At 59.6% G+C, this 55840-nt stretch carries 56 protein-coding genes and 1 pseudogene (1 of these 57 cut by a window edge); 32 read left to right on the top strand and 25 right to left on the bottom strand.

Features of this window, described 5'->3' with window-relative positions; translation table 11 throughout:
* The 4 genes from GRI65_RS00285 to GRI65_RS00270 all read left to right on the top strand — a co-directional run.
* Positions 1 to 2528, top strand: the 3' portion of a protein-coding gene (locus GRI65_RS00285; RefSeq protein WP_232843870.1) for a cbb3-type cytochrome c oxidase subunit I. It extends 67 nt beyond the left edge of the window; the window shows 2528 of its 2595 coding nt (coding positions 68-2595); its start codon lies beyond the left edge, outside the window; it ends in the stop codon at positions 2526 to 2528.
* On the top strand, positions 2525 to 2809 hold the full coding sequence (locus GRI65_RS00280; RefSeq protein WP_160754550.1) for a hypothetical protein: 285 nt from the start codon (positions 2525 to 2527) through the stop codon (positions 2807 to 2809). The genes GRI65_RS00285 and GRI65_RS00280 overlap by 4 nt, the downstream gene beginning before the upstream one ends.
* 178 nt (positions 2810 to 2987) lie before the next feature.
* The gene (locus tag GRI65_RS00275; RefSeq protein ID WP_332872568.1) at positions 2988 to 3380 is read left to right on the top strand and encodes a DUF2231 domain-containing protein; all 393 of its coding nucleotides are present in this window, start codon (positions 2988 to 2990) and stop codon (positions 3378 to 3380) included.
* Positions 3377 to 4717, top strand: coding sequence for a PQQ-dependent sugar dehydrogenase (locus tag GRI65_RS00270; RefSeq protein WP_160754549.1), 1341 nt, complete (start codon positions 3377 to 3379; stop codon positions 4715 to 4717). Before GRI65_RS00275 ends, GRI65_RS00270 begins: the two co-directional genes overlap by 4 nt.
* 34 nt (positions 4718 to 4751) lie before the next feature.
* Here GRI65_RS00270 and GRI65_RS00265 read toward each other — a convergent pair whose 3' ends face one another.
* Both GRI65_RS00265 and GRI65_RS00260 read right to left on the bottom strand, forming a co-directional pair.
* Complete coding sequence (locus GRI65_RS00265) at positions 4752 to 5690, bottom strand: alpha/beta hydrolase (protein WP_160754548.1); 939 nt, start codon at positions 5688 to 5690, stop codon at positions 4752 to 4754.
* 137 nt (positions 5691 to 5827) lie between these two features.
* Positions 5828 to 7375 (bottom strand): hypothetical protein, encoded by a 1548-nt coding sequence (locus tag GRI65_RS00260; RefSeq protein ID WP_160754547.1) that lies wholly within the window; start codon positions 7373 to 7375, stop codon positions 5828 to 5830.
* A 158-nt stretch (positions 7376 to 7533) separates the two neighbouring features.
* Here GRI65_RS00260 and GRI65_RS00255 point away from each other — a divergent pair, with 158 nt between their 5' ends.
* The 4 genes from GRI65_RS00255 (at position 7534) to GRI65_RS00240 (ending at position 12692) form a co-directional block, all read left to right on the top strand.
* Positions 7534 to 9030 carry an ATPase domain-containing protein gene (locus GRI65_RS00255; protein ID WP_160754546.1) on the top strand — a complete coding sequence of 499 codons (1497 nt, stop codon included), beginning with the start codon at positions 7534 to 7536 and terminating at the stop codon, positions 9028 to 9030.
* 3 nt (positions 9031 to 9033) lie between these two features.
* Entirely contained in the window at positions 9034 to 11055 is a 2022-nt protein-coding gene (locus GRI65_RS00250) for a response regulator (RefSeq protein ID WP_160754545.1), read from the top strand.
* A 152-nt stretch (positions 11056 to 11207) separates the two neighbouring features.
* On the top strand, positions 11208 to 12275 hold the full coding sequence (locus GRI65_RS00245; protein WP_160754544.1) for an extracellular catalytic domain type 1 short-chain-length polyhydroxyalkanoate depolymerase: 1068 nt from the start codon (positions 11208 to 11210) through the stop codon (positions 12273 to 12275).
* A gap of 207 nt (positions 12276 to 12482) precedes the next feature.
* Positions 12483 to 12692 carry a hypothetical protein gene (locus tag GRI65_RS00240; protein ID WP_160754543.1) on the top strand — a complete coding sequence of 70 codons (210 nt, stop codon included), beginning with the start codon at positions 12483 to 12485 and terminating at the stop codon, positions 12690 to 12692.
* Between the two features lie 473 nt (positions 12693 to 13165).
* Here GRI65_RS00240 and GRI65_RS00235 read toward each other — a convergent pair whose 3' ends face one another.
* Complete coding sequence (locus GRI65_RS00235; protein WP_160754542.1) at positions 13166 to 13639, bottom strand: hypothetical protein; 474 nt, start codon at positions 13637 to 13639, stop codon at positions 13166 to 13168.
* Positions 13640 to 13647: 8 nt separating this feature from the next.
* On the opposite strand from GRI65_RS00235, the gene GRI65_RS00230 reads away from it, so the two are divergent.
* The 5 genes from GRI65_RS00230 to GRI65_RS00210 all read left to right on the top strand — a co-directional run bounded on the left by GRI65_RS00230 (position 13648) and on the right by GRI65_RS00210 (position 18126).
* The gene (locus GRI65_RS00230; RefSeq protein ID WP_160754541.1) at positions 13648 to 13902 is read left to right on the top strand and encodes a hypothetical protein; all 255 of its coding nucleotides are present in this window, start codon (positions 13648 to 13650) and stop codon (positions 13900 to 13902) included.
* 391 nt (positions 13903 to 14293) lie between these two features.
* Positions 14294 to 14494, top strand: a complete 201-nt coding sequence (locus GRI65_RS00225; protein WP_232843869.1) for a hypothetical protein — start codon at positions 14294 to 14296, stop codon at positions 14492 to 14494.
* Positions 14495 to 14531: 37 nt separating this feature from the next.
* A complete protein-coding gene (gene cysD / locus GRI65_RS00220) occupies positions 14532 to 15446 on the top strand; it encodes a sulfate adenylyltransferase subunit CysD (RefSeq protein WP_160754540.1) in 915 nt (304 codons plus the stop codon).
* On the top strand, positions 15446 to 17365 hold the full coding sequence (cysN, locus tag GRI65_RS00215; protein WP_160754539.1) for a sulfate adenylyltransferase subunit CysN: 1920 nt from the start codon (positions 15446 to 15448) through the stop codon (positions 17363 to 17365). Before cysD ends, cysN begins: the two co-directional genes overlap by 1 nt.
* On the top strand, positions 17362 to 18126 hold the full coding sequence (locus GRI65_RS00210; protein ID WP_160754538.1) for a 3'(2'),5'-bisphosphate nucleotidase CysQ: 765 nt from the start codon (positions 17362 to 17364) through the stop codon (positions 18124 to 18126). The genes cysN and GRI65_RS00210 overlap by 4 nt, the downstream gene beginning before the upstream one ends.
* 140 nt (positions 18127 to 18266) lie before the next feature.
* On the opposite strand, the gene GRI65_RS00205 is transcribed toward GRI65_RS00210, so the two are convergent.
* A complete protein-coding gene (locus GRI65_RS00205) occupies positions 18267 to 19088 on the bottom strand; it encodes a sugar phosphate isomerase/epimerase family protein (protein ID WP_160754537.1) in 822 nt (273 codons plus the stop codon).
* 161 nt (positions 19089 to 19249) lie between these two features.
* On the opposite strand from GRI65_RS00205, the gene GRI65_RS00200 reads away from it, so the two are divergent.
* Genes GRI65_RS00200 through GRI65_RS00190 form a run of 3 tightly spaced genes read left to right on the top strand, consistent with a single transcriptional unit; the run spans position 19250 to position 21909 of the window.
* Positions 19250 to 20425 carry an aromatic ring-hydroxylating oxygenase subunit alpha gene (locus GRI65_RS00200; protein WP_232843868.1) on the top strand — a complete coding sequence of 392 codons (1176 nt, stop codon included), beginning with the start codon at positions 19250 to 19252 and terminating at the stop codon, positions 20423 to 20425.
* Positions 20426 to 20454: 29 nt separating this feature from the next.
* Positions 20455 to 21324: an SDR family oxidoreductase gene (locus GRI65_RS00195; protein ID WP_160754535.1), complete on the top strand. Its 870-nt coding sequence runs from the start codon at positions 20455 to 20457 to the stop codon at positions 21322 to 21324.
* A gap of 51 nt (positions 21325 to 21375) precedes the next feature.
* Complete coding sequence (locus tag GRI65_RS00190) at positions 21376 to 21909, top strand: VOC family protein (protein ID WP_160754534.1); 534 nt, start codon at positions 21376 to 21378, stop codon at positions 21907 to 21909.
* A gap of 3 nt (positions 21910 to 21912) precedes the next feature.
* Here GRI65_RS00190 and GRI65_RS00185 read toward each other — a convergent pair whose 3' ends face one another.
* The 3 genes from GRI65_RS00185 to GRI65_RS00175 are packed head-to-tail and all read right to left on the bottom strand — an operon-like array spanning position 21913 to position 24868.
* Positions 21913 to 22704: an SDR family oxidoreductase gene (locus GRI65_RS00185; protein WP_160754533.1), complete on the bottom strand. Its 792-nt coding sequence runs from the start codon at positions 22702 to 22704 to the stop codon at positions 21913 to 21915.
* Complete coding sequence (locus GRI65_RS00180) at positions 22701 to 24335, bottom strand: class I adenylate-forming enzyme family protein (protein WP_160754532.1); 1635 nt, start codon at positions 24333 to 24335, stop codon at positions 22701 to 22703. The genes GRI65_RS00185 and GRI65_RS00180 overlap by 4 nt, the downstream gene beginning before the upstream one ends.
* An 11-nt stretch (positions 24336 to 24346) precedes the next feature.
* Positions 24347 to 24868, bottom strand: a complete 522-nt coding sequence (locus GRI65_RS00175) for a VOC family protein (protein WP_160754531.1) — start codon at positions 24866 to 24868, stop codon at positions 24347 to 24349.
* Between the two features lie 160 nt (positions 24869 to 25028).
* Here GRI65_RS00175 and GRI65_RS00170 point away from each other — a divergent pair, with 160 nt between their 5' ends.
* Positions 25029 to 25487: a MaoC/PaaZ C-terminal domain-containing protein gene (locus tag GRI65_RS00170; protein ID WP_160754530.1), complete on the top strand. Its 459-nt coding sequence runs from the start codon at positions 25029 to 25031 to the stop codon at positions 25485 to 25487.
* A 9-nt stretch (positions 25488 to 25496) separates the two neighbouring features.
* On the opposite strand, the gene GRI65_RS00165 is transcribed toward GRI65_RS00170, so the two are convergent.
* Genes GRI65_RS00165 through GRI65_RS00145 form a run of 5 tightly spaced genes read right to left on the bottom strand, consistent with a single transcriptional unit; the run spans position 25497 to position 32033 of the window.
* On the bottom strand, positions 25497 to 26132 hold the full coding sequence (locus GRI65_RS00165) for an FMN-dependent NADH-azoreductase (protein WP_160754529.1): 636 nt from the start codon (positions 26130 to 26132) through the stop codon (positions 25497 to 25499).
* Positions 26129 to 26452 (bottom strand): Rieske (2Fe-2S) protein, encoded by a 324-nt coding sequence (locus GRI65_RS00160; RefSeq protein WP_160754528.1) that lies wholly within the window; start codon positions 26450 to 26452, stop codon positions 26129 to 26131. Before GRI65_RS00160 ends, GRI65_RS00165 begins: the two co-directional genes overlap by 4 nt.
* 1 nt (position 26453) lies before the next feature.
* Entirely contained in the window at positions 26454 to 27614 is a 1161-nt protein-coding gene (locus tag GRI65_RS00155; protein ID WP_160754527.1) for an acyl-CoA dehydrogenase family protein, read from the bottom strand.
* Positions 27615 to 27658: 44 nt separating this feature from the next.
* A complete protein-coding gene (locus GRI65_RS00150; protein ID WP_332872567.1) occupies positions 27659 to 29554 on the bottom strand; it encodes an outer membrane protein assembly factor BamB family protein in 1896 nt (631 codons plus the stop codon).
* 13 nt (positions 29555 to 29567) lie between these two features.
* Complete coding sequence (locus GRI65_RS00145) at positions 29568 to 32033, bottom strand: TonB-dependent receptor (RefSeq protein ID WP_160754526.1); 2466 nt, start codon at positions 32031 to 32033, stop codon at positions 29568 to 29570.
* 179 nt (positions 32034 to 32212) lie between these two features.
* Here GRI65_RS00145 and GRI65_RS00140 point away from each other — a divergent pair, with 179 nt between their 5' ends.
* From GRI65_RS00140 to GRI65_RS00130, 3 genes are read left to right on the top strand one after another with little or no spacing between them, the layout of a single operon-like run.
* Entirely contained in the window at positions 32213 to 33568 is a 1356-nt protein-coding gene (locus GRI65_RS00140) for an aromatic ring-hydroxylating oxygenase subunit alpha (RefSeq protein WP_160754525.1), read from the top strand.
* Positions 33569 to 33580: 12 nt separating this feature from the next.
* On the top strand, positions 33581 to 33871 hold the full coding sequence (locus tag GRI65_RS00135; protein WP_160754524.1) for a putative quinol monooxygenase: 291 nt from the start codon (positions 33581 to 33583) through the stop codon (positions 33869 to 33871).
* Positions 33872 to 33896: 25 nt separating this feature from the next.
* On the top strand, positions 33897 to 34199 hold the full coding sequence (locus GRI65_RS00130; RefSeq protein WP_160754523.1) for a putative quinol monooxygenase: 303 nt from the start codon (positions 33897 to 33899) through the stop codon (positions 34197 to 34199).
* Positions 34200 to 34220: 21 nt separating this feature from the next.
* Here the strand turns inward: GRI65_RS00130 and GRI65_RS00125 are convergent, their stop codons facing one another.
* The 7 genes from GRI65_RS00125 to GRI65_RS00095 form a co-directional block, all read right to left on the bottom strand.
* Positions 34221 to 35624 carry a dihydrolipoamide acetyltransferase family protein gene (locus GRI65_RS00125; RefSeq protein ID WP_160754522.1) on the bottom strand — a complete coding sequence of 468 codons (1404 nt, stop codon included), beginning with the start codon at positions 35622 to 35624 and terminating at the stop codon, positions 34221 to 34223.
* Between the two features lie 5 nt (positions 35625 to 35629).
* Positions 35630 to 36640 (bottom strand): alpha-ketoacid dehydrogenase subunit beta, encoded by a 1011-nt coding sequence (locus tag GRI65_RS00120; protein WP_160754521.1) that lies wholly within the window; start codon positions 36638 to 36640, stop codon positions 35630 to 35632.
* Between the two features lie 11 nt (positions 36641 to 36651).
* The gene (locus tag GRI65_RS00115) at positions 36652 to 37623 is read right to left on the bottom strand and encodes a thiamine pyrophosphate-dependent dehydrogenase E1 component subunit alpha (RefSeq protein ID WP_160754520.1); all 972 of its coding nucleotides are present in this window, start codon (positions 37621 to 37623) and stop codon (positions 36652 to 36654) included.
* A complete protein-coding gene (locus tag GRI65_RS00110; protein WP_160754519.1) occupies positions 37623 to 38963 on the bottom strand; it encodes an aromatic ring-hydroxylating oxygenase subunit alpha in 1341 nt (446 codons plus the stop codon). Before GRI65_RS00110 ends, GRI65_RS00115 begins: the two co-directional genes overlap by 1 nt.
* 27 nt (positions 38964 to 38990) lie before the next feature.
* A complete protein-coding gene (locus tag GRI65_RS00105; protein ID WP_160754518.1) occupies positions 38991 to 39752 on the bottom strand; it encodes an SDR family NAD(P)-dependent oxidoreductase in 762 nt (253 codons plus the stop codon).
* Positions 39752 to 40516, bottom strand: coding sequence for an SDR family NAD(P)-dependent oxidoreductase (locus GRI65_RS00100; protein ID WP_160754517.1), 765 nt, complete (start codon positions 40514 to 40516; stop codon positions 39752 to 39754). Before GRI65_RS00100 ends, GRI65_RS00105 begins: the two co-directional genes overlap by 1 nt.
* A 72-nt stretch (positions 40517 to 40588) precedes the next feature.
* Positions 40589 to 41344 carry an SDR family oxidoreductase gene (locus GRI65_RS00095; RefSeq protein ID WP_160754516.1) on the bottom strand — a complete coding sequence of 252 codons (756 nt, stop codon included), beginning with the start codon at positions 41342 to 41344 and terminating at the stop codon, positions 40589 to 40591.
* A 122-nt stretch (positions 41345 to 41466) separates the two neighbouring features.
* On the opposite strand from GRI65_RS00095, the gene GRI65_RS00090 reads away from it, so the two are divergent.
* On the top strand, positions 41467 to 42120 hold the full coding sequence (locus GRI65_RS00090; protein WP_160754515.1) for a TetR/AcrR family transcriptional regulator: 654 nt from the start codon (positions 41467 to 41469) through the stop codon (positions 42118 to 42120).
* A gap of 3 nt (positions 42121 to 42123) precedes the next feature.
* Here GRI65_RS00090 and GRI65_RS00085 read toward each other — a convergent pair whose 3' ends face one another.
* The gene (locus tag GRI65_RS00085; protein WP_160755523.1) at positions 42124 to 42855 is read right to left on the bottom strand and encodes a ThuA domain-containing protein; all 732 of its coding nucleotides are present in this window, start codon (positions 42853 to 42855) and stop codon (positions 42124 to 42126) included.
* Between the two features lie 128 nt (positions 42856 to 42983).
* Between GRI65_RS00085 and GRI65_RS00080 the strand changes: the two genes are divergently transcribed.
* Positions 42984 to 44213: a CaiB/BaiF CoA transferase family protein gene (locus tag GRI65_RS00080; RefSeq protein WP_160754514.1), complete on the top strand. Its 1230-nt coding sequence runs from the start codon at positions 42984 to 42986 to the stop codon at positions 44211 to 44213.
* Here GRI65_RS00080 and GRI65_RS00075 read toward each other — a convergent pair.
* Positions 44201 to 44572 (bottom strand): Zn-ribbon domain-containing OB-fold protein, encoded by a 372-nt coding sequence (locus GRI65_RS00075; protein WP_160754513.1) that lies wholly within the window; start codon positions 44570 to 44572, stop codon positions 44201 to 44203. The two genes, GRI65_RS00080 and GRI65_RS00075, sit on opposite strands and share 13 nt — an antisense overlap.
* 50 nt (positions 44573 to 44622) lie before the next feature.
* Here GRI65_RS00075 and GRI65_RS00070 point away from each other — a divergent pair, with 50 nt between their 5' ends.
* The 10 genes from GRI65_RS00070 to GRI65_RS00025 all read left to right on the top strand — a co-directional run bounded on the left by GRI65_RS00070 (position 44623) and on the right by GRI65_RS00025 (position 51846).
* Positions 44623 to 45774, top strand: a complete 1152-nt coding sequence (locus GRI65_RS00070) for a thiolase (protein ID WP_160754512.1) — start codon at positions 44623 to 44625, stop codon at positions 45772 to 45774.
* A 31-nt stretch (positions 45775 to 45805) separates the two neighbouring features.
* Positions 45806 to 46375, top strand: a complete 570-nt coding sequence (locus GRI65_RS00065; protein ID WP_160754511.1) for a carboxymuconolactone decarboxylase family protein — start codon at positions 45806 to 45808, stop codon at positions 46373 to 46375.
* Between the two features lie 479 nt (positions 46376 to 46854).
* Positions 46855 to 47319: a hypothetical protein gene (locus GRI65_RS00060; protein WP_160754510.1), complete on the top strand. Its 465-nt coding sequence runs from the start codon at positions 46855 to 46857 to the stop codon at positions 47317 to 47319.
* 2 nt (positions 47320 to 47321) lie between these two features.
* On the top strand, positions 47322 to 48197 hold the full coding sequence (locus GRI65_RS00055; protein ID WP_160754509.1) for a hypothetical protein: 876 nt from the start codon (positions 47322 to 47324) through the stop codon (positions 48195 to 48197).
* Between the two features lie 20 nt (positions 48198 to 48217).
* Positions 48218 to 48919 carry a hypothetical protein gene (locus GRI65_RS00050; protein ID WP_160754508.1) on the top strand — a complete coding sequence of 234 codons (702 nt, stop codon included), beginning with the start codon at positions 48218 to 48220 and terminating at the stop codon, positions 48917 to 48919.
* A 62-nt stretch (positions 48920 to 48981) separates the two neighbouring features.
* Complete coding sequence (locus GRI65_RS00045) at positions 48982 to 49785, top strand: hypothetical protein (RefSeq protein ID WP_160754507.1); 804 nt, start codon at positions 48982 to 48984, stop codon at positions 49783 to 49785.
* Positions 49782 to 50210, top strand: coding sequence for a hypothetical protein (locus tag GRI65_RS00040; protein ID WP_160754506.1), 429 nt, complete (start codon positions 49782 to 49784; stop codon positions 50208 to 50210). The genes GRI65_RS00045 and GRI65_RS00040 overlap by 4 nt, the downstream gene beginning before the upstream one ends.
* Positions 50203 to 50400: a hypothetical protein gene (locus GRI65_RS00035; protein WP_160754505.1), complete on the top strand. Its 198-nt coding sequence runs from the start codon at positions 50203 to 50205 to the stop codon at positions 50398 to 50400. Before GRI65_RS00040 ends, GRI65_RS00035 begins: the two co-directional genes overlap by 8 nt.
* Position 50401: 1 nt before the next feature.
* Positions 50402 to 51442, top strand: coding sequence for a hypothetical protein (locus GRI65_RS00030; protein WP_160754504.1), 1041 nt, complete (start codon positions 50402 to 50404; stop codon positions 51440 to 51442).
* The gene (locus GRI65_RS00025; RefSeq protein ID WP_160754503.1) at positions 51439 to 51846 is read left to right on the top strand and encodes a hypothetical protein; all 408 of its coding nucleotides are present in this window, start codon (positions 51439 to 51441) and stop codon (positions 51844 to 51846) included. The genes GRI65_RS00030 and GRI65_RS00025 overlap by 4 nt, the downstream gene beginning before the upstream one ends.
* On the opposite strand, the gene GRI65_RS00020 is transcribed toward GRI65_RS00025, so the two are convergent.
* From GRI65_RS00020 to GRI65_RS00005, 4 genes and pseudogenes are all read right to left on the bottom strand, one after another.
* Positions 51832 to 52923 (bottom strand): polyprenyl synthetase family protein, encoded by a 1092-nt coding sequence (locus GRI65_RS00020; protein WP_160754502.1) that lies wholly within the window; start codon positions 52921 to 52923, stop codon positions 51832 to 51834. The two genes, GRI65_RS00025 and GRI65_RS00020, sit on opposite strands and share 15 nt — an antisense overlap.
* Positions 52920 to 53750, bottom strand: coding sequence for a lysophospholipid acyltransferase family protein (locus GRI65_RS00015; RefSeq protein ID WP_160754501.1), 831 nt, complete (start codon positions 53748 to 53750; stop codon positions 52920 to 52922). The genes GRI65_RS00020 and GRI65_RS00015 overlap by 4 nt, the downstream gene beginning before the upstream one ends.
* Before the next feature lie 9 nt (positions 53751 to 53759).
* Positions 53760 to 55028 carry a 4-hydroxy-3-methylbut-2-enyl diphosphate reductase gene (gene ispH, locus GRI65_RS00010; RefSeq protein WP_160754500.1) on the bottom strand — a complete coding sequence of 423 codons (1269 nt, stop codon included), beginning with the start codon at positions 55026 to 55028 and terminating at the stop codon, positions 53760 to 53762.
* Positions 55029 to 55519: 491 nt separating this feature from the next.
* Positions 55520 to 55840, bottom strand: a pseudogene (locus GRI65_RS00005) (S-(hydroxymethyl)glutathione dehydrogenase); the annotation flags it as partial.

Genomic DNA, 55840 nt, shown 5'->3' with positions numbered 1-55840 from the left:
ATCACGATCTTTACGCGCTTTTTCCAACTCATCGCCCGCGGCCGGAAGGCGAATTGAAGGAGCTTGAGCGGATCTGGCAGAACCCCAAGGGATGGGGCCTCCTGACGGTCGTAAACAACAATTACATCGGCTTCCTCTACGTTGCCACGGCGTTTCTCTTTTTTTTGCTGGCAGGCATTCTGGCGCTGGGAATGCGCGTACAGTTGGCGGCCCCGCTGCAGGAATTTCTGCCGCAGGGAACCTACAACCAGTTCTTCACCATGCACGGCACGGTGATGATGTTCCTGTTCGCCGTGCCGATGGTGGAAGCGATCGGCATTATGCTGTTGCCGCAAATGCTGGCAGCCCGGGACCTGCCGTTCCCTCGACTGTCAGCCTATGCATTCTGGGCCTATTTCGTCGGCGGCCTGTCGTTCTTCGCTTCGCTGTTCGTGGGACTGGCCCCCGATGGCGGCTGGTTCATGTATCCGCCGCTGACGTCCATCGCCTATAGCCCCGGAATCAACACCGATTTCTGGCTGCTCGGTATCGGCTTTATTGAAATCAGCGCGATTGCGGGAGCGATCGAGATCATTGTCGGCGTGTTGCGCACCCGGGCCCCGGGGATGACCCTGGACCGGATGCCGATGTTTGCCTGGGCAATGCTCGTCTTTGCGGTGATGATCGTCGTGGCCTTTCCCAGTGTCATCTTGGGAACGCTGCTCCTGGAGCTGGAGCGCGCGTTCAACTGGCCGTTCTTCGACCCCACCCGCGGCGGCGATCCGCTGCTGTGGCAGCATCTGTTCTGGTTTTTCGGCCATCCGGAAGTCTACATCATCTTCCTTCCGGCGGCCGGCCTGATGAGCATGATGGTCGCGGCCGTCGCGCGCACCCCGCTCATCGGTTACCGCCTCAACGTGCTGGCGCTGGTGGCGACCGGCTTCATCAGTTTCGGCGTCTGGGCGCACCACATGTTCGCGACCGGGATGCCGCGTGTTTCGACTGGCTATTTCAGCGCTGCGAGCATGGCCGTGTCCCTGCCAGCCGGTATCCAGGTGTTCTGCTGGATCGCCACGCTTGCGGCGGGAAAGATCCGCTGGTCGACCCCGGCCCTGTTCATCGTCGGCAGCATTACCATCTTCGTGATGGGCGGTTTGACTGGCGTGATGCTGGGCATGGTGCCCTTCGACTGGCAGGCGCATGACACCTACTTCGTGGTCGCCCACCTCCATTACGTCCTGATAGGCGGAATGGTCTTCCCGATGTTTGCCGCATTTTACTACTGGGTCGGAATGACCAGCCGGAATGCACTGTCCGAACGCCTAGGCAATTGGGTGTTCTGGCTAATGTTCAGCGGCCTGCATATCACCTTCCTGCCGATGCATTTGACCGGGTTCATGGGTATGCCGCGCCGCGTGTACACGTATCTGCCCGATCGCGGGCTCGACATGCTCAATCTGGTATCGACCGTAGGGGCTTTCGTTATCGCGGCAGGCGTGCTGCTGTTCCTTGTCGACCTAGCGCGCAACTTCCGGTTCACGACGGAGCATGATGCGGGCAACGTATATGGCGGCGGAACGCTCGAATGGCTGCCGACGGGGCTTTATTCGACCCGGTCGATCCCGCTGGTAAAAAGCCGTGAACCGCTGTGGGACGATCCGGAGATTTGCGACGATGTAGCGGAGGGACGCTACTTCCTCCCCAACAGCGCCACGGGCCTGCGCGAGACTATCATCACCAGTCCGATCAATGCCGAACCGCAATATCTGCAATTGATGCCCGGCCCATCCCCGTGGCCGATCGGTGCGGCGGTATTCACCGCCGTCTTCTTCCTGTCACTGACGGTGCAGGCCTATGCGTTCGGAGCGTTTGGAGGGATTGTTGCAGTAGTCTGCGTCCTTCGCTGGCTGTGGGAAACCGATCGACCGATCCAGCAGCAAACCGCTGACATCGGCGGGGGGATAACGGTACCGATCGCCGTGACCGGCCCTACCAGCCACAGCTGGTGGGCACTGAGCACCCTGATGGTGGTGCTCGGCATGATCGTCTTCATGGGCCTGTTCAGCTACCTTTACCTGTTCGGCATTCACCCCGAGGTATGGATTGCCGCACCCCCGCTTTCGCAATCCGCGGGGATAGCGGCAGCGTTGGTGGGTGCCTTGGGATTGGCCTGGCTTTCGCGCCGATCCATGGCCACAAAGCAAAGCGGCGAATTCCCCGGGCAGGTTCCATGGCTAGCTTCCGCAATTGCTGCGGGTCTGCTGGGGGCAGCAATCTGGTGGGACTGGACCGGATGGAGTGCTGCGGGCTTGGTGGCGTCAGCCAGCGGGCAAGGTGCAACAGTGTTCGCACTGCTGTCGTTCCAGGCATGTACTGTCGCCACCGCCGCAATCATGGCGCTGTATCTGGGCTTTCGCAGCGGCAGGGGGCTTCTTCTGGGGCCGAACAGCGTAACCCTCGATGTGGTTGTACGGTTCGTATCATACACTGCCATGCAAGGCCTCGCGATTGCCGCCGTTGTGCGCTTTTTTCCGGGAGAGCTGGTGTGAGCAGGAACGATTACCGCAACAGCACCGACCTGCTGACGCCCACGCTTGCCCTCGCCATCTGGGCCGCGCATTTCTCGCTAGTGTGGGCGGCCAGCAGCATCTTCCCGGATATGCCCGCCGCAAGGTGGATCGCGGTGCTTCTGACCATTGCTGCCTTGGCCGGTCTCGTATGGCTGTGGCGGCGGAGCGGGGTTCGCTCGCCAACCTCAATTCCGGGTCTCGGTATCGCCATCGCGGCAGCCGGCATCGCTTTCGACCTGCTGCCTGCACTTTTCGGTTGATCGGAAAGAAATAGCGCAATCGGCTCCGCGCTCATTCCTTGCCACCGCGACTACGACAAGTCCCGCCCTGCGGCGATCGGGGAACCTTCACCGCTTCAGCTGTTTGTAATTGTATTTGCAAGGCAGGAGAGCAGGCATCCAACGCGACCTCATCCATTCAGCACCACTGTTGGGTCCAGTGCAGTCGATCCTCCTGGCCTTTCCGGTCGCGCTGTTCCCGGCCGCACTGTTATCGGACATCGCGTATTTGAACACCGCCGAAATCCAGTGGAGCAATTTCTCGTCATGGCTGATCGCGGGCGCGGATGTTTTCACGGGGCTCTTGTTAGCCTCGGCGCTGCTCAGTCTGTTTTTCGGCAAGTTCCGAGGCCGAGGGCGTGGGCTTGTCTGCACGGTGCTCGTCGCTGTGCTCTTTGTCGCCGGAGTACTCAACGCCTTCCAACACGCCAAGGACGGATGGCATTCCGTCGGAACGTTCGGCCTTGTCCTGTCGATCGCATGTGCGGTGATCGCCATTCTAATCGCCATTATTGCGCATTGGCGAACAAGCCATCGGGAGCAGCGTTCATGACACATCTCCGCACCCTTGGCCTCACGCTTGGTTTCGCACTTGCCGCTTGCGCTCCGGAAAGCGAAAACCTCGATCAGACCGGTTCCGACCCGGTGCTGCCCGAGCAGGCGGATTCGCTGCTGCCCGCAATGAATATTGCGACGCCGGATGGCTGGGGCGACGATCTGCCTACCGTACCTGCGGGCTTCACCATCACTGCGATCGCAGAAGACCTCAAGATTCCCCGTCAGACGATCATCCTGCCCAACGGTGATATTCTGGTTGCCGAAGGTTCCGGCGGCAACGCGCCGAAGTTGCGCCCGAAAGATATCATCGCAGGTTTGATCAAGAGCCAGGGCAAGAGCCCGGTTAAAGGGGGTGACCGTATTACCCTGCTGCGAGATGAGGATGGCGATGGTCAAACCGATTTGCAGACAGTGTTTATCGACGGGCTTGATGCGCCTTACGGATTGGCTCTGATCGGCAGCGATCTGTACGTTGCCAACCAGGACGATCTCGTGCGGTTTCCGTATGTCGAGGGGGCCACAAAAATCGACTCCCCGGGCGAGAAAGTGACCGAACTCCCTGCCCGCATCAATCACCACTGGACCAAGGCGATGACCGCCAGCCCCGACGGGTCGCGCCTCTACGTCGGGATCGGCTCAAACAGCAATGTCGGCGAGCGCGGGATGGCTGTCGAAGAGGACCGGGCGGTTATCTGGGAAATCGACCCGGAGACAGGGCGCAGCCGCATTTTTGCTTCGGGTGTGCGCAATCCCACCGATCTGGCATTCAACCCGTGGACCAACGCGCTGTGGGCTGTCGCCAACGAACGCGACGAGCTGGGGCCCGAGTTGGTGCCCGATTATCTCACATCCGTGCAGGACGGCGGTTTCTATGGCTGGCCGTACAGTTACTGGGGTCAGAACGTTGATCCGCGAATTCGGCCCCAGCGGCCGGATCTCGTGCGCCGAGCCATCGTTCCCGACTACGCGCTCGGCTCGCACGTCGCCGCGCTGGGTCTTACGTTTGTCACCGATGGCGGGTTTGGCGGGCGCTTTGCCGAAGGTGCCTTTATCGGCCAGCATGGCAGCTGGAACCGGTCCGACTTTGCCGGTTACAACGTCGTTTTCGTGCCCTTCCGCAACGGTCGCCCGGCGGGCGATCCCGTCGAATTCGTGTCGGGCTTCATAGAAGACGGGCACGCGCGCGGCAGGCCGGTCGGGGTGACCTTTGACGCCGAACGAAACGCCCTGCTGGTAGCCGACGATGTTTCGAACACCGTCTGGCGCGTTGCCCCGTCGAACCCCCGGCCATCCTTGGCCCTCAGCGAAAATCGGGCTCAAAAAACCGAATGACTGCGAACAAACCGCAGTCGAAGTTTGCCTCTGGCTAGCCGCCTGCAGTTACGGCCGGCGACATCAGGCCGTGCATCGCCATCCAGTCCACGAACGCATCGAACCACCCGGTGCTGGTGGTCTCCTTCTGGTACATACCGAAGCCGTGGCCGCCCTGCTCGTAAAGGTGGAACTCGACCGGATGCCCCGCCGCGCGCCAATCCTCGATCAGGTCGAATTGCATGGCACCAAACAGCGGGTCGTCCGCAGCCAGAGCCACGAATAGCGGAGGTGCATCCTCCGGTACGGACATGGCCGACAGGGGGCCGTAAATATTGCCGATGAACGCGGGTTTGGCATCCTCGCCGGCAACAGCAGTCGCCATCGTCAGCATTGCCCCGGCAGAAAAGCCCACCATGCCGATGCGTTCGGGATCGATTTTCCATTCGCCTGCGCGCTGCCGCACCAGTGCGAAAGCAGCCCGGGAGTCGGCAATCTGGGGCGCGATCATCGCGATCTGCGCTTCGGGCGATGGTCGGTCGGGGCGGCTGGCTCCGGAAAACATCTGCCTCATGGATTCGGCGAACGCATCCATTTCGGCAGGCGTCTGGTTGAGACGGTACTTGAGCACGAATGCGGCAACGCCGCGGTCCGCCAGCGCACGCGCCACGTCCCACCCTTCGTTTTCCATCGACAAGGTACGGAACCCGCCTCCCGGTGCCACGATGACGGCGCTGCCGGTTGCCTTTGCCGGATCGGGCAGGAACGGCGTCAGGGTCGCCGAGGTGACATTTCGCGCAAAAACACTGCCGTACTGGCTGTGCCAGGACTCCTTCGCCGGCGCATCCGGCAGCGGGCCGGTCGGCAGGGCTATGGCGCCGGGCTGTTCCGGAATGGCGATCGGCGCCATCGTGTCGTCCTGCGCGGCAGCCGGAAAGGCGAAGCCCAGCAACAACGGAACAGCGCACAGCCGGACGAACGGAGACTTCAGCATGGATCAAATCCTTCTTGCGGCCCTCGCACTGCCGAGGGGCTGTCGAACCGAATAGGCGAAAACATCGGATTCAAGAACATCGGATTTTGCGAAAATACCCCGGATCTGGCGCCGCAATGGTGGCGGACAGTCGCGCCTTAGTCCGCATTCGCATCTTCCGGCGTTTCTGCCGTTTTCGAGCGGTCCTTTTCGCCCTCGATTCGATCCATCAGTTCACTAGCCACTTCGGCAATGCCGGTCTTGTGAGGGTCCAAAAGCAGCCGGGCTAATGTCTGGCGCGCGCTGGAAAACCGCTCGTCGCGAATTTGCTGCCGCGCGACATTGAGGCGCAGGTCAACGTCATACGGTGCCAGGCTCAGGGCTTGTTCGAGGCCCTGCACCGCGAGATCGGACGCGGGTCTGCCCTGCGCGCCAAAACTACGGAAAAAATAGATCAGCGGGATCGGATGGTCGTTCTCTACCTTGTTTGCAGCAACGATGGCATTGCGCAACGCACTCCAACCGGCATTCTGGTCCGTGGTTCCAGCGTCCTCCGCGGCGCGAAACGTGGCGTAAATTTTCTGGATATGTGCACTTATGTTCGACAAATCCCCTGCCAAGGAGCGATCGGCCGCAGCGATTGCCAAGGCATCATTTCCTGCATCGAACTCTGCCTCCGCGAGAGTTGCCTGAACAAACGGGTCGTCGGGGAACTTTGCCCCGACAAGGCGGATACCGGGCAATATTTCTGCGGCCTTTTCCGCATCCACCCCGCGCCGCGACTGAATCCGGGTGGCCATCGCCTCTTCGGCCCCCGCAGCCAGGGTGCGGATGGCTATGGGCCCGACAGAAATGGAGGCAGCTGGCAGCTTGAAGGAACTTATCTGGCGTTGCCGCAGATATTTGTCGATGTCCTTGTCGAGTTGTTCGAGGTCGCCGAACGCGTTCCGCGCTGCTTCCAACGCACCCTGCCCCTTGAACAGGTTCCTCTGATAATCGCTCAACTGGTCAGCGCGGCTAGATTCCGCGTCGAATTTCGCCATCGTCAGGTAATGATAAAGGAGCCAGCTTCGGCCGTAGAACGAATCCCCCTGCCTGGTCTTTTCGCGCTTGGCATACGCCTCGGTATCGAGAAGCAATTCGATCGGTATCTCCCGCATGCCGAGCAGTTCGTACGCGCGGTGCATGGCGGGGCGGCCAATCCAGATCGAACCATCGCGTTCAAACCGGGCCGACGCGTAAAACTCCGCGAAACCTTCGCTGAGCCACATCGGGAACGCTATCCCGTAATTGCTGTACATGAAGTGATGGGCGTACTCGTGCAGCAGGATGAGTTCGCTGTCCGACAGTTCGGTGCGGCTACCGTTTGCAAGGCGCGGGACGAACGCGAGCGATCCCCCCGCACGCGATGAATAAAACCCGGTCACGTTCGACGAAGTATCGCCGTACAGCTTGCGAACCTCACGATCGCTGTCGAGAACATAAATTGTGACACGGTTCGAAGGCGAAATAGGACCGGTTTCGATCGATGTGATATATTCCATCGCAGAGTGATAGCCTTCAAGCATCTCCGCAAAATCGCGCAAACGTTTCTCGGACTGATCCGAATAGATGACGAAATGGTCGCTGCTGGCTTCGCGCCATTCGGCCTGCGCGGGTGCCGTCAGGACCAACCCGCTGATCACAGCCAAAAGAATTCTGAACATCAACCCGTCCCCTGCGAAAACCCGCCAAAGTCTGACCTCGCCCCGTCAGCTCTTTGAATTCACATCCTTTCGGTGCGGCTGGGCATTGTAAAGCGAAATTAAGGGCGGAACAAAGATCCTCGATCAAAGGTTCGTCCTGAAACGGAGATCGCAACTACATGCACAGCCCTGAAAATCGGGTCGAGGGACCCGAGCCAATCTCAACCGGGATAGCCGGACTGGATCACATCCTGGTCGGCGGACTTCCGTCGGAGCGTCTTTATCTTGTCGAAGGTACGCCGGGTGCCGGAAAAACCACGCTAGCACTGAACTTTCTCCTCGCCGGACGCGACCGGGGCGAGAGCGGGCTTTACATTACGCTCTCGGAAACCTCGAACGAACTCAACGCTGCGGCGGCGTCGCACGGGTGGTCGCTTGACGGGATCGATCTGTTCGAACTGGTCGAACAGGAAGATTTCGGAAACGATAACGAGCAGACATTGCTGCATCCCAGCGAAGTCGAGCTCGGCGAAACGGTTCGCGGAATCATCGCACAGGTGCAGGAAGCCAACCCGTCCAGGGTAGTTCTCGACAGCCTTTCCGAACTACGCTTACTGGCACAGAACCCGCTCCGCTACCGGCGTCAGATACTCGCGCTCAAGCACTTCTTCGCCAAACGCAACTGCACGGTTCTGATCCTTGATGATCGGACTGCGGAACCGGGCGATCTGCAACTGCACAGTATCGCGCACGGGGTTATCTCACTCGAACACAGTGCCAGCGACTTCGGTTCGGAGCGGCGCCGCTTGCGGGTCATCAAGCTCCGCGGCCTGAAATACCGTGGCGGGTACCATGATTTCACCATCGAAAGGGGCGGCCTTCGGATCTACCCTCGCCTCGTGGCGTCGGAGCATCACCGAGAATTCGATTCCGCTCCGATCTCGACCGGTTTGGCGGAACTCGACGCACTGCTAGGCAACGGTTTGACGCCGGGCACGAATACGCTTCTTTCCGGACCGGCCGGCGTGGGAAAGACGACAACCGCGGTACGCTGCCTTCTCTCGAGTCTCGAGCGGGGCGACAAGGCTGCCTATTATCTGTTCGACGAACGCATTTCCACTTTGCTTAGCCGCTGCGCGGCTTTGGGCATGGACCTGTCCCCGTACATCGAGAGCGGGCAACTCGATCTGCGCCAGATCGATCCGGCAGAATTGTCGCCCGGTGAGTTCGCGGGCGCGGTGCAATCGGCAGTCGAGGAAGACGATGCCCGGATGGTCGTGATCGACAGTCTGAACGCCTATCTGCACGCCATGCCAAGCGACAACTTCCTGGTCCTGCAGATGCATGAATTGCTCAGTTACCTCAGCCAGCAGGGCATCGTTTCGCTGATGATCCTGGGCCAGCACGGGGTCACGGGCGAGCTGCGTTCGGATGTCGACATCAGCTATCTGGCCGATACCGTGATGCTGCTCCGGTTCTTCGAAGCCAAGGGAACTGTGCGCAAATCAATGGCAGTGATCAAGACGCGAACGTCCGATCATGAACGAACCATCAGGGAGTTCAGTATTGACCGGGCTGGCATCCGCATTGGTCAACCGCTGACGGCTTTCGAACAGATACTCAGCGGTAATCCCCGTTATGCGAACGGTTCAACTCCCTTGCTGGACGACAACTAAGCCATGCCCGGCTCCAAGTACGGCTCATCGGTTGCAGTGCTCGCCCCTCGCGGCCGGGACGCGAAGGTGGCCGCCGATTTGTTGGAGCAGGAAGGGTTCCAAGCCCATATCGCAGAGGACCTGGCGGAACTCGAAACCTTCGTTGCCCAGCATATCGGTGCCGTCCTGATCGCCGAGGAATCAATATCCGGCCCCGGGGACGAGGTGCTGCGAACGACCGTGGCCAATCAACCGGCCTGGTCGGATCTGCCATTCATCGTGCTTACCAACGGGATGAAGGGCGCACGGGGCGTAGAGGAAGAGCGGCGGATCGATGCGCTTGGCAACGTCCTCCTGCTCGCCCGTCCGATGCACCGGGACGATATTGTGCGGGCCGTTCGTTCGGCACTCAAGGCGCGTCAACGCCAGTTCGAGGCGCGCGCCAGAATGGATGAATTGCGGGACAGCGAGCAGAACCTCGCAGCTTCGCGCGAAGTCCTCGAACGTACAGTGGCCGAACGTACACAGGAACTGGCCGATCTTTACCAGAAGACGCCCGTCGCGTTGCACTCGCTTGACCGGGATGAGCGGATCGTAAGCGTGAGCGACCGGTGGCTGTCGTTCATGGGCTTCGACCATGCCGACCAGGTAATCGGACGGCTCGCCATAGACTTCGTCGCCGAGGAAAGTCTGGAAGATCACAATGGCCCCTACCGTGCCAAACTGGCCGCCGAAGGGGTTGTACACGACCTCCCCTATACGTTGCTCAAAAATGGCGGCCAGCGCGCCGAGGTGCTCATATCGGCCCGGGTTGCATATGACGATGACGGCAACCTCGAACGGTTGATGGCGTCCGTCGTCGATATCACCGAACGAAAGCAGGCAGAGGCTGCCCGCGACAAAGCCGAGGATGCGCTGCGGCAGAGCCAGAAGCTGGAAACCATCGGGCAGTTGACCGGCGGGGTAGCGCATGATTTCAACAATCTGCTGATGGCGATCCGGTCGAGCCTCGAATTGCTTCGCCGCCGGCTTCCCGAAGCTGATGACCGCTCTGTCAGTTTCCTCGACAACGCGCTTGCCGGGGTTGATCGCGGGGCCACACTGACCAAACGTATGCTGGCGTTTGCGCGCAAACAGGAACTCGACACGAAGGCTGTCAACATAGCGGACCTGTTGCCGGGAATGCGCGAACTGATCGAGCGCTCGATCGGACCTCGGATCGATATCGACCTCTCCATTTCGGCCAAGGTCGCAGACGCGATGGTCGATGCCAACCAGCTCGAGATGGCGCTCCTCAACCTTGCCCTCAATGCCCGCGATGCGATGGAGGGAAGCGGGAGGCTGACGATCGGACTGGATTGCGTTGAACTGACCGACCAGGCGGAAGTGGAGGACGGCAGCTACGTGCGGCTACGTGTGGCGGATACTGGTCCGGGTATGGATGCCGCGACCCTCGCCAAAGCCACCGAACCATTCTTTACTACCAAAGGGGTGGGCCGCGGCACGGGCCTCGGGCTTTCGATGGTGCATGGGTTGGCATCACAGTCGAATGGTCTGTTCAAACTCACAAGCGAGCCGGGCAAAGGCACGGTCGCCGAAATACTCCTGCCCGTGGCCGAGGGATCCGCCGGGATCAGCCCGAAGGCCGACCATCACGATCGCGACAGTTTCGAAGATCTGAAGTTGAACATATTGGCAGTGGATGATGACGCGCTCGTTCTGTTTGGAACCGTCGCGATGCTGGAGGATATGGGCCACGAAGTCGTCGAGGCCGGATCCGGCGCGGCTGCGCTCAGGAAGCTTGCCGAACGCAGCGACGTCGATCTTGTCATCACCGACCAGGCTATGCCCAACATGACCGGCGTCGAACTCGCCCACGCAATTCACGAACAGTTTCCCGAGTTGCCGATCATCCTGGCCAGCGGATACGCCGAAATGCCCGAAGGGGCGAAGGACCACTTCGCAGCGCGACTCGACAAGCCGTTCAGCGAACGGATGCTCGGTTCCGCGTTACGAAACGTCCTGTGCAATGCGGGTACAGACTAGCGCGTGCCGTTCTTGAGGGTTTCTCGAGATCTAGAGCCCGGCAGCGAAACTCCTTCCTCACCAGCCCTTCCGCGGTGTAAATGGTGCAGTGCAGCAACCATATTGCTTGGCATGCGTTTTAGCAGGAAGTGGATCATCAAGGACCCTGATATATGCCGTTTTCCCGATTTGGCCTGGCGAGAAACCCGCTCGCGGGCGGTGCACCCCGTTCGACCATACTCACGAAACTTGAAGGTTTCGGCACCAACCCCGGCAACCTCGGGGGATGGTATTTCTCCCCTGCGCCGAACACCGCCAAGCGTGCGTTGGTGGTTGTCCTGCATGGCTGTACCCAGGACGCGCGTGGCTTCGACGAGGGCAGCGGCTGGTCTGCGCTGGCAGAAATGTATGATTTTGCGCTGGTCTTTCCCGAACAGCAGAGGGCGAATAATCCCAATTTGTGCTTCAACTGGTTCAGCCCTGCCGATTCCAGCCGGGGAGCAGGCGAGACGCTATCGATCGCGCAGATGATCGACGCAATGATCGAACATCATAACGTCGACCCCCAGCGGGTGTACATCACCGGACTTTCCGCGGGCGGCGCCATGACGTCGATCATGTTGGCCACCTATCCGGAAAAATTCGCCGGCGGGGCTATCCTCGCGGGACTGCCGCACGGCGCGGCGGCTTCGGTGGCGGAGGCACTGCAACAGATGAAGGCGCACTCGCCCTCTCACCGCACCTCGGGCCGGTCAATCGAAGCGGCGGCGGGGCATTCCGGGAATTGGCCAGCGATCTCGATCTGGCACGGCACGGCAGACGCGATTGTCGATGTCTCCAACGCCGATGCGATCCTGAAGCAATGGCTGGAAGTTCATCGGCTGGCAGGTCCACCGGACGAGACCGATACTGTGGATAGCCATCCGCACAAGGTCTGGCGGGATGATGCTGGAAAGCTGGCGGTGGAGGAATACCGGGTCACCGGAATGGGCCACGGCGTACCGTTGGCGGCTGGCGGCGAAAGCGGCTTCGGCACACCGGGAGCGTTCATGATCGAGGCAGGCATATCCGCCACCGTCCATAGTGCCCGAACGTGGGGCCTGCTTGCTGGTGAGCCCCGGGCTTTGCGCAAAAAGCCTGACTTGGACACGAAGCCGCAAATGCCAAGCGCGCCGAGGAGCGGTTCATCGACCCAGCAGGTGATCGAAGATGCCCTTCGTGCCGCCGGGCTCATGAAATAGCCCTATGGTTTGGACCGCAAGCGCCCCGTGCGGCAGCCCGGTTGGGAGCGGACAACGCCAGTTATTCAAATTAGGCGGTGCATCTGCCGCATCTCATGCACGAGGCGTCGGATTCGGTAACGTACGACTTAACCTAGGTGAACAGCGGCAACCGGTTAGTCAGTTACGGTCACTCAAATAACGGGAGGCCAACGAAAGGCTTCGAACATGGATGAGTGGGATTACGAAAGCGAACTGGCTGAGAAGTTTGAAATAACGGCCGAGCATTACTGGATCATGGGGCTAACCCTGACAGAAGCGCGACAAAAGGCGCTTAGCGAATTGAACGAGAATGCCGGTCATTCGGCTCGCGGCGCGGGTTCGACCCCGGTTGCACGGCATGCCTCCGAATCCTTGCAAATTGCCCTCCGACAATGACGGAGAGGCCGAGGCAGGTCTCGTGGACCAAGCGATCCTGCGGTGCATCTGGGCATGTTCGAATATCGTCGGAAAGACTGATGCCGGGCACGCCATCTTGCCCCCCGACATCTCCTCAATTCAATCTTAAGCGCTCGTTTTGAACCCGGCCAACCCAAGCCTAGTGCGCGCGCCCTCGAAAACCGGTTGAAATCGGCAAGTGGCTCGAGAACCGACTGATTTGAAATGGTGTTCCGACTGACTTGTCTCGCTTGCGAGAACGAAGCTGCATTACCTGCGAAAGAGTCCCGCTGCGCAAGTTCAGCAGCGTTGAACGCTTAAACCAGTCTGGGACCAAGCGACTCTCACGCAAAACCACAGTCGATTTTCTCAATCCGCCTTCCATCAACATCTTGATCAAGAAAAGACATTCCTGCTTCACGACGAAGGTGGGGCCTGCGCTCGATTCCCCGATTGTCCAGGGGCCCGCGCTATCAGAATTGCCAACAGTCAATCGCATCGACGAGCGTTTCCAGTCCTAGAATGTCGAATCCGTCGAGGTAACCGGCGGCAACTTCTGGGATCCTTACCCCGAGCCGGGCGAAAATCTCGAATATGGTGTCGGGCCTCATGACGCTCGGTTTGCTACCAACGCATATCGTAAGCGAGAACCGCAGGACCTGAAGGGAAATGAGCGCCTGCGGATGCTTACCAAGGCGCTGGGACCAGCCTAAATGCGGGTTAGCGGCACCTGGGCGAACGGCATCTACTTTCAGGACAATGATGAGCCGCTGATCGAACCAACACCACGCCACATTACAGAATCTCATGTATGAGGTGTCACCGGGAACCTTGCTGGTCGGACCAGGATCAACCGGTGAGGAAGGCTTCAAGCTTTTCGAGATACCACCTGAGGAACTCAGTACCGCGCGTTTGCTTAGCGGTAACCCGGCCCCCGATTTCGACATGTTCTCCCATGGTGCGGGACGTCACGACCTCGCCGGAGGACGCCTTTTCGGAAAGCTGGCTGTCCCGCGCCAACGCTGCGCAAAACCATTATCGGATAGTGCGGGACCGCTTTGCGCCCGGCAAACCGATCTGGATCACCGAGACGGCCCAGACTGCGTGCAGCGGCGACCCGTGGTCTGCTCCGTTTCTCGATACTTTCCGGTATCGGGACCAACTGGGCCGCTTTGCAAGAAACGATGTGTCGATTGTCTTTCACAACTAACCTTAGCCGGACCAACTCGGCAGAGCTTAGGCTTTCAGGGACCGCACTTCATTACGCGCTAATCGCGCGAGAGCTGATCGGGAATACAGTCGAACTCAATGGCAAGCCTCTTGCGCTTACCGAAGCGGACCAACTGCTAACGCTATATCGTAAGGCCGTGACCGCCCCTTCGGTAAGTGCCCGCGAAGACAGTCCAATGAGGTTGCTCAATATCCATGACGTCAATGATGTTCGGCTCGGCACATACGGACGGCCTGATGCGGGCCAAAAGACTTTGTGGTGCCGATGAGGGCCTGCGGGATTTGCGGCGGCGACCTGTCCTATATCAAAAACGGCGGTATTCCAGGGCCGGTAAGCCGACGCCGCTGGGCCATGAAGGCCCGCTGGCCAGATGCTGACCAGCGAAATGACCATTACGAGCGCGGTCGGCTATCCCGATGAGTTCCCCGAGGTGATTGCAGAGATGCCTCGTTTGCAAGAAAAGATTGCTTCGCTAATCAGCCATCGCCTGCCATTCGGGCAGGTGCTCAAAGGTCTCGAAATCGCCGCGCGCCCTCAATCCGCCAAGGTCATGATCGAGTTCGAAAATTGACAGATTTTAGCAGATACCCAATCACGGAATTACGACCATGACGCGCACTTTGACTCATCTTGAACGCCTCGAAGCCGAAAGCATCCATATCATGCGCGAAGTGGTCTCCGAGACCGCAAAGCCGGTGATGCTGTATTCCGTCGGCAAGGATTCCGCGGTGATGCTACACCTCGCGAAGAAGGCGTTCTACCCCTCGCCGCCTCCCTTCCCGCTGATGCATGTCGATACCACTTGGAAATTCAAGGATATGTATGCGCTGCGGGAGAAAGCCGCGGCCGATGCCGGGATGAACCTGCTGGTCTATCGCAATCCAGACGCAGAGAGCCGCGGGATTAACCCGTTCGATCACGGCCCGCTCCATACCGATATGTGGAAGACGCAAGGGTTGAAGCAGGCGCTCGACAAATACGGTTTCGATGCAGCGTTCGGCGGCGCGCGGCGCGATGAGGAAAAAAGCCGGGCGAAGGAGCGGATTTTTTCGTTCCGCACGGCGAGCCACGGGTGGGACCCGAAGAGCCAGCGGCCGGAACTGTGGAATGCTTACAACACCCGGAAAGCGAAGGGCGAGAGCATTCGCGTGTTCCCGCTGTCCAACTGGACCGAACTCGATATCTGGCAATATGTCATGGCCGAACAGATCGAGATCGTACCGCTGTATTTCTCAGCCAAGCGACCGACCTATGAATGGGAAGGCGGCCTGTTCATGGCCGATGACCCGGCCCGTCTGGAGCAGGTTCTTGGCTATCTTCCAGAAATCACCGAGCGCTCGATACGGTTTCGCACGCTTGGCTGCTCCCCCCTGACCGGCGCGGTCGAGAGCGAGGCGGCAACCCTGTCCGAGGTGGTGCAGGAGATGCTGCTGACGACAACGTCGGAACGCCAGGGCCGGGTGATCGACAAGGATGATGGTGACGCGTCAATGGAGAAGAAAAAGCAGGAGGGCTACTTCTGATGGACAAGACCTCATCATCGGAAATCTACCAGACGGACGCGCTGATTGCGGAGGACATCGACGCCTACCTCGCCGCGCACCAGAACAAGTCGATGCTGCGTTTCATCACATGCGGCAGCGTCGATGACGGCAAGAGCACGTTGATCGGCCGCTTGCTTTACGATTCCAAGATGATCTTCGAAGATCAGCTCGCCGCGCTGGAATCGGATTCGAAGAAGTCCGGAACCCAGGGCGAGGAAATCGACTTCGCCTTGCTGGTCGACGGGCTCGCTGCGGAACGAGAGCAAGGTATCACGATCGATGTCGCCTACCGGTTCTTTGCGACCGAACAGCGCAAATTCATCGTGGCAGATTGCCCCGGGCACGAACAATACACCCGTAACATGGTCACCGGAGCGTCCACCGCCGACCTTGCGGTAATTCTGATCGACGCGCGCAAGGGCGTGCTGGTCCAGACGCGGCGCCACAGCTTCCTGTGCCGCCAGTTGGGCATCCGCAACATCGTGCTGGCCGTGAACAAGATGGATCTGATCGATTACGACCAGTCCAAGTACGATGCGATCGTAGCCGATTACACCGCCTTTGCCGCCAGTATCGGGATCGAGAATTTTACCGCGATGCCGATCTCGGGCTTCCGGGGCGACAATATCACGACCCTGTCTGCCAACACCCCGTGGTACGTAGGCGCGCCGCTGATGACGCATCTCGAGACGGTCGAACTTGATACCTCACGCGATGCCGCAAAGCCGTTCCGGATGCCGGTCCAGTGGGTCAATCGTCCCAATCTCGACTTCCGCGGCTTTTCCGGACTGATTGCCACGGGGATGGTCAAACCGGGCGATCCGGTACGCGTGTTGCCCTCCGGCAAGACGAGCACGGTGAAGAGCATCGTGACGTTCGGCGGCGAACTCGAGGAGGCGAGCGCCGGGCAGTCGGTAACAATCTGCCTGGAGGACGAGGTCGATTGTTCGCGCGGCAATGTGCTCAGCGTAGCCGACGCGCCGCCCGAGGTGGCCGACCAGTTCGAGGCGACGATCGTCTGGATGGACGACGAGGCGATGCTGCCCGGCCGGGCCTATCTCCTCAAGCTGGCAACGCAAACAGTGTCGGCGACGATTCAGGCGCCCAAATACGAGATCAACGTCAACACGATGGAACATCTCGCGGCCAAGACGCTGGAGCTGAACGTTATCGGGGTGGCGGAAATCACTACCGACAAACCGCTGGTGTTCGAAGCCTACGCGGAGAACCGCGCGCTCGGCGGATTCATCCTGATCGACAAGATCAACAACCGCACGGTCGGTGCCGGCATGCTGCATTTCAGCCTTCGCCGTTCCCAGAATGTGCACTGGCAGGCGACCTCCATCGGGCGCGAAGACCATGCCGGGCTGAAGAACCAGAAACCGCTGGTGCTGTGGTTCACCGGCCTGTCGGGTTCGGGAAAGTCGACTATTGCCAACGAAGTCGAGAAGAATCTCAACCTGATGAACCGCCACACCTTCCTGCTGGACGGGGACAATATCCGCCACGGGCTGAACAAGGACCTGGGGTTCACCGATACCGACCGGATCGAGAATATCCGCCGCGTCGGCGAAGTGACGCGGCTGATGGCCGATGCCGGGTTGATCGTCCTGACCGCCTTCATCAGCCCATTCCGCGCCGAACGGCAGATGGTCCGTGACATGCTGCCCGAGGGCGAATTCGTCGAGATCTTCGTCGATACCCCGCTCGAAGTGGCCGAAGCGCGCGACGTGAAGGGCCTTTACAAGAAGGCCCGCGAAGGCAAGCTCAAGAACTTCACCGGGATCGACAGCCCGTATGAAGCACCGGAGGCACCCGATATCACCGTCAACACCGTCGCGATGACACCCGCAGAGGCGGCGGAATATATCGTTCGCCAGATCATGCCGCTCAAATGACGGTTCCGACCCATAATTTGAGCGATGCGGACCTGGCGGCGGCGCTCGCCGAAACGGCGGGCACGCTGCTCCTCGAGGTGCGCAGCAGCGGTCTGTTAGGCGACAAGGCGCTCGGCAAGGCAGGCGACCAGACAGCGAACCAGTTCCTGGTCCATGCGCTGCGTCACCTGCGCGGGGAAGACGGGCTGCTTTCGGAAGAAAGCGCGGACACCAAGGAACGCCTCGACAAGAGCCGAGTGTGGATCATCGATCCGGTCGACGGAACACGCGAATACGGAGAAAACCGGACGGACTGGGCGGTCCATATCGCCATGACTATAGACGGCAGGCCGGAAGTGGGTGCGGTCGCACTGCCGGGCTTGGGTCTGGTGCTCCGGTCGGACCGGCCCACGCTGCTACCGCCAATGGCCGGTGTCCCGCGGATGGTGGTCAGCCGGACACGGCCAGCAAAGGAAGCCGTTGAAATTGCGCAGCAGATCGGCGCGGAACTGATCCCGATGGGCAGCGCCGGTGCGAAGGCAATGGCGATCGTAAGGGGCGAAGCGGAAATCTATCTCCACACCGGCGGTCAATATGAATGGGACAGCTGCGCCCCAGCGGCAGTTGCCCTCGCGCATGGCCTTCATGTCAGCCGGGTCGACGGATCGCCGCTGGTCTATAATCAGTCTGATACTTACATGCCGGACCTGCTTATCTGCCGTCAGGAATGGGCTCGAGAAGTCCTCGACCGCGTCGCCCATCTGGTAAATTCGGAAGCTTGACCAGACCGAGGTCGCTTGCCCGTCATGAGGTTGCTGTGGAACGCTAACTGCGCAACCTCACGTGCCGCGTTAAACGTGGAAATGGAATAGCTGATGATGGGCACCCCATTTTGTCTCCCCGACATTTCTCGGGTTCGTTTTCAACCGCGCGATTTGAAGCCCGCCGCCCAAAGCGTTTTGCGCGCACCATCGACCGCTCGGAGCACTCTCGATTTTGCGTCGCTGCTGCTTGATCCCACCGTGTTTTGCGGAACTTCTATGGAGATCTTGAGGTCTGACTTCAGGCAGGACAGCATCTGGATCAGGGGGAGTTCGCCGGCCCCCGGAACCATTCGGTTCAACATAGCCTCTTTCCACCTTTCGCTTTGATCAATCGCGGCTGGGGCGTCGCTGATCTGTACGAAGTCGATGTACTGCTGACTTGCGTCAATCGCGGCGGACTGCGCGCCACCACGGCCAGCATGCAATGTGTCTAGTACCAGACCGACTCGGCCATTCTCGAATGGCTCGATAAGGTGCAACGCCTGCGCCAAAGTGGTGACCCTGGAGAACGGATTGAACTCGACCGCTAGACCTATCGCGTAATTTCCGGAGATTTCGGCCAGCGTTCCGAGCCTGTCTCTCGCTTGTTGCTGGTCTTCGATGTGGGAGTGGACGGTCGCGTATCGGGCGCCAAGTGAGGCCCCGATTTCAAGCGATCGTTCCATCTCGACGAAATCGGCGTCAACCGTGAGCGGAAAGACCTCAAGACTGAGGCACCCCACGGAAAGCCGCCGCATTTCCCTGGCCAGATGTTGAACTTCGGATCCTTCGACCAATGGATACTTGGCGCGAAACCTCTCCGGCATATAGGTGAACAGGCACACGTCCTGACACCCTGCCTGCGCGGCCAGGCTTACCAGTTCGCAGGCGCTGACATCCATGGCCGTCAGGTGATGAAGCGATAGGGTAGCAGTCTTCATGGTGGGAAACGCGGTCCTTTGACAACGATGCGGACTAAGCTTTGCGCAATAAAAAAGACATTCATGATTGTTTTAATTCTCGGACGGGCTATTGTCGAGCGACTAGTTTTGAGAGGTAAGAACGCATGGACAACGCGTCCCCATCAGACCTGAAAGAGCGAATGGAGTTCGAGGCCGCACGCAAGAGCCCGCCCAAGGCCTTTCCAGCTTTCCCCGATATACCGGCCGGACGATACACCGATCCCGAATTCCTGCGGCTGGAAACTGACAGAATGTGGAAATGCGCGTGGCTTTATGGCTGCCATGCCGACGAAATTCCGGAACCCGGCAGCTGGAAACTTGTCCGCAACAGTGGTTCACCGGTGATTATCCTCCGCGATCTCGGCGGAGAATTCCGCGCTTTTTATAACACGTGCCAGCACCGCGGCGCCCCCTTGGTGAAAGAAGACAAGGGACAGTCCCGGGGCTTCGTGTGCGGGTATCACGGCTGGTCCTATACGCTGGAAGGCAAGCTGGTGGCTGTGCGTGACAAGCGCGATTTCGTAGATCTCGATTTTTCCTGCCGCAGCATGAAGCCGCTCCGGTGCGAGGCGCTTGGTAAGCTGCTGTTCTATAACGAAGACCTAGATGCGCAGCCACTCCGTGATCACATCGGACCGATGGCGAAAGAACTCGACCAGTTCCAGTTGGATAAGCTCGATTTCGTCGAAAGCCGCAGTTACGAGGTGCAGAGCAACGTAAAAGTGTTGCTCGATGCGTTTCTCGAGGTTTATCATCTTAAATCGATCCACCAGAACACGGTCGATCGCTTCCTAGATCACCGTGGCATGACGATCACGTTGTGGAACAACGGTCACTCGAGAATGATCACTCCTAATCGGCGGCCCAACTGGAAAGATCCTGGCACCATCGGAATGCCGAAGATCGACGGGGTGGGTGAAATGGCCCGGGACAACAACGTCAGCTATCTCATCTATCCCAACTTTGTAATGCCCCCGTCCGATAGCGGGATTCCAATGCTGCAGTTCTGGCCTACTTCCGACACGACTTGCCGGGTCGTTTCGAGCTGGGTCGCGCCGGAATATTCCGTAGACGATCCGCACCCGAAATGGGCCGATCGGACAGCGAACTGGGAACGCATCTTGTATGAAGACCTGCAATTTGCGCCCGAAATCCAGGAATCGCTAGAATCGCCGGGCTTCGTAGGGATGCCGCTTAATTACCAGGAACGGCGGCTATACCACTGGCACGAAGAACTCGATCGCCGTATCGGATTGAACCACGTTCCGGCAGCACTGGCGGTCAAGCCGGTGTTGGCTGAATGGGTTGAAACATGAGTGATGGGGACGGCCCTAAGGCCAACGGCATGCACGATAATCTTGGCTTCGACGATGAACAACTGGCGGCGATGCCGACTGTCTACCGCAGCGATCTCCTTCACGATCAGGTCGTCCTAGTCTCCGGAGGTGGTAGCGGTATCGGCAAGGGCATAGCTTTTCTGTGCGCGCGGCTGGGGGCCAAGGTCGTCATTTGCGGCCGTACTCAGGAACGGCTTACTGCGACCTGCGATGCAATCGAACATGCGGTTGGCACCCGTCCGCTGGATATCGCCATGTCCATCCGCGAGCCGGAAATGGTCGATACGCTGATGGACCGGGTGTTTGAAGAATATGGCCGCCTGGATCATTTAATCAACAACGCTGGCGGCCAATTCCCGCAGGACGCCATCGACTTCACCCGCAAGGGGTGGAAGGCCGTAATCGACCTGAACCTCAATGGCACATGGTGGATGATGCAGGCCGCCGCGGTTCGGTGGCGCGAACGCAGCCAGCCCGGCGACATTATCGGCATCGTGGCCAATGTAGAACGCGGCATGCCGCAGGCCGCACACACCTGTGCCGCGCGGGCCGGCGTGATCTATCTATCCAAAACCCTCGCCACCGAATGGGCGCCGTTGAATATCAGAGTGAACACCGTTGCGGGCGGCGTGATCGAGAGCGAGGGGTTCCGCGTATATCCTCCGGATGCGCTCGAGCGGTTCCACGAAGCCAACCCGATGCGCAAGCGCGGCGATGTGTGGGATATTGCAGAAGCCTGCGTCTATCTGATGGCTCCGTCCGGCGATTTCATCACTGGCGAGATGCTGGTGGTTGACGGCGGGCAAGCGCAGAACGGGGCCGTATGGCCTGCAGGCAGACCTGAATATTTTGGCGGGAAGAAGCCCAACGGTATCTGAAAGTCCCGGAGAATGGGGTTCCGTGCCAATCATGTTTTGAGGAGAGGACCCATGCCAATTATCAAGGGCGAGATATTTCAGCTGGCCTATGTCGTTGAAGACCTGGAGGCGGCGTTGGACCACTGGATCAATATCCTAGGGGTCGGTCCGTTCTTCCGCTTTCCGCTCCCGCTTGAATTCGACTGGCTGGAATTGCACGGCCTGCGGACCCAGCGGCACGGCGTCCTCGCCGGCGTCGGTCTCGCCCAGAACGGTCCGCTCCAGATCGAACTGATCCAGCCCGGCCCCGATCCGTCCCCCTACCGTGACTTTCTTGAAGCGGGCCGCGAGGGCCTGCATCACCTGGGCATCTACGCCGCCGACTACGACGCGCAGATGGCGGCAGCGCGTGCCGCCGGTTGCAGCGTTGCGATGGAGGGGGAATTGCCGCTATCCCGCTTCGCCTATCTTGGCACCGACGAGAAATTCAGCGGAACCATGGTGGAGTTGATCGAACCGCAACAAGCGATGATCGACCTGTTCGCCAAGATTGCCGAAGCGTCGGTCGAGTGGGATGGGTCCGACCCGATCCGTAGCTTCGGCTGAGGGCTATTTGGCCGCAGCGCGTGCAAGTCGGACTGCTGCGGCGAGTTCCGCATTTCGCGGATTGCGGCGCAGCGTGAGGCCGCCGTTTACCTGAAAATTCTGTCCGGTCATGAAACATTCGTCCGATACGATCCATGACGCGGCGTTGGCGATGTCTTCCTTGGTGTTGACCCGGCCGAGCGGATATTCCTGCTCGAATGCGGCGACCAGCGCGGGATTGGCCGCCGCGCGCGCTGTCATCGGGGTGTCGGTGAACCCGGGCGAGATGCTGTTGGCGCGGATGCCGCGCCCGCCGAATTCGTTGGCGATCGTGCGAATGACATGATCGGCGCCGGCCTTCGTGCCCATATAGGCGGCATGGTCCTCCAGCATGATCGTCGCGGTCGCCGAGCTGATCTGCACAAGATTGCCGCCATCGCGCATCACTCGCAGCGCCGCTTGGTAAAACAGGATGCTGCCAATGAACTGGAGGCGGGTTACATGCTCAAGCTGCTCGCCAGTCATATCAAGAAACGGCACCAAAAGTCCCGAACCCGTTGCGTTTATAGCTACGTCCACCCCGCCGTGCCGCTGCGCAATGCACTCGAACAGTGCCGCGAGCTCATCCTCGCTGGTTATATCCGCCGCGCCGTATTCCGCCCCCGTCCTGTCCGCAAAAGCGCGCAGTTCCTCGGTGCTGCGGCCCGCAGCAATCACGGTCATTCCGTCTGCGATGAAGCGGCTGGCAATAGCTTGCCCCATGTTTCCCGATCCGGCAGCGCCCATCACTACTGCGACCTTGGCAGGTGAGGTCATTGTCCGATCCCGAGTTCTGCGATCAGGTCCTTCTGCAGCCGGAATTTCTGGATCTTGGATGTCGACATCGGCCACTCGGTGACGAAGCGGACGTGGCGCGGCACCTTGAAATTGGCGATTGAGCCCCTGCAATGGGCAATCAACTCCTCCGCCGTGGCTCCGTGCCCTTCCGCCAATTCGATGAACGCCGCCGGGATTTCAACATAGCGATCATCCGGTATGCCCACCACTTGGGCCAACTTCACCGCATCGTGGCTTTGCAGTACCGCCTCGATCTCGGCCGCAGCGACATTCTCGCCGCCCACCTTGAGCATGTCCTTGGTCCGGCCATGGAACATGATCTGTCCGTTCGCGTCGAATGAACCGATATCGCCAGTGTGCAGCCAGCCATCGCGAATACATTCAGCAGTCTTTTCCGGTGCATTGTAATAGCCGGACAGCATGTGCGGACTGCGGGCGCAAATCTCGCCCTTCTCGCCCAACCCGCATTCGCGCCCGCTTTCCATGTCGACGATGCGGACTTCCCAATCGTCCAGCGGCACACCCAGCCGCCCGGTACGGGTTTCAAAATCGTCGCTTATCCGGCTGGTGCAGACCGTGCCGGCCCCTTCGGTCAGGCCGTAGGTGCCGACATGGATGATGCCCGGCATCGCCTTGACCATCGCGTCCTTGATCCACGCCGGCTGGACGGCGAAATTGCTGTTCATCAGCCGCATGGTGGATAGATCGGTCGCCGCGAAATCGGGGTGTGAAATCAGGTCCTGCATGATCGTGACAAAGCTGGGATAGGCAACCGTCGCGCCTTCATCCTGGAGCATGCCGAGCGCTACCCCGGCTTCGAAATAGGGAACCGTCAGATAGGCGCCGCCCGCGTCGAGGATCATGGTCATCGGCAGGATCCCGGCGATGTGATAGATTGGCAGCGGAGACCACACCTTGTCGTCAGGCGTAACCTGGTATCGCCGGCCGAGATTGCGGCTATTGCCCACCATTGCACGATTGGAAATCATGCACCCTTTGGGATTGGCGGTGGTGCCGGAGGTGTAAAGGATGAGTGCGATTGCAGCCGGATCGACACCGTCGATTAGTCGATCAATTACGTCATCGGTGATGTCCTCACCCGCCGCCAGCACAGCCGAACGGCTCACCAGATGGCCGGCACACTCTTCTTCCAGACAGACGATCTGCCGCAGCGATGGAGCTTCGGCGAGGCCGAGCGCCCAACAATCCTGCGCGCCAGCCAGGGAAGGCAGTGCGGTGAGCAGGCGATCGCCGAAATCGAGCGAATCCGCTACGCGCCCGGTTGTCACCATCGCGACCAGATCGGCGTCCTTGACCAGATAGGCCAGTTCGCCGGGCTGATACCTGGCGTTCACCGGCACAGCGACCGCTCCGGCCATGGCGGCACCGAACATAATTTCAACGAATTCCGGGCAGGTCGGCAGCAGAATACCGATATGGTCCCCCGGCTTAATCCCTAATTTAACGAACGCCTTCGCCCATCGACGCGCGGCGGCGCTCAACTCGGCGTGACTCTGCCGCCGGTCCGGAAACACCAATGCATCGGCAGGCCCCCTGGTCTCTGCGCTGTTACGGAGCATTGCGCCCATCGTGAAGATCGTACTGGTCATTGCATCAATACCTATAGTTCACGCAGCAGTGTGGCAGTATCGCCGTCCCATTCCTCGGCCGCGCGCGCGATCATCGCGAAGAAAGCACAGATGGCCCGGCTGTCCTCCAGGATTTCGATCATGTGGCCAAGAGCGGCGGCAGTATCGATGTAGCAAAACCGGACCTCGCCAAAATTGCCTGACGAAGCGATTTCATGTCCTTGGTCGGTATAGCGAGCTACCGCGGCATCATAATCTTCCGCAATCACCGCGACATGATGCATGCCCTCGTTCCCCGCGGCGACCATGTCGCGGTAACAGGATGGGCTGTCATCATGCTGCTCGACCAATTCGACCTGAACCGATCCGGCCTGGGCGATGGCGGTGGAAAAATCCGTCTTTTGCGGCGTGCCACGATGGACGCCGCCGGTGATGGGAATATGCCGGTTGACGATGAACGGACCAATGCCCGTAGTCCGATGCCAGCGCAAAGCTGCTTCTTCCAGGTCGCGCACGACCCAGGACATCTGCAGAATTCGCTGATCCGCCTGCATTTCATCTCTCCCACACCGGCCTAGCGAACATCTTGGCGATATTAACCTTGCTCGGTCCGAAGGAGATGTTAGCGTGCCTGCATGGCAAGTAAACAGTCAAACATGTTTGTTTTTTATTTAGATAGCGAGCCGCCTGTCGTTATCGGCGGAGAGGGCTGAATTGGACCAGCGCAGAGACCTCAGAAAGTTCGACGATCTGACCGTTGGCGAACGCCGTCAGTCCGCAAAGAGAACTGTTTCCGAAACGGAGTTGCTGGAATTCGCCCGGCAATACGATCCGCAGTGGTTTCATGCCGATCCGGAGTTGGCGCGTGAATCGCACTTCGGTGGCTTGATCGCCAGCGGCGTACATGTGCTGGCGATCTGGCGGCAGCTCGACCACACCATTAACGGCGATGTGGATTTCGTATGCGGGATCGGGTTCGACGATTTCCGGCTGGTGACTGCCCTGCGTGCCGGAGACACAGTGTATGTAACATCGGAAATTGTTTCACTGACCCTTTCTTCCAGCGGTAAACAACGCGGGACGGCCATCACCCATTATGAAATGCGCAACCAGAATAACGAGATCATCGTCCGTTTCGACAGCATAAACCTGGTATATCGCCGAACAGTTTGACCCGAAATCTCAGAAATTCACGGCCATGGCGCGGGCGCGCTTATTTGCCAAATCCATAGCCCTCGAAACGGTTTTGTCCGGCCCATACGTCGGGGCAACGCGCAAGGTGTGGATGTCGGTCACGCCGATGAAACCCAGCCAACTTTCGAGATAGCGTAGCTGGAAATCGAAATGCTCAAGTTCCCCGCCTGGCACAATCGGCATCGCACTGGCTGCAATGACCATCGCCTTTTTGCCGGCAGCGCGACCGGTGACATTGCCTTCCCGGTCATTGGAAAACGCCATTCCTGGCTGGGTCACGACGTCGATGAAATGCTTGAGCGAGTACGGCAGTCCGAAATTCCACATCGGGGTTGTAATAAGGAATGCATCGAACGACAGGAAATAGTCGACATGCTGGCGGACGTCGGCCCATGCGGCCGCAAGCTGAGGCGGCACCGGCTCGCCCGCGATCAAGTTATAGCGGCCTTCGATCATCCCGCCGCCAAGATTGGGCAGCTTTGCGGTCCACACATCCAGGCGCTCGACATGGGGAGCATCGCCTCGCTCCGCCATCGCCTCCAGGAACGTGTCTGCCACCGCACGCGAACGGGACCGCTCAGCGCGCGGGCTGGCGTCGATATGGAGCAGGCGGGCGCGCGTCATGCGCCCTTGTCCAGCCGTCGGCTGAAATCGACGCGAATGTCCTTGCCGTGGACTTCCACGTGCCAAACCTTGATCGACTTATCGGTCAGCTTACCAGACGGACAGCCATCGCGCATGTCGAAGCGAACGCCGTGCATCGGGCAGAAAATAAACACCTTGCGGACCTTGCCGCCATCCAGTTCCTGATAGGCGTGGCTGCACATGTTCTCAATCGCGAAGATGCCCATCGGGCTGCGGACGAGCAGCAGGTTTTCGCCACCGGCGGCGACTTTCAACGTGCCATTTTCCGGAACATCGTCAAGCTGGGCAACGACTTCCATTTCAGCGTCGCTGGTCGAACCGCCGCCCGATCATGGCACTGGCGATGTTGGTTTTCTGGATGTCGATCGCGCCCCCCGCAATCCCCCAACCCCAGGCATCGCGAAGTCGGCGCTCCATCGGGAATTCCTTGCTGTAGCCATAGGCGCCCATCAATTGCAGGGCATTTCCCGTAACCTCGCGCGATATATTGTTGGCAAAACATTTCGCGACGGAGGAATCCTGCACCGATGGCAGGGCATTTTCGGCATTGGAAGCAGCGCGCCAGATTAATAGTCGAGCGGCATCAACGCTCATTTGCATTTCTGCCAGTTTCAATTGTACCGCCTGGAAATCGACGATCGGCTTGCCGAACTGCTTGCGGTCCTGGACGTAGGCCAGCACATCCTCCAGAGCGCCGGACGCCTGCGCCATCGACATTGTCGCGTTACCGCAGCGTTCGAGATCGAACGCTTCCATCAGCTTGCGGAAGCCTCCCGCCGGAACCACTACATTGTCGAGCGGCACTTCGCATTCGTCGAAATATATGTCGGCTGAGGGTATCCCGCGGAAACCCATCAATTCTTCGTTCGGCCCGAAACTCATGCCCCCTGCGCCCTGTTCCACGAGGACTGCGCCAATTCCCTTGGCGCCCTTTTCTGGCGAGAGTCGACAATAGACGAGATACGCACTGGAATGACCGCCCCCGGAACACCAGCGCTTTGTGCCGTTCAGCACCACCGTGTCGCCGCGGATTTCGGCTGTAGTCTTCAGGTCGGTCAGCGCGCTGCCAGCGTCAGGCTCGGACATCGCAACGGCCACCACCATCTCGCCCTTGCATACCGCCGGCACGATCCGCTCTTTCAGCGTGTCGGATCCAAACAACTCGATAGCCCGTACCGGCCCAACGCTGGATTCGAAAATCGGGAAGGCGACGGCGGAGGATATTTTGGCGAATTCTTCCAGCACGATGAGCGCCTCGAGATTTCCCATTCCCAGGCCGCCCAGTTCTTCGGGGACGTTGATGCCCAGAAACCCCAGTTCAGCGTATTGCCGGATCAGGGCCACGGGCGCCGGCGTGTTGTCCCGCTCCAGCTGCGCGGCAATCGCAGGAAGTTCGGATTGAGCAAAATCGCGCGCGGATTGCTGCAACTGGCGTTGGTCTTCGGTCAGGGTAAAGTTCATCGTTTTCCCGATTTTGTATTGATATGGTCGTGCAGCCGCTGGTGTCAGGTTGTCTTTTCAAACACCAGCAGCACGTTCCCCGGCATGTGATAATACAGACCGTAGCCGCTGTTGAAAATCACGTGGCCGTCATAGACTGCGGGCCCCGGACCGCTCATCGCCCCGCCCGAGGCCTTGGCGCCGCTGACGGTCGTGACCTGCTGGCGGGTGTTGTAATTCCAGATTACCTTTCCGCTGCGCCGGTCATAGGCGCGCATCCAGCCATCGAGATGCCCGGCCAGGACCGCTCCCGGAATTGCGGTGGATGCCGACGATGCGCCGGGATCGCAGTATTTCTCACCTTCGCAAATGTCCTTTGTCTTGTTGCTCCAAAGAAGTTTGCCGGTGGCTGCGTCGATCGCGTGGACACCTGCACCGCTTTGCTTGGGATCATATTCCCGCCCGTCATAGGTATCGTCCATGTCAACGATCGGCACATAAATGGTCGTACCTTCACGCGACATTCCGAAATGTACCCCGCCTTGCGTACCGCCATGGCCCAGCCGCCGTTCCCAAACGATCGTGCCCTTGTCCGGGTCGACCCCGTAGGTAACGCCGGATTTCTGGCCGACCACGATGATGTCCTTGCCGCCCGGTAGTGGCACAAGCAGTGGGGAGGCCGCGAGATCGAGGTCGGGTCCGTTTTCTTCAGGGCAGTTTTCATTGCCCATCATGCACCCGACATTCCACGCATCGTTTTCGGTAAACTGCAACTGCCACAGGCGTTTGCCCGACCTGGCGTCGACCGCGAACAGCGCATCGCTGTTGCCATCGGCAGGCGACGAATAGTTTTCTCCTGAGCCGAAATACAGCCGCCCGCGCTTTGCGTCATAGGTCGGGCTGTTCCACACCGGTGCGCCCGAAGGGCCAAGAATCCTGGCTCCTGCGCCGGTCTTGCCCTGTTCCTTGGGCTTTGCCGGAACGGTGTATGTTTTCCATTTTATCGAACCCGTCGCAGGGTCGAGCGCGGCAACCGAACCGCGGAAGGTGCAACAATTGTATTTCGGGTCAGCCGCCGAAGTCACTTCGAGCGACGACACCGGCACGAACAGGCTGCCGCCATTCAGCGACGGCGTTCCGGTGATCGTGGCGTTGGGATGATCGTCCACCTTGCGACGCCACACTTCCTTGCCGGTCAGCGCGTCGAGCGCATAGACCCGCCCGATTACGTCGCCAAAATAGAGGCGCTTGTTATCGGGGTCGGCAATGATCGCGGTGCGGATTTCGGCGCTCGCTCGAAATGTCCATTTGGCGCAGCCGCTGTCCACATCCAGCGCGTAGACTGTGCCGTCCTGGCTGCCCACGAAGACCGTGTTCCAACCAACCGCCGGCTGGGACCGGGCGCGCACCGAATGAGGATATTCGAACGCCCACTTCAATTTAAGTTTCGGCACATCGGCAGCGGTAACACCGCCAATAGCAGCAGGCACAAAGCGGCTATTGTCGAAACCCCAGCCAAGTTTCGCCGGGGCGTCACCGGCAAATTTCGCGGCATCGCCAGTACAGCGCTTTGGAGGAGGCGGCGGCGTGTAATCTGCCAGCTTTGTGCGTGCCAGATATTCGGCGATGTGAACCCGTTCCTGCTCGCTGAGATGCGCGGCCTGCTGCTTCATCAGCCCGTCATCCATCGCGGCGAGGATTGCATCGGGCGCCATCATCTCCAGCCACAGCACAGCCGGCGCCTTGGGCACCGTGCCAGAATGGCAGCCGAGACAGTTGTCGTTGAACAGGGCGACCCCGGGATGGGTTTCCAGATCGATCCCCTCACCCTGCCGCGTCTGCAACTCGTCGACCGAGGCCATCCTTTCGGAACTTCCGCCGGCCCCCTGTTCATTATCCTGGCAGCCGGTAGCCAATAGGGCCAGGCCCAGCAGGCCTGCGAGACCCAGCCCTTTTGTCACGCCCGACCCTCCATCATGGGACCAGGTCGCTGAAGTTGACGCCCAGTTCGATGCCGAAATAGCGCGGCGCACCGTATTGGCTGTTTAGCCACAGGCCGGCTACGTTCTGCGATGCCGTTCGGTACCGTTCGTCGGTGAGGTTCTGGCCCACCAGCCGGACATAATACCGGTCATCCGCATCCGACACCGTGATTGAAGCGTTGACCAGCGTCCGGGCATTGAGGAAGGTGTTGCCTTCCGGTTCATCGATCGACTGGGTAAACAGGTTCCGGCCTTGGTATGCAACATTGCCATTAACGACGAGCTTCAGGGCATTGCCCAAAGGCGCGGCGTAGGTCGCATCGGTGGTCCATTGCCACTTGGGCGCACGGTCCAGCGGCGCGGTTGCAAGATCGTATCCCGCACCAGGCGCATTATATTCGTCGTACTTGCCGTCCTGATATCCAAGCACGCCGCGCAGGGTCAATTGCTCGACCGGCTTGGCCGTCAGCTCCGCCTCGAAGCCCTTTACCGTAGCACTTGCCGCATTGACGAAGATCGTGACCTGGTTTGGATTGCCGTTGACCACGATCGGCACGTTGAGCTGTTTCTGCAGATTTGAATATTCGACATAAAAACCGGTCAGGTTGGCGCGGATCCGGTTGTCGAGAAATTCACTCTTGATCCCGACTTCATAGCTTTTCGCCTTTTCCGGATTGGTTGGCCGGGCGGCTTCGGCAAACGCGTCGAGATCCGCACCGAAAGCGGCGAACCCGCCGATCTGGTCATTGAATCCGCCGCCCTTGTACCCCGTTGCATGGGTTGCATAGATGTAGATGTCGTCGGTCGCTTCGAACCCGAGGTTCACGCGGTAGGTCAGCTCCTTCGATTCCGAATCGACCCGGACAACACCGGCCGGATAATCGTAAACACTCGCGTCGAGCGGCTCGTCGATCGTGATCCCAAGATCGAAGCCTCCCTCCAGTTCAGGTATGAAAACCTGCTGGCGGCCGCGCCAGGTCTTGTCGTCCCATGTCTGTCGCACACCGCCTGTCAGGGTCAGGCGATCGTTGAACTTGAAGGTGCCCTCGGCGAAGATGGCTTTCGACTTGGCCTTCTGCGCGTTGCACAGGATATACGGCGTATCGTTCCAGTTACCGAACGGAAGCGGTCCGCCGGTCAGGTCGAGGAAACCGAGTATCTGCGACACGCAGAACTCAGCATCGTCTTTCTGGTAAAACCCACCGGCGACGAAATCGAACGGCCCGCCAAGGTCGCTCGCAAAGCGCAGTTCTTGCTGGAACGTCTTGCGGTTATCGTCGCGGCTGGCATCGAAGATCGACAGTGGCTGGCCGTCGTCCGCAATTGCCACCACACCGGGGTAGGAGTTCGGCAACCGCGATTGCTGCTTACGCCAGCCCGTAACGGAGGTCAGCGTTCCGATGTCGAAATTGAAATCGATATTGGCGTAAAGTCCATCGACGTTGATCCGCTGCTTTTCGCTCATGAACGCATCGTTGCGCTGCGTGATGCCGGCGTTGTCGAGCGGGTCATCGCTCAGATTGACAGTCTTCAGGCCAAGCAGGTCGGTCAGGAACGGTGCGGTCCCGGTATAAAGTTCATTTTCATTGATCGAAGGAACCGAGCCGGACCGGTCCCGCAGCCACTCGTACTGGAACAGGGCGGTGATCGTATCGCTGGGTTCGACCAGAAGCTTGGCTCGCGCCTGCCACACATCCTTGCCACCGATGTCTTCGCCGTTGAGGCAACCTTCGGCACCCTGAAACTTGTTGGCGACGAAACCGGTGACCGGACCATAACAGGCGCCGTTCTTGTAATAGCCGTCGCTCTTTTCATATCCTCCGACAAGTCGGAGCGCTGCGATATCGCCGATCGGAATATTGGCCGCAGCCTTCACACCGGCGCTGCCAAAACTTCCGTAGCTGAAGCGTCCTTCAAGCCCGATCGTGTCCAGTTCCGGGCGCTTTGTGCGCACGGTTACCGCGCCGCCAGTGGAATTCTTGCCGAACAGCGTGCCCTGTGGTCCGCGCAGAACTTCCACCTGAGTCACATCGAAAGTGTCGAGCAATTGGGTCTGGACGCTGGGAACGACGAAATCGTCCACCAGCACCACGACCGGCGGTTCGAAATAGACAATGATGTTGTTCTGACCGACGCCGCGCATTGCGAAAGACGCCGCGTTGAACCCGGTGATGGTCTCGGCCGAAAAGTTCGGCACGAAAGCAGCCAGGCCGCCGATATTGTCGACACTTGCCTGCTGGATCAGTTGCTGGTCGATGGCCGATACGGCGATGGGAGTCGTCTGGAGATCGGAATCGCGGCGAGTGGCCGTAACCACAATTTCCGCGATGCCGGAGCGCGGGGACGTGCCTTCGGCCCCGACCTGGGTTTCGTCCGCATCCTGCGCGAACGCAACAGAGGAAGTGCAGACCGCTATCGCAAGGGTCGCCGCACCGCAGCGCATTACCATCTTCATCATGAACTCTCTCCCGTGAGCAGCCGATCCCAACAGGTCCGACCATTATTTTACCCTCACCGAAAGAATTGCACAGGATCTGATAACAATCAATCATGTTTGTTTTTTTCTTCGCAAAAGTTTGCTAGGGCTCAGGTAACGCTTTGGAACATCGCAGGTTGCTCACCCGGCAGGAGGATTTGATGGCATTCGATTTTCGTAATTGGGATATTCACATCGGCACCCCACACCCGTTCAATCACGAACGTAACCGGCCGGACAATGGCACAGACATTCATGATCCTGCCCAATATTACGATGCCGCGGTCAAACAGGCGGAATGGGACAGGGTTTTCACGCGGACCTGGCTGCTGGCTGGGGTTGTCAGCGATATCCCCGAGGAAGGTGACTGGTTGCGCTACGATATCGCCACCGAGTCCTTTATCGTGGTGCGCAGTCACGACGGCGCGATCAAAGCGCACTATAATGTCTGCCCGCATCGCGGCAGCCAGATTGCGCTCGCCGATTTCGGTTCGGCTGACCAGTTCACCTGTCCGTTTCACAGTTGGAAATTCGCGCTGGACGGCAAGAACGTGGCGATCACGGACGAAGAGACCTTCCACCCGGATGTCCTGTGCCACGGCACCGACCTCAAATCCGTCCGCTGCGAGGAAGTGGCCGGGTTGATCTTCATTTCGATGAACGACGATATCGAGCCCGCCCGCGAATGGCTCGGCGAAGTGGCCGAGCACCTGTCCCTTTACGATATCGACCAGATGCATGTGGTGCAGCACAAGCGCTCCGACTGGGCCGCTAACTGGAAGGGCGGGGTCGATGCATTTTACGAGATTTACCATCTCCATAGTGTCCACCCGCAGACGCAGGGCGTAATGGACGACCGGACGCAGATCGACCTGTTTCCCAACGGGATGAGCCGTCAGTTCGTGCCCTTCGCGCAGCCCTCCCCGCGGTTTCCGGATCAGGATTCGGTGAACCTTGGGATCCAGATGATGCTGTCCGATGCGGGTCTCGCGCCGGAAGATTACCCGGACAAGGCCAGCGAATGCCGCGCCGCCGTCCAGCGCGCGAAACGTGCCCGGTCCGACCAGTACGGGCTCGGCTATGAGAAGTTCAGCGATACCCAATTGAGCGATTCTACAATCTACGGAATCTTTCCCAACATCCAGATCGGCTGCCACCCGGAAGCTGTGTTCATCCACCGCTTCATGCCGCATCCCTCTGACCCTGAACAATTCACCTACGAAACGATCATCATGTTCAAACCGGAAGACATCCCCGGTTACGGTGCACCAGCTTGGATGGGATTAGCCGCCGACGCCGATACATCCGGCATGATCCGACCCGATGTGGTGCATACGCCGCTGGGCGAACCCCCGGAATTGGGCGAGGTGCTGGATCAGGACAGCGAACTGCTACCGATCGTTCAGAAGGGTTCGAGGTCTCGCGGTTTCACCGGCCCACTTTGGAGCGAGCAAGAAGCGCGCCTCCGCCATTTCCACGTCGAACTGAACCGCCATCTCGATGGTACCAAACCTTAGGAGCGATTGCCCATGCCCACGACATTTCTGTCCCGGTTCAAGGTCAAACCGGAGAAGGACGCTGAATTCGTTGGCCTGATTCACCAAATGGAACAGGTAGCGGCGGAGGAGCCCGATACGCTTCGGTACAAATTCTACCGCCTGAAGGAACCGCACGCATTCGGGGTGTTCGAAAGCTTTACCGACGAGGCGGCAGACCAGGCTCATCAGGCCAATCCGGCCTCCGCACCGATCATCCAGAAGATGCTGGACTGCATGGACGGCAGCTACACCCGCGAATATCTGTTCGACATCGAAAGTTGAAAGCCATCACGGAGAACGACGCATAATGAGCAGCCCCGGAAAATCCTTCATCGCAACCTTGCGTACCAAACCAGAGAAGCGGGACGAATTCATCGCTCTGCAGACCGAACTGAAGGGACTTGTGAAAGAACAGGAACCCGACGCGTGGGTCTACGAATTGCTCCAATCAGACGACGATCCGGACCTGTTCTACTGCGTCGCCACATTCAAGGACGAGGCCGCTTTCGACACGCATATGCACATCGATTTCCATGACAGGCTGGTACCGCCAATCTTTGAATGCCTCGAGAGCGAGATGGAAATCCAGTACCTTAAATCCTGGCAGTAGGTCTGGATCGGGGTGGCCGGACTAGAGCTGGTCCGGCGCCTCGATCAGGTTTGCCAACGCTTCCAGGAACTGCGCCCCGTCCACCCCGTCGATCGCCCGGTGGTCGCAACTGAGCGACAGGTGAAGGACCGGCACCACCCTGATCGCGCCATCATCTTCGATCGGTTCCGGGCGCGCGCGGCCCACCGCCAGGATCGCGCCCTGCGGCGGATTGATGATCGCGTCGAATTCCTCGACCCCGAAACTGCCCAGATTTGACAGGCTGAACGTACCGCCCTGATATTCCGACGGCTCCAGCTTCCCCGACCGCGCCCGCTGGGCCAGCGCAGCAACCTGACGGGCGATATCTGCGACACCAAAGCTGTCGGCCTGACGGATGATCGGGGTAATCAGCCCGCGGTCCGTCGCAACCGCGACGGCAATATCGGCGCGTGTGAAACGGTGAATTTCCTGTCCATGGACCTGGATATTGATTGCCGGCACTTCGCGCAGAGCGAGAGCGCAGGCGCGGATCAGGTAATCGTTGATTGTGCCCGGCTTGCCCGCCAGGTCGCGCAGTTTGATAAGCCGGTCGACCCGAACACGGCGGCGCAGGTAGATATGCGGAATATCCTGCTTGGCGCTGGTCAATCGCTGCGCAATCGTACGCCGCATTGCCGACATCTTGATGATCTCGACTTCACCATCGTTAACCGTCGGCGACGCGGCGACTGCAGCAACTTCTGCGGCGTTCGGTGCATTGCTGTCAATTTTCGCAAGGACATCAGCCTTGCAAATCCGCCCGCGCGGACCGGTGCCTTCAATACCTGCAAGATCAAGCGAGTTCTGCACTGCGATCCGCCGCGCCAAGGGGGAGGCAAAAGCCTCTTCCTGTCCCGGCGCGTCGATGACCCCGACCAGCGTAGGCGCACGGCGACCTGCGATCGCCCGGTCAACGTCCTGCCTCGTAATCCTGCCGTTGCGCCCGGTGGCGGCGATGTCCGCAGGGGCCAGACCAGCGGCTCCGGCCGCAATCCGGGCGGCGGGCGATATTGCCACATCCTCGGCGATCGTACCGGCTTTCACGGCTTCCAGTTCGGATTTGCTGGCAGGCGCAGGTCCTGCAGTTACTTCGCGTGCCTCACTGCCGCCTGCCGGTACGAAGGCGGCAATGAAGGCATCCACTTCTGCTGACGGCGTACCGACCGGCCCGATAACGCCGAGCAAGGCTCCGACGTCGTAAGTTTCCTGCTCCTCGGCGATCAGCCGGAGCAGGCAGCCATCCGCTTCGGCTTCGACCTCGTTGGAGATCTTGTCGGTTTCAATCAGCGTCAGCAGGTCACCCTTGGCATAGGGTTTGCCTTCTTCGACTTCCCATTTGGCAAGCGTGCCTTCGGTCATTTCGATGCCCCATTTGGGCATAGTGAACGGCTTGAGGTCGGCCATCGTACCTATCCCCAATCCAGCGTGCGGCGCACGGCGGCGGTGATGGCGTCCGGGCTGGGAACCCACGCCCGCTCCAGTTCCTTGGAAAACGGAACGGGGCTGTGCGGTGCGGTGACCATTTGCGGAGGTGCGTCGAGGCTGGTGAAAGCCTTTTCCGAAACCAGCGCCAGTATGTCTGTTGCCATGCTGCAGCGAGGCGGGCTTTCATCCACCACCACCAGCCGGCCGGTCTGCTCGACACTGTCGAGAATGGCTTCTTCATCAAGCGGACTCGTGGTGCGCGGATCGATCACGTCGCAGCCGATTCCCTGCTCGGCCAGCGCATCGGCCGCTTTCTCCGCGAAACTGACCATCCGTCCAAACGCCACGATGGTCACATCGCCACCTTCACGTGCCATCCGGGCATGGCCGAAGGGAACCCGGTGCAGGCCCTCGGGAACCTCGCCCTTCTTGCCGAACAGTGCCTTGTGTTCGAAGAACATCACCGGATCGTCACCCATCAGCGCTTCGTTCATCAACCCCTTGGCATCGGCGGGTGTGGTCGGCAGTGCGACCTTCAATCCCGGGATCGCGGTCAGAAGATTGTAGAATGCCTGGCTGTGCTGCGCGCCGGAATTCATCCCCGCGCCGTAGATCAGCCGCACCACTACGGGGCAGCGGGTATTGCCGCCGAACATGTAACGGAACTTGGCGATCTGATTGATCAGCTGGTCGCCGCAAACCCCGATGAAGTCGGAAAACATCAATTCAGCGATCGGGCGTTTGCCGGCCAATGCCGCCCCGGCGGCGGCGCCGATTATGGCACTTTCGGAAATCGGCGTGTCGATGACCCGCTCGGGGCCGAATTCGCCCACCAGCCCGACCGATGTGCCCCAGATGCCGCCGATCGCTTCCTGCCCGCCCGCAGTTCCTGCACCCCCGGCGATGTCCTCGCCGAGCATGATGACGTCCTTGTCCCGTCGCATCGCCTCGCGGATGGTTTCGTTGATCGCATCGCGGATTGTCATTATTGCCACGGCTGTGTTCCTCAATACGCTACGTAGACGTCTTCGGTGACGTGTGCGGGATCGCAGGGCTCGGCGTTCTGCGCTTCCGAAACCGCTGCATCAATCATCGCCGCCGTCTCGGAGTCGATCGCATCAAGTTCGGCCATGTCGACCGGCCCGAACTCGCCGACGCGGTCACGGTAAATCTTGAGCGCATCGCGCGTTTCGCGCAGGCGCTCGACCTCGCCCTTGGCGCGGTAACGCTGCGGATCGCCTTCGAAATGGCCGTAGAACCTCTCGGTATCGAGCTCGATCGCCGCAGGCTTTCCTTCCTTGCGGACGTAATCGAGCAACTCTCCCATCACCTTGTAGGTGTCGAAGAAATCGCAGCCATTGGCGCGCCACGCCTTCATTCCGAATGCTTCGGCGCGGCTGGCGATGTCGCGGCTCGTGCCGACCGCATACCCGACACCGGTGTGCTCGGAATAATGGTTGTTCTCGAATACGAAGATCGCCGGCACACCGACCACGACAGCCAGGTTCATAGCTTCGAAAGTTGTGCCCTGGTTGCAGGCACCGTCGCCCGAAAATGCAATCGCCACCTTGCCATTGCCGTCGAGCTTTGCCGCAATCGCCGCACCCACGGCCTGGGGTGCGCCCGCCCCGACGATGCCGTTCGCGCCGAGCATGCCGATAGTAGTGTCCGCGATATGCATCGAGCCACCTCGGCCCTTGCAGAGTCCGTCCCGCTTGCCGAAAATCTCTTTCATCATCCCGGTCACATCGCAGCCTTTGGCAATGCAATGTCCGTGGCCGCGATGGGTGGAGACGATCATGTCTTCATTATCCAGATGCTCGCACACACCCACGGCCGCTGCTTCCTGACCGCAATAAAGGTGGGTAAAGCCGGGAATCTGGCCGGTCTTGATTTCTTCGTGCAGGCGTTCTTCAAACTGGCGAATGGTTGCCATCTGGCGGTAGGCGTGCAGCAGTGCATCGCGCGATAGTTGCATCAGAAATCCCCTTCGCCCGGCCCATTATGGCCGTAAACATAATCACTCAGTGTCTTGTGGAAGTGGCGGATCCGCACTTCCTGGTCGCCGATCCAGAGACCTTCGAATGCCTCGCTCTTCATCCCGTTCTGCACATGCGGCAGGTTGAAGGCATCCTGGTCGAGGACCTGGCCGATCGACCGGTCGCCATGCCTGAACAGCTGGTGCCGGGGCCGCTCGGGCCATTCCTCACCATCCGGCACAAGTTCGAACATCCAGATGTCGTAGAACATCTTGTTCGGGTCGGTCGGATGGGGCCGCTGCCGGAACATCATCACATCATCGGCATGGACGTTCATCGAAACGTTCGGGAAGATCGTATAATGATAATCGTCGGTCAGCTGATCGTCGTTAAGTTCCGAATAGTCCTTGCCCTGCTTCGGCCCGTGCTCGCGCTTGAATTCCTGCACTGCGCGGCGGATGCCGGTGATCGGACCTTCGTATTCCGCCGGGTCCATCCCCGCCGCTTCCATGATCCCCGCGATCAGCGGCGGAATGGTCGATGGCAGCAATACGCGTGGGCTGACCGCGGCGAACGGGATCAGATACCGCGTGTGCCGGTCATAGCAGTCGTACTGGACGTTTATATCGTCGAGGTACCACTTCAGCTGCGGGTGAATACCTTGCACGTGATAGGTTTCGTTGAACGCATCGACACTGGTCTTCCAGTTGCAATCCCATTCGACGGTGATGTCCCTTGTCCATGCCATCCGTTCGAAATGATACGGGTCGAGATGCTGGGGGATGATCCCGAGATATACCTCCAGCGGCGGTGCTTCCGGATCGAGCGAGAACCAGACGAAGCTGCCCCATTCGGCGACCTGGATTTCGGGAATGCGTCCGCATGGCGGGGCGCCTTGCGGAAAAGTGTCGAGGTCAGGGATATGCTTGAGGCCGCCATTCAGGCTGTAGGCCCAGTGGTGGTACCGGCACTTGAATTCCATGTCATCTTCGACCGTGCCGATGCCGTCAGGCTTCAGCCGGTTAGCGCGGTGAAGGCAGACATTGTAGAAACCGCGCACGCTGCCATCCAGTTGGCGCACCAGTAGAACCGATTCCTTGCCGATTTCGGTCGCGATGTAATTGCCCGGTTCGGGCATGTCGTCCGACCGCCCGCCCAGCAGCCAGACCTTCTTCCACATCCGATCCCATTCCAGCTGCATGAATTCGGACGAAGTGTAGCGTTCGGCCGGAATCAGCGCTGTACCAAGTTCCGGGGCCGGCGCCTGCTCGACAGGCGTGCCGCCGGGCCGGTCTTCCGGCTTCGAACGTGTAATATCCTGGCGGCGTTTTACATCCATGGTCCGGGCTGTCCGTCCTGCGCCGTTCTAGAAATGGGTACGCTGGGTGAAACCGCCATCGACCACGAGGTGCGACCCGTTGCACCAACTGGCTGCCGGGCTGGCGAGAAATCCGATGGCGCGAGCGATTTCTTCGGGCTTGCCGAAACGGCCCTGTGGCTGCTGACGGAGCATGGCGTTATAGAATTTTTCCATCGCACCCTTCAGCATTTCCCAATTGCCGCCCTCGAACTCGACTGGTCCGGGCGACACCACGTTGACGCGGATACCGTGCTTGCCATTGGCCAGAGCAAGCTGCTTGCCATAGGTGATCAGGGACGCCTTCATAGCGTTGTACGCCTGCGGGCCGCCCATTGCCTCGCTTGCGGAAGTTGTGGCGATCAACACGATCGAACCGCTGCCGCGCTCGATCATCCCTTCCAGCACAGCGTCGATAGCGCGGACAGGACCCATAACGTCCACGTCGAACGCTTTCTGCCAATATTTGAGACTGCCCAATCCGCCACCGGCGGAACTGATCGGAACCAGGATATCGCACCCGTCGAGCTGTTCGACAACACCCTGCATCCACGCCTTGAAGTCATCGCCTTCGGACACGTCTGAGGCCGATCCGACCACCTTCGTACCGTATTTCTTGAGGTTGGCGACGGCGTCCTTCACCGAATCCTCGTTTCGGGCGGTGATCGCCACATCGCAGCCTTCGCGGGCGAACAGTTCCGCGACGGCATAACCGATGCCCCGCGCGCCGCCGACGATGATCGCCTTCTTGCCCTTCAATCCCAGATCCATCAGCTATTCCTTGCTTGTTTCAGTTCACGGGCCGTCGGCAGCCTACCCAATTGTGCGCCGCCCGACAGCTGGATAATTTCACCGGTCATGAAGCAAGCGGGATCGGCCAGCCATGCGGTAGCCGCCGCCACTTCATCAGGGGTCACGCCGCGCCCCTCCAGCGGAACGTCGGACAGATATAGATCGCGAATTTCAGGGGCGTCAAAGATCGATTTGGTCATCGGCGTCTGAGAAAAACCCGGCGCAACGGCGTTGATCCGAATGTTCCTGGACCCCAGTTCGATTGCCGCGATGCGGACCAGTTGGTCCATAGCTGCCTTGGCGCAGCTGTAGGTAGTCAGCCCGGCGCCCGGTAGCCGGGCAACCAAGGATGAAAACAGGATAATGGCGCTGCCGGACGGCATCACCCTCATCGCATGTTTCAGCAGCAGGACATTCGCCGTGTAATGGACCGCCATCTGGGCATCGACCCGTTCGCGCTCGATCCGTGCCAGACTGCCTGCCTCGGTCGTGCCAGCTGCGTTGATGAGGATGTCGATCGGACCGGAGGTAGCGATCATGGCTTCGATCGAGGCTTCTTCGGTAATATCACAAGCAATGCTCGCACCGCCAAGTTCGGCCGCGAGGCTATCCAGCGCGGCGGTGTTGCGCGAAGCCACGGTTACACGGCAGCCATCCGCAGCGAGCCGGCGGGCAACAGCTTCGCCCAGACCGCCCTTGCTCGAAGCTCCGATTACCATCGCGTGACGTCGGTGTTTCTTCATCCCGGCACTATAGGCGACAGACGCCTCCATTCAATATAAAAAACAATCATGCATGTTTTTAACATAGCCGGGTCAAGGCCTGATGGTGAGGCCGTTGTCGATGATATACTCGCCCCCGGTCAGGAACCGCGCTTCGTCGCTCGCCAGATACACTACCAGGTTCGCCACATCGCTGGGTGACCCGGTTGCACCGGCGGGTAGAACCCCGCCGGGTATCTCATGCACTTCCCCGGTGCGCCCTTCCGCCCCTTGCACCATCGGTGTTTCGATGGAGGAAGGATGCAACGTGTTGCAGCGAACCTTGTATCCCTTGTCCTGACAATGGACGGCAATCGATTTCGACATGGATCGGACTGCACCCTTGGCCGCCGAATAGGCGAAGAACGGAGGATAACCGATATGGCTAGCGGTAGACGACATGTTGATGATCGAACCCGATGCCGATTTCGCCAGTAATGGCAGGCCCAGTTTACACCCCAGAAAAACTCCGGTGCACATGACTCGCATGACCTTTTCGAACTGGTCGAGCGTGGTTTCCTCTGGGTCGGCGACCACCACGATGCCAGCGTTGTTGACCAAGATATCAAGCCGCCCGTGATCGTCGACGATTCGCGCATAAACCGCCTGCCAGTCGGCTTCGGAAGCTACATCATGCCTGAGCGCGGCAGCGTTGGCGCCAATTGCGTCGGCTACTGCCCGGGCTGCCGGTTCGTCGATATCGGTAACATACACAAACGCCCCTTCGGCGGCCATTTGCACGCAATCTGCTTTGCCCAAGCCGGACCCTCCGCCAGTGACAAGTGCGATTTTACCATCCAGACGTCCCATGCTAATGCCTCTTTAAGTTGATTTGGAAATAGTGTTTGCGGCACATTGCGGATCAGGATAAAAAAAGCAATCGTGCTGGTTTTATTAGTCGATTTATCGTTCAAGAGAAACAGGTGGCTTTCATGGCTAGAGTCTCAGCAATAGCGGCTGCGCAAGCGGGGACCGAGCGGGTGGAAGCTGAGCGCGGCGAGCCCACTTTGCAGGCTGTCAAAAGCGCCAAGACCCGCGCCCGCCTGATCGAAGCAACGATCCGCTGCCTGGTCAAGCATGGCTATTCGAAGACTACGACTCCCAAGGTTGCGCTGGAAGCAGGGCTGTCACGCGGTGCGATGTTGCACCATTTCGATAGCGGTCGTCAGCTGATGCAGGCCACCTTGGTGGAACTGAACAAGAAACGCTTGCGGGCGTTTCGCCGGGCCGCCGAAACGAAGGATCACAACGTGCGGACATTGGTTCGTGCGTACTGGGCGCAACTGTTGCGGCCAACCTTCATCGCTTTCCACGAACTGGCCACTGCCGCGCGGACTGACAAGGAATTGGCTGAAACGCTGGAACCGGTGCGTTTGGAATTCCGTGAACGCTGGCACGAACTGGCAATCGAACTGTTTCCGGAATGGCGGCAGGATATCCGCCGCTTCGACCTGTCACTGGCCCTATGCCAGAACCTGCTGGAAGGAATGGCTCTCAACCGCCTGACCAACGGGGTGGAGGAGCGAGATATCGAAGCCGTTCTGGTCCATCTGGAACAACAGATTCTGGATCTGCGCCCGACCTGACACCTAGCGACCGGCGGCGTCGCCCCACGCGATACCGCGACGCAGCAATTCATAGAAGACCGGGTAATTCCAGGCACACCGTTCCGGATGAGGATAGAACGGCCTGAGCGGCTGAAGGTCATAATGCCCGCGGCAATGCCCCAGCGTGAGGTAGAGCACGCTGCCCTCCCCCACCCGGCGTTCGTAAAGGACCGGCATCCGCTTCTCGTCCCAATGCCGGTCGCCGAATTCGGGACAGGTACCCTTGAACGTGGTGTGTAGCAGGATATCGACTTCGGCCGTGCGGTAGGTCAGGTACAGCTCGTCCACCACGTTGAAATCGCGCAGCCCCTGGGTCAGCGGATGATCGCCGCGGGTAATATGCACCTTGTAAGCGCCGATTGGCGGATGGCCGGCGAAACGGGTCCCGAGCAGCTCCATGAACCCGGGCGCATCGTCAGGCGTCTCCACGCTTCCGTCGTCCAGAAAACGCAGCAGCGAATTGGTGCCGTGCAGAGCAAGCCAGCGGCCGCCGGATTCGAGGAACGTTCTCAAAGCGTCAGTCTGCGGTACATCAGGCACCATATCGCAGGTGTAGGTAATTAGCAGATCCGCCTTTTCGATCAGCCCGGTATCGCTGTAATCGGCCGCAACGCTCGTGCGGATCTCGGGACGCTCCGCCAGAAGCTTGAGCAATTCGAGACGGGCAAAATCGATATCGTGATATTTGCCTGCCGCGATCAGGTGAACCCGCATCGACATTGTTCCTCCAAAGTGGTCCGCTAATCCGGAAATGGTCGGGCCATGGGCAACAAGGCTATTGCTTTGTACGCCGATGACAAGCAAAAACATGCACAGTTGTTTGTAATTTTCCGGAGCAGAGTATGGGACAGGCAGGACGGGGTATGGGGCCCTTGCGCGGGGTGCGGGTGATCGACCTCACCAGCGTCCTGATGGGCCCCTATGCCACCCAGATCTTTGCCGACCTTGGTGCCGATGTCATCAAGGTGGAGGCACCCGCTGGCGACACGACCCGTTACCTTCCTCCCGGCCCGGCGAAGAATCTCGGTGCGATGTTCATGAATGTGAACCGGGGAAAGCGCAGCATCGTGCTGGATCTGAAACAGGCCGCCGCGCGCGATGTCCTGCTGCGCCTTGCCAGCACTGCCGATGTCTTCATCCATTCGATGCGCGGGCAGGCTATGGAGCGTCTCGGCCTATCCTACGCGCCTCTTCGCGCGGTCAACCCGGCAATCATCTACGCCAATTTATACGGGTTCGGGAGGGCCGGGCCTTATGCCGATTACCCCGCCTATGACGATATCGTGCAGGCTGCCTCTGGCATCGTGTCACTGCAGGCATCGTTGTCCGGCGGCGAGCCAACCTATCTCGCGACCGTAGTGGCAGACAAGGTGGCGGGCCTGACCGCTGCATATGCCGTGTCCGCCGCGCTGTTCGAACGCGAACGGAGCGGACTGGGTCAGGAACTGGAAGTGCCGATGTTCGAAACGTTGGCATCCTTCGCGATGGTGGAACATCTGTGCGGCAGCCTGTTCGACCCGCCGATCGGGCCGACCGGCTACCCCCGCGCGACATCACCGCATCGCAGGCCCTACAAGACCAGCGACGGTTACATTGCGGTGATGATCTATAACGACAAGCATTGGCGCAGCTTCTTCGATGCAATCGGCAATCCGGAATGGTCGAAGCAGTCGATGTTTTCGGATATTCGTACGCGCACCGAAAACATCGGAACTGTTCTTAGCCATGTCGCCGATACGCTGGCGACGCGGACCACCGACGAATGGATGGCACTGTTCAAGCAGGCCGAATGCCCCGCCATGCCTATCGCAACAATCGATGATCTGCTGGAAGACCCGCATCTGGATGCGGTCGGCTTCTGGCAGCGGAAAGACACGCCTAACGGCACCATCAGGATGCCGGGCCAGCCGGTCAATTTCTCCGAAACACCGGGCGCTGTCGGCGAGCCGGGCCCGCCGCTGGGCGCGCATGGCACCGAGGTGTTGGCGGAGGCCGGCTATTCCGAAGCCGAGATGGCCGCCTTGCGGGAAACCGGCGCGCTCGGCGAGTTGACCGAAAGTCAGGCGGGATGAAAAACCAGCACCGGCCCGCCGTCCTGTTCAGTAATCCGAGCCCGGACGGGCATGCCGATAGTCACATCCTGCGCCGCGATCCCTTCGACCCGGCTCATCAGCCGCGCACCTTCGGCCAAATCGATCAGCGCGACGTTATAGGGTTCGGCAGGCGGGCGAACGCGTACTACGGTCGTCGAATAAACCGTGCCCAGTCCGGCCGCTTCGACCCATTCCAGCAATCCTCCACCCGGCGAAGCCAACCGCGGCGGAAAGTAATACTCCCCGTCGACTGGATCGCGCTGCAGCAGGAAGCGCCCTTCGGCCAGCGCCTCGCGCCAATGCTGTTCGGGCGGAAATTCGGTAGCCGTCTGGGTCATCGGTCCTGCCTATTGCCGCAAGACCGCTCCGTCAAATCGGGTGTGATCTCATGAGCGATGCCTTTCCGCGTGGGGCTGTCTCGATCGCCGGACTGGCAACCTACGGCGTTGGTGAAGCACCGGGCTGGTCCGCGCTCGAACTCGCGGCAAAGGCGGGGTTGCTCGCCGTCGAGGATGCCGGTCTCGGCATCACCGATGTCGACGGGCTGTTCATCTGTCTGCCCAGCGACCTTTTTGCAGGGCTGTCCCTCGCAGAATATTACGGCATCCATCCCAAATTCACCGACAACAACCGGACGGGCGGATCGTCCTTCGTCAGCCACATGATCACCGCCGCGCTGGCGATCGAGGCGGGTTATATCGACTGCGCGCTGATTGCCTACGGATCGAACCAGCGCACCAGCGGCGGTAAGTTGTCGACCCCGGCGCGAAGCTCGAACTGGGAGGCACCCTACAATCCGCTGTTCCCCCTCAGCAGTTACGCACTGGCGGCAGCGCGTCACATACACCAGTTCGGCACCACCCGCTCGCACATGGCTGAAGTCGCTGTCGCCGCGCGCAAATGGGCAAACACCAATCCCGAAGCTTTCGCCAAGGGGGACCTGACAATCGAAGACTGCTTATCCAGCCGGATGATCAGCGACCCGATCTCCAAATCCGACTGCTGCCTGGTTACGGACGGCGCGGCAGCGATCGTGCTGACCCGCAGCGACCGCGCTGCGGCAGGCTCGCAGCCCGCCGTCCCGATCCTTGGCGCCGCTGCCGCGACATGGCACAACATGATCAGCGCATCGGCCGATGTCACGCGGACGGCAGCGGCGGAATCCGGCCCCCGTGCGATGGCGATGGCCGGCGTGACCCCGGCGGATATCGACGTGGTTCAACTTTACGATGCGTTCACGATAAACACGATCCTGTTCCTCGAAGACCTCGGCTTTTGCGCCAAGGGAGAGGGAGGCCCGTTCGTATCCAATGGAGGGATCGCGCCGGGCGGGCATTTGCCGGTTAACACCAACGGCGGCGGCCTCAGCTATGCGCATCCGGGCATGTATGGGCTGTTCGCCATTACCGAAGCGGCGCGGCAATTGCGCGGCCAGGCTGCAAACCAGATTGCGGGCTGCGATATCGCGCTGGCGCACACCAACGGCGGAACATTGTCGAGCCAGGCCACCGTGATCCTGGGCGCGCCCCATACGATCTGACATTTTGAATAACCAAGTGAGAGGAAAGCCAATGCCGAATGTTGCCATTCCCGCCGAATTCGAAAACGACCCGTCCGCTTATGTCTGGACCCATTACGCTCCGGAAATCGGTGCCGCGGCGGGCGGATATTCTCTGGCGGTCTATGAAAATTCGAAGCTGTCGATGCGCGAGATGGAAGCCGCCCGGATGCGGACTGCCCAGATAAACGGCTGCGCGCTGTGCCTGACGATGCGCGCCGATCGGGACCTGCCTGGCCATATCGAGCGAAGCGGCGGCGATGCAGGCCGGGCTGCGTCTATCCGGGACAACACGCCTCCCGGTGAAGGGTTCTACAGCGACGTCGAGAACTGGCATGAAGCGAGCGCCTTCAGCGATCGCGAACGTCTCGCAATCGAATTTGCCGAGCGGTTCGGCGAACGGCCGAAGGCTTTAAAAACGGACGAGGAATTCTGGACCAGGATGCACAGCCATTTTTCCGATGCGGAAATCGTCGACATGACCTTTTCGATCGGTTCCTGGATGGCACTCGGCCGCCTCACCCATGTCCTCGGACTGGACGATGTCTGCATGCCGACCATGCCCCAAGCCGCGCAAAACTGAAGGATAAGACATTGAAGACTGCTGTCAGAGTGATCCGCTAAGCGTCGCGGCGTTCTATCGCCACTTCAGGGCGGTAACATCAATGGCGCCAATCCAGGATCAGAAGCGCTTCCGCTAGTCGATGGCCCGTCGCCTCTTGTCGTTCGAAACACACAACGTCGGGGAAAATCGCTTATGCGGTCGGTTACGAAGGCACATTGAAGTTGAGCGGCCAAAATGCCCGCGGCTGTGTGGTGGCGGGTACTCGTTTCGCCGTTCAGGAAGCGAAGCGCTGCTTGTGCCGCAGCGGTTGAAGCCAAGGAACGTTGCAGATCGCTTTTGAGTATAGAATTGCGCCGTGAAGCGTTATTTTTCTGCGGTGAGGCTAACGCACTAGTCTTGCGAGGTACGTACAGCCGTGAGATAAAGTGAAAACAAGAGGTCGTCTTACCAGGCTTTAATAGAAGCCTTTGACTCGTCAGCCGGATGGAGACGATCTTATGTCAGCGCCTGACATTCCGACGAACTACACGATCACCCAGACCATCAATCCGCTTTCGATCGGGACGACCCTTGCTGGCGGCATGCGGACTGAACTGGCCGGAGGTATGCGGACTGAACTGGCTGGCGGCATCAGGACAGAGATGGCCGGCGGCGTGTCGGTGACGTTATTGGGTGACGAGAACAAGCCGATCGCCACGAAGATGGATGTCGGCATGACAATGCGGAACCTGCCCAACTTCGACAAGCAAGACATCTTCGACCTGATCGCCGCATTGAAGGAAATGAAAACGCGCGTGCGCATGCCGGTCGACCTGTCTTTTGGCCTGTCCGTTTTCCCTCTTAACCTGTTCAACGTCAATGTCCTTCAGTTCCGCATCTGCGGCGAACCGCAAGTCATCGTCGATGATTATGTGCCCAATGCCTACGAGCGTTGCGCCACCGAATGCGAGCCATGTGACTGATCATGGCGAACACCCCCGCCAAAGCGAGCAAACAGTCTGCAAAGGCACCGGGATTGCCGGTTCCATGCAGCATAGAAGATGATGTCATCTCCCTCCGGGGCGAACCATCTGACCTTGTCGGCATCGCCACGATCAGACATGCCGAGGAACCAGAGGAATCCGCTTTCAAGCTATTCACCACAGACATTGCCGAAACCCGGTTCGGATATCTGCAGCGCAAACGGTTCGCGCCGCTGATTTCGTCCAGCCTGCCGAACCTCGGTCAGGTCGCTCCAAATCTGTCTTTGACGCGGCTGCCGGCTCCGGGCCAATCTGGGCGCGTCCCGGTCAGGCTCTCCCTCGACCCGCACACGCCTCCAGGAAACTATGAAGCCCAATTCGATGTGGCAGGCAGCACGCAGAAAGCAATTATCGAAGTGCTGGCGGTAGAGCGGCTATCGTTCGCACCGCGCTCGCTGACAATAACAGCTTCGCCGGGCGAAGTGGTGAAGGTTCAGTTGGTCATCACCAACGAGGGGAACCAGTCCCTTACTCTTGGCATGCTCGGCATGTTGGTGCTGCAGGAAGAAGAGCAGGTCTGCCTCAGCATACAGCGCGCTCTGGCGGCGGTGAAGTCCAGCAAGGAAGGCGAAGAACACCGTATCTTCCTCGATTCGCTTGCGCGGAGCCTGGCAGAAAAGAAAACTGATTTCGGGCGCGTCAGGCTCGCCGACGGCGAAGTAACGCTTGCAGGAGGTGAATCCTATTGCGGGATGGCAGAAATCCATACGCCGCGCGATATGGCGCCCGGCGCGCAATACCGTTCGCTGCTCAAAACGCGGTCCGGCCAACTGTTTGTGCGCATTACCGCGCAAGGACGCTCAAAAAAGGCAGCCTGAAGCATTCAACGGAGACGGAAATGGCAAATACCAGCTTTTCGGCTTTCAGTAGCAACCGAGCTACCCTTGCCAATCTTTCGGCGAATATAGAGGCCGTGACGCGGCAGGCGCGCGTTATCGCCGATTCCGTCACCGAGATCGGCCGAAACATGACACCGGCCGCCGCTCCGAGCATGAGGGAATTGCTTGATTCTGTAGGATTGCGCGGACTGCCCCTACCGTCTCTGGCGAACGCGCGGACCTGTTCCCTGCCTGCCTGCGAGTGCCCTTCACCGGACCTGGGCGAAGTGCGGCGCGTGGCAGAGCGGGCAGACGACCTGAATTTCTCGGTCCGATTCCGTAATACCACGGGCAAAGCGCGCGATTTTGCCTTCGACGGCGGTGAGCTTCATGCGGAAGATGGCAAGGGTGGAGGAACTCTTACCCTGTCTGCCAAAACGGCATCGCTGGAAAGCGGCGCTGCGACGGTCATGCAAGTCGCGGTTGAGGGGCGCGAATTCCGCACAGGTGTCGACTATTGTGGTCAAATCAGGATCCGCGCCAAAGAGTGCGAAACAATGTATCTGGGTGTCTGCATGCGGATCCAGCATGTAGTCGAACGTGTGCCCACCATAGACCTGCACTGCTGCTGCGAGTCCAAGTCGCGGCCCCTGCGGTGGTATCATCACTATTATTGCGATCCACCCGCGCAGCCGGAGCCAAAGCCCCGGCCGGAAGGGTAAGTGCAACCGTGCTATCGCTGAACCAGCTTGGCACTGTGCTGTCGGACTCCGAATTGCGAGCGATGCTCAAGAGCGTCGTGACGCGCAAGATCAACTCTGATCTCAAGACAGTGCAGGCCCATGCCGAGCTGTCCAAGCGCCTGGCCCAAAACCGCCGCAAGAATCTCAGCGGCGAAGGTGACGAACTGCGCCAGATCATCAAGGAACACCTCGAATACTACGGAACACTGGTCGATCTGAGCCTGAATTTCCACCAACGTTTGCTCGATACGCTCGCAAAATCTGCTGAAAGCACCGCCGATCATGCAGTGAACGGCCTCACTTTGGCCATGACCGCACCGGTTGGGGCAACTGTGCGGGCGCCGTTCAAGATATCGAATAACCGGCCCGACCCAATCACCGTAAAATGTCGCGCGTCGCCTTTTGTGAGAGAAGATGGCAGCCAGCTGATCGCGAGCAGCATGGGTTTCAATCCGCCGGGTGCAGAGATCGCGCCGGGATCGGAAGAGGTTTTCGAGGTAATTCTCCCGGTCACGCCGGATTTCGTCGCCGGGAAGCTCTATCTTGCCACGCTGTCCGCCGACGGCTTCGATGCGATGTCGATCGTCATGCGGCTCCAGGTGGAAGGTGCTGCGGCCGAGCCTGAGGCGCCCGGATCACAAGACGCTCTTCGTCGGGACAAAGCCGACGCAATGACAGCGCCAGCGACCGCTCCGGCCCCGACAGACAAGTGCGCGCCCGCCAAGCGCAAGCCAGCAGCCATTTCCCAACAAGCATCCCGCAAAACCGCAATTGCCAGAGCGCCAAAGAAGGCGGCGAGAACGGCATCAGAGACCGGATCAAGCGACACCAAGCGCAAGTCATGACCATGCCTGCGCCACTCCCCGCCATCGAGATCAGGCCGGATCCCCCGCCCGCATTTCCCTTCGAAGCCGATGACAAACTTTTGCCGAACCTTGTCCTGTGGATCGGGCGAGCCAAAGGCGGCTTGGGCAATTCGTTCGGCAGCACGGTTGCCGCGTTGGTCGCTGAAGGACGCCGCTTTCGCCAAACTCCCAGCGGACGGCACTGGAACGCGATGCTGGAAGATTCGCAGTTGGCCGCGAACGGCTGGATGCTGTGGAACCTGCTCGATATGGACCGCTTTCTTACCGGCCGAGACCTTGAGTCGGGAGGCGATACGCCGGCGCAGCTGATGGAGGAGGTGCTGCGGCAATTGCAGGGCGCCAAGATCGAGGAGTTGATCGAACTGTTCAACCAGTTCTGGCGGACGGAGGCAGGCAATGCCTGACCATCAACAAGCCCCGCTGCCCGAGGATATGCTGTATGATCGTCGAAATGCGTTTCTCGACCTGGTTCTCGGCCTGATCAGCCTGTCCGAACGCACCGTATCCACCGTGGCCCAACTGGCCGAGCCCTTGCCGCCGCCGCCAAGAGACCCTGCACGTAGCGATCCGCCTGTCGGCCCGATCTTGCGCTGAAATGGCGTTGGAACCGGTCGCACTTAGCCTGCTCGATCGGCCTCACCTGCCGCAAGACGGTGAACTCGATCCCGCCAATTTCAAGGAATGGTGGCATTTCAATCTGCTTGATGACGCATACGGCCTAGACCTGATCGTCAACCTCAGCCTGTCGGGCGACATTACCCGGCCAGCCGTGGGGGAAGCGAACCTGATCGTGCTCGCCCATGAACCTGCGCATGGCTGGACCGGAGGTGTCCGGCGCCACGATGGTCTCACTGCCCGCGTGGAGACCGCGACTTTCGATATCCAGCTAGATATGGTCAAACTGCGTTTCCACCGCGACCGTTACGTCCTCAAGGCCGAAAGCGAACGGCCAGACGGCATCTCGGTCGACGTCGAACTCGTGCCGCGAACCGAGCCCATGGTGGTGTGGAAGAACACGCCGATCGGCAGCGGCCACATCAATTGGCTCATTACGCCGTATCTCGAAGCCGATGGAACAATCCGCGTCGCCGACCGCCAATACCGCATAGCCGGGGCACGTGCTTATCATGACCACAATTGGGGGCGATGGCTATGGGGAGATAATTTCGGCTGGGACTGGGGCTTCTGCTCGGCAGCGGCAGAGGTCGAAGGTGCGCCGATGAGCCTCGTCTATGACCGCACGGTAGACCGTGCCGGTCACCGCATCATGGAACACAGCCTCGCGCTCTGGCACGGCGAGAGCTTGCTCAAATTCTTTCCGCGTCAGCAGATACGGATGCAGCGCAAGGGCTTATATCGCCAGCACATTCGTCGCATCCCGGGCGTTGCCGGACTCATCGATCCAGCAAGCGTTGCCACGGTCCCCGGGCGGATCGATATCGAAGCCCGCGATGGCGACGATTGGGTCGATGCCTGCTACATACCCGACGCGGCCATTCAGATAGCGATCCCTCGCGAGGTCGGCTTCGGCTTGGTGCAGCTAAACGAGACGCTGGGCTGGCTCACCCTGTCCGGTTCGGTCGCGGGATTGCAATTCGCCGCGACCAGGCGATCCTGCTTCGAATTTGTCGGATGACATCACGTGAGGCCCTGACGAGCGCTTGCGAGGCGATCCGCACCGAGTTCTTGCCGGCCTACATCCGGTTGCTGGACGCCATCGAGGGACTGTCAGTAGAGTGTGTGGTGGGGGACGAACGCTTCCGTGTCTCCGGCAGCGGCGAGCTTGTCATCGGCGAGATCGGCGTAATCTCGCCATCCGCGCACGTTCTGTGCACACGTACGGCAATCCTGGCCTTGGTGGATGGTGACATGAGCCTGCTTGATGCGGTCAAGCGGGGGAAACTGGACATTTGCGGCGATACGAAAGAACTGCTGAGTCTCGCGCGTGCCCAACGAGCCTTCGCCGAGGGCGCCGCCCGCGTGCGCCAGGTGGAAGATATCCTGGCCCAATACCGCATTGGCGCATCAGAAGCTTCGTGAGACCATGTAATCGATCATGCCTTCGACAAATCGGCGGTGCGGGCCCGGCGGGATCCATTTGAACTTTCGATTGAAGAAATCCGCCGCGCTCCGCGTAAGGCGACGCGCTATGCCGCGTGCGTAGTGGATGGAACCTGCGGCGTGCATCGCATCGAGTACAACTGCAATATCCCCCGCCTGCTTCTGCTCGCGCGGCTTGGAGTAGACCTGGGCAAGCCTTCTGCTCACGGCCGGACTGGAGTGAGCCATCGCATGGATAATCATCAGCGTCCGTTTGCCTTCGGCAATGTCGCCGTTGAGTTCCTTGCCATACAGTTTTTCCTCTCCGATGAGATTGAGCAAATCGTCCTGGATCTGAAAGGCTGCGCCCGTTCGAAATCCGAAAGGTATGAACGCGCCTAACCGTCGCTGATCGACGCCCGCGATCATTGCCCCGAGCCGCATGGGGGCGATGCAGGTGTACCAAGTGGTCTTCTTGTAGGTCATCAGCAGATAGTCGCGCAGGCCAAGCCGCGACTCCTCGCCATTGAAGACCCAGTTCAGTTCGATTGATTGCCCTTCAGTGGATTCCCGCGCCATGCGGCTGATATCCTCGATCACGACCAGCGAACGTTCGAGCCCGATCAGCGACGTGTTGTTGAGCAAGGTGTTAAGCGCGAGCATGTTGAGCGCGTCGCCGACATTGGTCGCGTTAGCGATGCCATGCTGGATGTGCAGTGTCGGAATGCCGCGCCTTGCTTCGGACGCATCTTCGATATCGTCATGGATCAGAAATGCATTGTGAAACATTTCCAGGGCCGCAGCGGTATCCAGCGCGTGGGATAGGGAGCCGCCGCATGCCTGACACAGGCTCAGGCATAAGGCAGGGCGAAAACCTTTGCCTTCTCGAAGCGGGTAATTGATCATCGGGCCGTAAAGGGTCCGCACATAGCGGCCGCGCATCGGGACAATTTCCTGCATGCGCTTGAGCACGATTGAGCGATAGGCGTCCAGAGTGTCGAAGAAGAAATGAGTCTCGTCGCTTACGCGTGCGGCCCTTTCCTTGCTGCTGACCCGGACTGGCCCCGTGCCGCTCATGCAGGCGCCAGCGCCTCTCTGCGAGAAACTACAAGTTCGTCGAGCATGCCCTGCATCACGCCTTGGACATGGATGTGACAAGCTTTCAGGACAGTGGGATCGCGCCATTCATGCGCCCCAAAGCCATCGAATCTGATACTCTTTCCAAATGAAATGTCGATCCGCTTGGGAAAAGGCAGCGCGTAAAGCGAGCCCAGTGCCAAACCCCAGGGCCATGAATACGTTAGCGGAAAACGCTCGAGACCAATGCGATCGAGGCCAAGCGCCTCTGCCCTCGCCTTACCGTCGTCCAGCACCACAAGCGTATCGTGGCCGCCGTGGCAGACGACCGGCACGACGGGCGCACGATAACGCATCGCCAGCCGGACGTAGGCGGAACGGTTGCCAAGCTTCACCAGATTGCGTTCGGCATGGGGGCGATAGGCCTCGTCACCAGCACCGGGATAGATCAGCATTGCTGCGCCAGCGCCCAATATCCTGTGCGCCATCTGCGGCGTCGCGGCCAAGCCTCCAAGACGGGCGATATGCTTACCCATTCTGGCCATCGTAAAAATATTGGGATCGACCAGTGCATATACGCGCCGCTGCGTTCCCCAGTAATTCCAGAAAGCGTTGACGACCATTGCAGTATCGGGAGTGGACAGCCCTCCGCTGTGATTGCCAACGAAAATCACCGGGTTTTTTGACGGAACGCCCTCGACGCCTTTTGCATGGACGCGGAAATACAGCCGGGAGACGAGTTGTGCCGCGGGAAGCCAGCTCTCGATGTAGGCAGGCTCGCGCGCTTCAAGATGCGTTCCGTCGTAAAGTGACTCCTCCGAAGGCATGGTAACTTCCTAGCTGTCCCGGCCAAGCGGGGGGACCTTGTAATGTTGGTCCTCGATTTCCCCGCCAAGCTCCTCGACCGAAATTTCAAAATGCGCCGACAAGACCTCCAGCGCCTCTTCGATAAAAGGTTCGGGCGTTGACGCCCCGCTTGAAATGCCGAGGACGGAAACACCGGCAAAATCCCGCGGATCGATCATCGCGCCGCGCGACACGAAATGCGTGCGGGGGCAGCCTGCGCGCTCGGCCATCTCGACGAGTCGGCGCGAATTGGACGAATTCGCACCGCCGATGATCAGGACGGCGTCACATCGGCCGGCCATGTTGGCAACCGCGTTCTGCCTGTTCGTGGTCGCATAGCAGATGTCCGATTTCGCGGGTTCGAGAAGGTCGGGAATCTTGCCGCGTAGGGCAGAAAGAATGTCGCCGATGTCCGCCACGGAAAGCGTGGTTTGCATCGCGCAGGCGTAGCGAACACCCGCCTTCGGTTGAAACGAGCGCGCTGCCTCGATGTCCGAGATGATCGTGCACGCTCCCTGTGCGTACCCGAAGCTCCCGACCACTTCGACATGATCGCCGTGCCCGATCAGCAGGACATGGTGGCCAGGCCGGGCCGAATGATGCCTGACCTCGTTGTGAACTTTGGTGACCAGAGGGCACGTGCTGTCAACAACGCGCAAATTTCGGCGACGTGCTTCAATGAAAAGAGATGGCGCCGCGCCGTGCGCAGATACCACCAGCGTTCCGCCTTCGGGAATAGCGTCCAGATCGTCCGAAAAGACGACCCCACGCTCGCGATACTGCTCCACGAGATGCGGGTTGTGCACAATCTCATGATTGACGAAGATCGGAGCGCTTTGCCGGGCGAGAAGTGTATCGAGTGTTTCGAGCGCGCGCACTACGCCAGCGCAAAAACCTCTCGGCGCGGCGAGCAAGACCTTCATTGATGGCAGGATAACACGAATTGTTCGGCTCCCGGCACGTTCTGAAACAGCTGCGGACCCGAAATATTTTGCTTCTCCATGATAGCTAATCCATTGCGGGAAACTAACGTAGGGTGTTGCGACCGACGGTGCGAAATTCAGGCTCGACCTTGAGGCAGCGCAAGCTGAGAAAACCTGCATCGTTGGAGACTTGATCTGCCCGGCGGGAGCCCTTGCCCATTGCCCGAGAAGCACGGACGTAGCGTTCGCGACGCATGCAGGATGCAGGGAACTGCCGAATTCAGAGAAAAATGAAGAAAGGGCGACCCAACCAACTGGGTGCGCTGTGACCGGCACTGAAATGTCAGCACCACATGCCTGGCACATTTATTTAGGACGCAAAAGGTACTGGCGGAGACGGTGGGAGCCGATGCAAAGGCTTAACGCACTGACTTATCTATGTTCTAATCTCGTTTATCAGAGAATGTACCCCACTTTGTACCCCGAGATTTTTCCAACAGGTTTTTGGTCCGCTAAATTCGATCATCAGAGTTCGTCTTTCGCCGGCCGTAGGCGGACATCAGTTCACGAATGTTGGAGTGGCGGCAATGTTGGGCAGTCCGGTAAGTCTCCTTTCGAACGCCAATCCGCCTAAGCTGCCATTCGTTCATCGATCCAGAATCCGGCTGCTTCCGATCATTCGAGACGCAATTAGGCGCACTAAAGAAAGATCTTTGCTCTAAGCCAAACGCCCCAGCAGGCCGAAAGGTCGCTCGAGCTAAGGTGGAGATGCCGCTGCCGGAGATCACTGCGGTATTACCTTCTGATGATAATTGGATTGAGTAGAATTAAAACACCACCACGCTGCGGATGGATTCCCCGGCGTGCATCAGGGCGAAACCCTTGTTGATTTCGTCGAGGGTCAGCGTGTGGGTAATCATCGGATCGATCTGGATCTTCCCATCCATATACCAATCGACGATCTTGGGAACATCGGTGCGGCCCTTCGCCCCGCCAAAGGCGGTGCCCCGCCAGTTGCGCCCGGTGACCAACTGGAACGGGCGGGTCTCGATGGTCTTGCCCGCTTCGGCGACACCGATGATGATCGAAGTGCCCCAGCCCTTGTGGCAGCATTCCAGCGCCTGGCGCATCACGTCGGTGTTGCCGGT

Source organism: Allopontixanthobacter sediminis (assembly GCF_009828115.1).
GTDB lineage: Bacteria > Pseudomonadota > Alphaproteobacteria > Sphingomonadales > Sphingomonadaceae > Allopontixanthobacter > Allopontixanthobacter sediminis.
The sequence above is the reverse complement of the archived record's forward strand: the minus strand, read 5'-3'. Positions and strand labels throughout refer to the sequence as shown.

What these genes read in the sequence shown, in the direction of transcription:
- GRI65_RS00270 (WP_160754549.1), top strand. Translation starts at nt 3,377, where the DNA reads ATGACACATCTCCGCACCCTTGGCCTCACGCTTGGTTTCGCACTTGCC.
- GRI65_RS00265 (WP_160754548.1), bottom strand. Translation starts at nt 5,690, where the DNA reads ATGCTGAAGTCTCCGTTCGTCCGGCTGTGCGCTGTTCCGTTGTTGCTG.
- GRI65_RS00260 (WP_160754547.1), bottom strand. Translation starts at nt 7,375, where the DNA reads ATGTTCAGAATTCTTTTGGCTGTGATCAGCGGGTTGGTCCTGACGGCA.
- GRI65_RS00255 (WP_160754546.1), top strand. Translation starts at nt 7,534, where the DNA reads ATGCACAGCCCTGAAAATCGGGTCGAGGGACCCGAGCCAATCTCAACC.
- GRI65_RS00250 (WP_160754545.1), top strand. Translation starts at nt 9,034, where the DNA reads ATGCCCGGCTCCAAGTACGGCTCATCGGTTGCAGTGCTCGCCCCTCGC.
- GRI65_RS00245 (WP_160754544.1), top strand. Translation starts at nt 11,208, where the DNA reads ATGCCGTTTTCCCGATTTGGCCTGGCGAGAAACCCGCTCGCGGGCGGT.
- GRI65_RS00240 (WP_160754543.1), top strand. Translation starts at nt 12,483, where the DNA reads ATGGATGAGTGGGATTACGAAAGCGAACTGGCTGAGAAGTTTGAAATA.
- GRI65_RS00235 (WP_160754542.1), bottom strand. Translation starts at nt 13,639, where the DNA reads ATGTCGAAATCGGGGGCCGGGTTACCGCTAAGCAAACGCGCGGTACTG.
- GRI65_RS00230 (WP_160754541.1), top strand. Translation starts at nt 13,648, where the DNA reads ATGGTGCGGGACGTCACGACCTCGCCGGAGGACGCCTTTTCGGAAAGC.
- GRI65_RS00225 (WP_232843869.1), top strand. Translation starts at nt 14,294, where the DNA reads ATGCTGACCAGCGAAATGACCATTACGAGCGCGGTCGGCTATCCCGAT.
- cysD (WP_160754540.1), top strand. Translation starts at nt 14,532, where the DNA reads ATGACGCGCACTTTGACTCATCTTGAACGCCTCGAAGCCGAAAGCATC.
- cysN (WP_160754539.1), top strand. Translation starts at nt 15,446, where the DNA reads ATGGACAAGACCTCATCATCGGAAATCTACCAGACGGACGCGCTGATT.
- GRI65_RS00210 (WP_160754538.1), top strand. Translation starts at nt 17,362, where the DNA reads ATGACGGTTCCGACCCATAATTTGAGCGATGCGGACCTGGCGGCGGCG.
- GRI65_RS00205 (WP_160754537.1), bottom strand. Translation starts at nt 19,088, where the DNA reads ATGAAGACTGCTACCCTATCGCTTCATCACCTGACGGCCATGGATGTC.
- GRI65_RS00200 (WP_232843868.1), top strand. Translation starts at nt 19,250, where the DNA reads ATGGAGTTCGAGGCCGCACGCAAGAGCCCGCCCAAGGCCTTTCCAGCT.
- GRI65_RS00195 (WP_160754535.1), top strand. Translation starts at nt 20,455, where the DNA reads ATGCACGATAATCTTGGCTTCGACGATGAACAACTGGCGGCGATGCCG.
- GRI65_RS00190 (WP_160754534.1), top strand. Translation starts at nt 21,376, where the DNA reads ATGCCAATTATCAAGGGCGAGATATTTCAGCTGGCCTATGTCGTTGAA.
- GRI65_RS00185 (WP_160754533.1), bottom strand. Translation starts at nt 22,704, where the DNA reads ATGACCTCACCTGCCAAGGTCGCAGTAGTGATGGGCGCTGCCGGATCG.
- GRI65_RS00180 (WP_160754532.1), bottom strand. Translation starts at nt 24,335, where the DNA reads ATGACCAGTACGATCTTCACGATGGGCGCAATGCTCCGTAACAGCGCA.
- GRI65_RS00175 (WP_160754531.1), bottom strand. Translation starts at nt 24,868, where the DNA reads ATGCAGGCGGATCAGCGAATTCTGCAGATGTCCTGGGTCGTGCGCGAC.
- GRI65_RS00165 (WP_160754529.1), bottom strand. Translation starts at nt 26,132, where the DNA reads ATGACGCGCGCCCGCCTGCTCCATATCGACGCCAGCCCGCGCGCTGAG.
- GRI65_RS00160 (WP_160754528.1), bottom strand. Translation starts at nt 26,452, where the DNA reads ATGGAAGTCGTTGCCCAGCTTGACGATGTTCCGGAAAATGGCACGTTG.
- GRI65_RS00155 (WP_160754527.1), bottom strand. Translation starts at nt 27,614, where the DNA reads ATGAACTTTACCCTGACCGAAGACCAACGCCAGTTGCAGCAATCCGCG.
- GRI65_RS00145 (WP_160754526.1), bottom strand. Translation starts at nt 32,033, where the DNA reads ATGATGAAGATGGTAATGCGCTGCGGTGCGGCGACCCTTGCGATAGCG.
- GRI65_RS00140 (WP_160754525.1), top strand. Translation starts at nt 32,213, where the DNA reads ATGGCATTCGATTTTCGTAATTGGGATATTCACATCGGCACCCCACAC.
- GRI65_RS00135 (WP_160754524.1), top strand. Translation starts at nt 33,581, where the DNA reads ATGCCCACGACATTTCTGTCCCGGTTCAAGGTCAAACCGGAGAAGGAC.
- GRI65_RS00130 (WP_160754523.1), top strand. Translation starts at nt 33,897, where the DNA reads ATGAGCAGCCCCGGAAAATCCTTCATCGCAACCTTGCGTACCAAACCA.
- GRI65_RS00125 (WP_160754522.1), bottom strand. Translation starts at nt 35,624, where the DNA reads ATGGCCGACCTCAAGCCGTTCACTATGCCCAAATGGGGCATCGAAATG.
- GRI65_RS00115 (WP_160754520.1), bottom strand. Translation starts at nt 37,623, where the DNA reads ATGCAACTATCGCGCGATGCACTGCTGCACGCCTACCGCCAGATGGCA.
- GRI65_RS00110 (WP_160754519.1), bottom strand. Translation starts at nt 38,963, where the DNA reads ATGGATGTAAAACGCCGCCAGGATATTACACGTTCGAAGCCGGAAGAC.
- GRI65_RS00105 (WP_160754518.1), bottom strand. Translation starts at nt 39,752, where the DNA reads ATGGATCTGGGATTGAAGGGCAAGAAGGCGATCATCGTCGGCGGCGCG.
- GRI65_RS00100 (WP_160754517.1), bottom strand. Translation starts at nt 40,516, where the DNA reads ATGAAGAAACACCGACGTCACGCGATGGTAATCGGAGCTTCGAGCAAG.
- GRI65_RS00095 (WP_160754516.1), bottom strand. Translation starts at nt 41,344, where the DNA reads ATGGGACGTCTGGATGGTAAAATCGCACTTGTCACTGGCGGAGGGTCC.
- GRI65_RS00090 (WP_160754515.1), top strand. Translation starts at nt 41,467, where the DNA reads ATGGCTAGAGTCTCAGCAATAGCGGCTGCGCAAGCGGGGACCGAGCGG.
- GRI65_RS00085 (WP_160755523.1), bottom strand. Translation starts at nt 42,855, where the DNA reads ATGCGGGTTCACCTGATCGCGGCAGGCAAATATCACGATATCGATTTT.
- GRI65_RS00080 (WP_160754514.1), top strand. Translation starts at nt 42,984, where the DNA reads ATGGGACAGGCAGGACGGGGTATGGGGCCCTTGCGCGGGGTGCGGGTG.
- GRI65_RS00075 (WP_160754513.1), bottom strand. Translation starts at nt 44,572, where the DNA reads ATGACCCAGACGGCTACCGAATTTCCGCCCGAACAGCATTGGCGCGAG.
- GRI65_RS00070 (WP_160754512.1), top strand. Translation starts at nt 44,623, where the DNA reads ATGAGCGATGCCTTTCCGCGTGGGGCTGTCTCGATCGCCGGACTGGCA.
- GRI65_RS00065 (WP_160754511.1), top strand. Translation starts at nt 45,806, where the DNA reads ATGCCGAATGTTGCCATTCCCGCCGAATTCGAAAACGACCCGTCCGCT.
- GRI65_RS00060 (WP_160754510.1), top strand. Translation starts at nt 46,855, where the DNA reads ATGTCAGCGCCTGACATTCCGACGAACTACACGATCACCCAGACCATC.
- GRI65_RS00055 (WP_160754509.1), top strand. Translation starts at nt 47,322, where the DNA reads ATGGCGAACACCCCCGCCAAAGCGAGCAAACAGTCTGCAAAGGCACCG.
- GRI65_RS00050 (WP_160754508.1), top strand. Translation starts at nt 48,218, where the DNA reads ATGGCAAATACCAGCTTTTCGGCTTTCAGTAGCAACCGAGCTACCCTT.
- GRI65_RS00045 (WP_160754507.1), top strand. Translation starts at nt 48,982, where the DNA reads ATGCTCAAGAGCGTCGTGACGCGCAAGATCAACTCTGATCTCAAGACA.
- GRI65_RS00040 (WP_160754506.1), top strand. Translation starts at nt 49,782, where the DNA reads ATGACCATGCCTGCGCCACTCCCCGCCATCGAGATCAGGCCGGATCCC.
- GRI65_RS00035 (WP_160754505.1), top strand. Translation starts at nt 50,203, where the DNA reads ATGCCTGACCATCAACAAGCCCCGCTGCCCGAGGATATGCTGTATGAT.
- GRI65_RS00030 (WP_160754504.1), top strand. Translation starts at nt 50,402, where the DNA reads ATGGCGTTGGAACCGGTCGCACTTAGCCTGCTCGATCGGCCTCACCTG.
- GRI65_RS00025 (WP_160754503.1), top strand. Translation starts at nt 51,439, where the DNA reads ATGACATCACGTGAGGCCCTGACGAGCGCTTGCGAGGCGATCCGCACC.
- GRI65_RS00020 (WP_160754502.1), bottom strand. Translation starts at nt 52,923, where the DNA reads ATGAGCGGCACGGGGCCAGTCCGGGTCAGCAGCAAGGAAAGGGCCGCA.
- GRI65_RS00015 (WP_160754501.1), bottom strand. Translation starts at nt 53,750, where the DNA reads ATGCCTTCGGAGGAGTCACTTTACGACGGAACGCATCTTGAAGCGCGC.